Raw genomic sequence first — 57,671 nt, forward strand, 5'->3', positions numbered from 1 at the left:
ACTATTTTGTCAACAGTCTGAGCAGCCCGCAGGGGCTGCTTTTTTTATGGTTAAATCGAGATGAAGACAGAGATCAAAGTCCGAAGCTTTTCAACTTCTTTGTCGGTGGTTCCGGTTAAATTGGACAGCATGCCTTTAATAATCGGCTTGCGCGGTTTATCCTGAGACAGTTCTTCCTCGATGACCTCAAGCGACACAGTGATATCCTCGGGCAGTGTGCTTTTTTCTTTTACTTTCTGAATGTCCTCAAGCAGCTGGTCTTTCCCCGCAGGCATCGGTCTGAAAATGTCTTTTGGCACAATTGGGTTGAGGGTTGAACGGCTCAGTCCCTGTACGAGGTCATCCAGTCTCTCAGTGATAAAGGCTGAAATCTCTTCTGCATCGATAATGAGCTCTCCGTTAAATACCATCACATTCATATAGGAATGCACAATGCCTCTTGCCATGATGGAGAGGTCCGCGACGTACCGCTCTATTTCTTCGCCATAAGATGTCAGCAAGGCGTTCCGGTACAGTTTATCGGTTTCCGCGGTTATGTTGTAAAAGTATTGCTTGATTTCTTGATTCTCCGGAATGATATTCTCGGTCAGCAAAAGTACGATAAAATCTTTATGATCGCGAAAATCTTCAAACTGAGCGCCAATTTGTTTTTTTAGCACTTCCTTAGGCGGTTTGCCGGCGAGATTCTCTTCTATATTTTTCATTTTTTTATTAGACATGCCGATGTAATATTCACAGGCAGATAATAGCAGCGCTTCTTTCGATTTAAAGTGCAAATAAAAAGCACCTTTGGAGATGCCGCATTCACTGGCGATTTCCTGAATCGTCGTAGCTGCGAATCCTTTTTTCGCAAATAAATGAATGCTGGTTTTTATGATTTTCTCTTTTTTTTCATTCATGACGTGCTTCCCCTTAGTCCTTGCAAAATTTAGTAAAATTTTCTGGTATATGAGTTGACGTTGTTGCGTTATAACGTTTAGTATTATATAGAATGACCAGTCAGTCAATAAAAATGTAATGGAGGATATGATGAATCACGTTATTAATTTCGTTCTGAAAAACAAATTCGCCGTATGGCTGATGACGATTATTGTAACGGCAGCCGGATTGTATGCGGGTATGAATATGAAGCAAGAATCCATTCCTGACGTCAACATGCCTTACTTGACGATCAGCACGACATATCCGGGCGCGACACCAAGCCAAGTGGCTGATGAGGTGACAAAACCGGTTGAACAAGCGGTGCAGAATTTGGACGGGGTCAGTGTTGTGACTTCGACCTCCTATGAAAATGCATCGTCGGTCATGATTGAATATGACTATGAGAAAGATATGGATAAAGCCAAAACAGAAGCGGCTGAGGCATTAGAAAACGTCAGCTTGCCTGATGACGCGAAAGATTCGGAAATTTCACGCTACAGCTTGAACTCCTTCCCGATTCTGACGCTCAGCGTGTCCAGTGATAAAGACAATCTGCAAGAGCTGACGAAAAAAGTGGAGGACAGTCTCGTTCCTAAGCTTGAAGGCATAGAAGGCGTTGCTTCCGTCCAAGTATCGGGCCAGCAGGTGGAAGAGATTGAATTCTCTTTCAAAGAAGACAAACTGAAAGAATATGGCCTTGATGAAGATACAGTCAAACAAGTGATTCAAGGTTCAGATGTGACAACCCCGCTTGGATTGTACACATTCGGTAATCAAGAAAAATCTGTCGTCGTCAGCGGCGATATTGAAACAATAAAAGATTTGAAGAATATGAGAATCCCGACGGCATCCGCTTCAAGTGCAGGCAGCAGCGCAGCATCTCAAGCGGCGGCGCAGAGTGCACAAGCAGCTCAGAGCGCGCAAGCGGCAGCACAGGCGCAGCAAAGCGCAAGCACAGACGTGCCGACGGTTAAGCTTTCTGATATTGCCACAATAAAAGATGTGAAAAAAGCTGAATCTGTTTCACGCACAAATGGCAAAGACAGTATCGGCATCAACGTCGTCAAAGCAAACGATGCGAATACAGTAGAGGTTGCCGATCATGTCAAAGATGAGCTCAAGCAGTTCAAAGAAGACCATAAAGGCTTCAACTACAGTGCAACACTTGATATGGCAGAGCCGATCACACAGTCAGTTGAGACAATGTTAAGCAAAGCCATTTTCGGTGCTATTTTTGCAATTGTGATTATTCTCTTATTCTTAAGAGATATCAAATCAACATTAATTTCGATTATTTCTATTCCATTATCATTGCTGATCGCACTTCTTGTGCTGCAGCAGCTTGATATCACACTGAATATCATGACGCTCGGTGCGATGACTGTGGCCATAGGACGTGTGGTCGATGACTCTATTGTTGTGATTGAGAACATTTACCGCCGCATGAGACTCAAAGATGAGCCGCTCCGCGGTAAAACCTTGGTTCGTGAAGCGACGAAGGAAATGTTTAAACCGATTATGTCATCGACGATCGTAACAATCGCGGTATTCCTGCCGCTCGCACTTGTAGGCGGACAAATCGGTGAATTGTTTATGCCATTTGCCTTAACGATCGTATTTGCGCTTGCCGCATCCCTGTTGATTTCGATCACGCTTGTGCCGATGCTCGCGCACAGCCTATTCAAAAAATCATTAACGGGCGGGCAGGTCAAAGCGAAAGAACACAAACCTGGCAGACTTGCAAACATCTATAAAAATGTATTGAACTGGGCGCTGAGCCACAAATGGATCACGTCTATCATCGCCGTTCTGATGCTCCTTGGAAGCTTGTTCCTCGTGCCGTTAATCGGTGCCAGCTACCTGCCGTCCGAGGAAGAGAAAACGATGCAGCTCACATACAGCCCAGAACCGGGTGAAACGAAAAAAGAAGCCGAAGCTGAAGCCAAAAAAGCGGAAAAGATCCTGCTTGACCGCAAGCATGTCGACACGGTTCAGTATTCATTAGGCTCTGGCAGCCCGCTTGCCGGGGGAGATTCAAACGGTGCGTTATTCTATATCAAATATGAAAGCGACACGCCTGACTTTGATAAAGAAAAAGACAACGTGCTGAAGAAAATCCAAGATCAGTCAAACCGTGGAGAATGGAAGTCGCAGGACTTCAGCTCTTCAGGCAATAACAATGAATTAACATACTATGTGTATGGCGATTCAGAAAATGACATTAAAGACACGGTTAAAGACATTGAAAAAGTCATGAAAGATGAAAAGGATCTAAAAAACGTAAGCTCAGGCCTTTCCAGCACATATGATGAGTACACATTTGTCGCTGACCAAGAAAAATTAAGCAAACTCGGTTTAACTGCGTCTCAAATTTCTCAGGCCTTAATGACACAAACATCACAAGAACCGCTCACAACTGTGAAAAAAGACGGCAAAGAGCTTGATGTGAACATTAAGACAGAAAAAGACGAGTATAAGAGTGTGAAAGATTTAGAGAATAAAAAAATCACTTCTGCAACTGGCCAGGAAGTCAAAATTGGCGATGTGGCAAAAGTGAAAGAAGGATCAACATCTGATACGGTGTCAAAACGTGACGGAAAAGTCTATGCGGATGTCACAGGTGAAGTGACAACAGACAACGTTACAGCTGTATCAGCTGATGTCCAGAAGAAAATTGATAAGCTTGACCTTCCTGATAACGTATCAATTGATACAGGCGGCGTATCAGCTGATATCGCTGATTCCTTCACGAAGCTCGGTTTAGCGATGCTTGCAGCAGTTGCGATCGTTTACCTCGTGCTCGTGATTACATTCGGCGGAGCATTAGCGCCATTTGCGATTCTGTTTTCACTGCCGTTTACAATTATCGGTGCCCTGGTCGGACTATATGTATCAGGTGAAACGATCAGTCTGAACGCAATGATCGGTATGCTGATGTTGATCGGTATCGTCGTCACGAATGCCATTGTCTTAATTGACCGCGTCATCCATATGGAAGCGGAAGGACTGTCTACGAGAGAAGCGCTCCTAGAAGCCGGCTCTACACGACTCCGTCCGATCCTGATGACAGCCATCGCGACAATCGGCGCCTTGATTCCATTAGCACTCGGCTTCGAAGGCGGAAGCCAGGTCATTTCAAAAGGACTCGGCGTCACGGTTATCGGCGGTTTAATTAGTTCAACGCTTCTGACACTCTTGATCGTGCCGATCGTATACGAAGTATTGGCGAAGTTCCGCAAGAAAAAACCGGGAACGGAAGAAGAGTAAGATGATATAACATATACCCCTTAGAATGGACGGTGAATAATGGTCCATTCTAAGGGTTTTTTCTTTCAAAGTACAAAGGTGAAGAATGGTTAAATCTTCTTCATAAATAAAAAAAAGCGGACTTATATTAATTGTATGTAATTCCAGCTAAATGATACAGGACACGTTTATTGTTAGAGACAAGATTTAGAGAATGTCACTAAATTTTTTTATATTATATTGTTCAGTAATAAAATATTCTTATAGTCAAAACATAATGACTCAGCTTGAATCCGAAAGATAATACTTTTATCTTTTTTTAGATTAATTAAGAGAGAAATAATTAAAAAATTAGAATCAAGTTAAATAGAAAAGTATAAACTTAACAAAAATATCCTATGTTATGCTTTGTTAAAGATAGAGATCTTGTGCATAATGAGGAGGTAATTATGAAATCTGAAGGAAACAGCGAACCAAACCCTAAGGTAATAAAATGGTTAACCTGGGCCATACCAATAGTAATTATAGGATTAATATTTCTTCTTAAAAATATTGAAAATCCCGTGACTAATTTTTTATTTTATATTGTGTGTGCAGGTGTCATTATCTTAGTACTTTTCAGCATCATTAAAGAGAAAAGAGCAAAAAACAAATAAAAGCAGTTTTTTACGCTTACTATAGAGGTTTCCATTTTGTCAAAGTACCCAATAAAATTTGCGGGAATTCGAATTGGCGCAGTGTTTTCTCATTGAATTGGTAATAAGCAACTATTGATGATCCTCTTGCTTTCCTGTCTTTTCGGCCGGTGGCCTTGACAAATGCTATGCAACCCACCTTGAGTGTTATTGTCGTCTTTATAAAGGTGAAGACAGTCAGGCTTTTTCACAGCAATTGCATTTTCGATGTTGTTTGATTCCATTAAGTAGTTCATGAATCCTTCACTCTTGATCGTGCCAATCGTATACGAAGTATTGGCGAAGTTCCGCAAGAAAAAACCGGGAACGGGAGAAGAGTAAAAAACAAAAGCCTCAGCTCTGCTGGGGCTTTTGTGCGTTTTTACCTGTAAGATTATGTACATTTTGTTGCGATTTTTTTAACTCATAGTATAATTAAAGGTTGTTAGTGTAAAAATGGATCGGATACTCTTAAGTAGGATGATGAGATAATGAAACGTGCACGCATAATATACAATCCGACTTCGGGACGGGAGAGCTTTAAAAAGCAACTTGCCCAGGTCCTGCAAAAGTTTGAACAAGCCGGCTATGAAACCTCCACCCATGCCACGACATGCGCCGGAGACGCAACGCACGCTGCCAAAGAAGCGGCATTGCGTGAGTTTGACTTAATTGTTGCAGCAGGCGGGGACGGAACGATCAATGAGGTCGTCAACGGACTTGCGCCTTTAGACAACCGTCCGACACTTGGTGTCATTCCTGTCGGCACAACGAACGACTTCGCCAGAGCGCTCAATATTCCGCGCGAGGATATATTAAAAGCGGCAGATACGGTCATTAACGGTGCTGCCCGTCCGATTGATATCGGACAGGTGAACGGCCAGTATTTTATTAATATCGCCGGGGGAGGACGTCTGACGGAGCTGACGTACGATGTGCCAAGCAAACTGAAAACGATGCTCGGCCAGCTTGCTTATTATTTAAAGGGAATGGAAATGCTGCCTTCACTTCGCCCGACAGAAGTCGAGATTGAATATGACGGCAAGCTGTTTCAAGGTGAAATCATGCTGTTTTTGGTCACGCTGACAAATTCCGTCGGCGGGTTCGAAAAACTCGCGCCGGATTCCAGCCTGAATGACGGCATGTTTGACTTGATGATACTCAAGAAAGCAAACCTTGCTGAATTTATCAGGGTCGCAACGATGGCGCTCCGCGGCGAACACATCAACGACCAGCACATTATTTATACAAAAGCGAACCGCGTGAAAGTCAATGTATCAGAAAAGATGCAGCTGAACCTGGACGGCGAGTACGGCGGCATGCTGCCGGGCGAATTCGTGAATTTGTACCGACATATTCACGTCGTCATGCCGAAGGAGAAAGCGGAACAGCTGGATGACTAAAAAACTTGGCTTGTACAGGCCAAGTTTTTCTTTCGCTTAAAACAAGAGGTGATTATAGATGAAAATGAAACCCCCAGTAGAAAAAAATGAATACTACGACGTGACATTTGAGGATTTGACACACGAAGGAGCGGGTGTTGCGAAGGTACAGGGTTTCCCGATCTTCGTGCCGAACGCCCTGCCTGAGGAAAAAGCCCAAATCAAAGTGACACGCGTCAAAAAAGGCTTCGCCTTTGGCCGCCTGATCGAGATGAAGGAAGAAAGCCCGCACAGAACGGACGCCCCATGCCCGATCTACAAGCAATGCGGCGGCTGCCAGCTTCAGCACATGACCTACGCAGGCCAGCTCTTGTTTAAACAAAAACAAGTCAAAGACGTCTTAGAACGGATCGGCAAGCTGGACCTGTCAAACGTCACCGTGCACCCGACACTCGGCATGGAAGACCCTTGGAACTACAGAAACAAAGCACAGGTGCCGGTAGGAGAACGGGAAGGCGGACTCGTCGCCGGATTTTATCAGCAAAGAAGCCATGACATTATCGACATGAGCGCCTGCCTGATCCAGCAATCCAAAAATGACGAAGCCGTCCAAGCCGTCAAAGACATTTGCGCCAAATACGGTGTCAAAGCCTATAACGAAGAACGCCATAAAGGCTGGCTCCGCCATATCATGGTCAGATACGGCGTCGTTACGGGTGAAATGATGATCGTCTTCATCACAAGAACAAACGACTTCCCGCACAAAGCGAAGATCATTGAAGACATCACAGCACAATTTCCGCATGTCAAATCCATCGTGCAAAACATTAACCCGAACAAAACAAACGTCATCTTCGGAAACGAAACAAACGTCATCTGGGGCGAAGAATACATCTACGACCTCATCGGAGACGTCAAATTCGCCATCTCCGCCAGATCGTTTTATCAGGTCAATCCGGAGCAAACCAAAGTGCTCTACGACAAAGCGCTTGAGTATGCGGAGCTGCAAGGCGAAGAAACCGTCATCGACGCCTACTGCGGCATCGGAACAATTTCTCTATTTCTGGCGAAGCAAGCGAAAAAAGTGTACGGTGTAGAAATTGTGCCGGAAGCGATTGAGGATGCGAAACGAAACGCTGAGCTCAACGGCATCACAAACGCAGAGTTCGCGGTCGGTGAAGCGGAAACCGTGATTCCAAAGTGGTATGAAGAAGGCATCACGGCCGATACGCTTGTCGTCGACCCGCCAAGAAAAGGCTGTGACGAAGCCCTCCTGCGGACGATTGTGGAGATGAAGCCGAAGCGGGTGGTGTATGTGTCCTGTAATCCTGGCACGCTTGCAAGGGATTTGCGGGTGCTTGAGGATGGAGGGTATCAGACGCTCGAAGTGCAGCCTGTGGATATGTTTCCTCATACGAATCATGTGGAGTGTGTGGCTGTGCTTGAGAGATAGATAAAACAAAGATGTAACAGTGAGTAGGGGGCCTTTCTTGAGAGGAAGGCTCCTATATTATGATAAAACTACTAAACAATTCAGCTGGACCCGATGATGCCGCAAAAAAAGTGTGAAAATTCCGTTCTTTTTAAATCTCTTTAATGCTTTCATTTGAATAAGTAAAATATATTCCCCTTTAAAAATAGAAATTTTATCTATCGAGAAAAAAACTTCCATCTACTTTAGTTTAACGAATACAAGCTTGCAAATCACCTTATTTTGGATTCAAGGACTTCCATTCCTCCACTTTTTACACCACTTTTGCCATTGATTGAAAACGGCAGTTGAGAATTGTAACGGATCTTTATGATCACATAATTATTTAACAAGTCATCTGCAGTCTGTCATAAGAATCTCTTTCAGGAGAAATGTTACTACGTACAGGCAATTCTTACTGAAACAGTTTAGTTGGATTGTATTGGAAAGTTATCAGTGTCCCACATTACTAGAAGTTTATGAACGGATTGAATAAGCGAGTTGTTGTAATGAGAAAAAACTGTATAATATTTAGTAGAATAGTATCCCAAAATTAATTGGATTTTATCATTAAATTAATTTTCAAAGGTTGGTATAGATGGGTAAAAAAGAGTCAGATATATTAGACGCAATTAGCGCACCTAAAGTGGAAAGAAAGCTTACTAATCTTGACTTACTTTATGGTAAGGCAGTAGAGCCTATTAAACGGTTGGAAATGATATCCGAAGATGACTTCGAAGATTTGGTAAGAGAGTGGGCAATAGATTACCTTGGAAATAAATATGAAAAGGTTAGACGGAGTAGTGGAGCAGGAGATATGGGCAGAGATGTTGTTGCATACATTAAGTATACTCAAGATGAAGGGGCAGAATGGGATAATTATCAATGTAAACACTACGATAAGCCATTAACTCCTCAAACAGCATTATTAGAAATCGGAAAATTGTGTTATTACACATTCAAAGGAGAATTCAAAGTTCCTAAAAATTATTATTTTGTTTCTCCGAAAGGTGCAGGTCCACAGTTGAGTAAGTTAATAGATAGTCCCAAAAGATTTAAAGAGAAACTTTGTAAAGATTGGGATAAGGTATGCAGAAAGAGTATTACTGCAAAAGAAGAAGTTGTTCTAGAAGAAGAATTCAAGAAATATGTTGAGGAATTTGACTTTTCAATTATAAAGGATATTGACCCTCAAGAATTAATAGAACAACATTCACAGACTAGGTATCATTATTATAGATTTGGGGGAATTGTACCATCACGCCCTCAATCATTTACGCCCCCTGAAAGTATTGAGGAAATAGAAGTGACGTATGTTAAAAAACTTTTAGAAGCTTACTCTAGTCATCATAAAATAGAGCTTAAAACAATTAATGAGTTAAAAAACTATGTTACGGAACATAATCATTTTAACAGGCAACGTAAATGTTTCTATGAAGCTGAATCATTGAGGCTGTTTGAGAGAGACATTTTACCGGACGGAACAAATGCATTTGAAGATTTAAAAGCTGAAGTGCATGACGGAATTATAGATGAGGTAGAGAGTTTTCATGTAGATGGATACGCAAAGGTTAAGGAAGTATGTAAGATTGCTAGAAATTTGCCTGTACGTAATTATCCTCTAGAATCAAAACTTAAAGGTAATGACCTAAATGGTATTTGTCACCATTTAGTTAATGATAGAATGTTTAGTTGGGTGTGAATTTTAATATGGATACAAATAAAAATGATAAAGATAATATTGCCTTTAATACCCCTTTTGAAATTGGTTTAAGATCTTTAGTTATTATTTCAGCTATAGAACCAAAGGGTATCGATGTACAACGTTTATTAATTTATGATTACTTTATAATTCATTCTGGTGATGTAGAGAAGGGGCCTCCTTCGATTCATCCTAATTTGCCTTATAGATCAAGTCAACTTCTTATAAGAAGAAAAGTACTGCAAAAGGGTCTAAATTTAATGTATAGTAAAAGCCTTTTAGATATAGTTTACGATAATTCAGGAATTTCATTTAGAGCTTCTAAGTTGACTAAGCCTTTTCTTGCACTATTTAATTCAACATATTTGGAAAAATTAAAAGAAAATGCACAATGGGTTATTGAGAAGTTCTCTAGTTACTCGGACGATGATTTAAGGGATTATGTTGAATCTAATTTAATTGAATGGGGAGGAGAATTTAAGTATGAATTTCTATTTGGGAGTGAAGAAGAATGAAATTAGGATTTTATATAACAAAGTTAGAATTGGTTGGAGAAGATAAAAGATCATCTATAACTCTTGATAAAGGGCTAAATGTTATTTACGGACCAACAGGAACAGGAAAGTCATATATCTTTCAGTGTATAAACTATATGTTAGGTGGAAAAAATCAACCTGATGAAATAATTGAAATTAAAGGATATTACTTAATTAGAATGCAAATAAAAACATACTCCGGAGAAGTTTTTACTCTTCAAAGAGAATTAGTCGGAGGAAGCTTTAAAAAATATGATTGTGAGATAGATAAAATAGAAGAGGGTAGCAAATTTACAACACTAGGTAGTACAGATGCAGCAAAAAATAGCGTATCCAAATTTTTATTATCGTTGTGTGGATTTCCAAATGTTGAATATAAGATTAAAAAAAATGCTAAAAATAATGTAGAAAGATTTAGCTATAGAGGATTAAACCATCTGGTAATGGTAGACGAAGTTAGAATAATTTCTAAAGAATCTCCAATATTTTCAGATAAAGTCCAGGCAAAAACTAAAGAGAAATCAATTTTTAAATTTATTATTTCTAATAAAGATGATAGTACATTGGAGCAAGGGCAGAAATCAGAACAAGACAATACATATTCAAAAGCGAAATTAGAATTATTAGAAAAGTTAATTAGTGACAGTGAAGAGGAGTTACAAGTATTAGAAACATTAGGTATTGATTCTCAAGAACTTTTAGAAGAAATTAATTCATTAACTTCCGTTAAGAATAACATAACCAAGAAAATAGAAAATCTAACAATTCAAAGGAATTCATATTGGAATGAACTACAAAGCTATAGAGCGAAGTTAATCTCCATTCAAGAGTTAATTGCTCGATTTTCACTATTAGAAAGTCAGTACAATTCTGATTTGGAAAGACTTATATTTTTATCAGAAGGTAAACATTACTTTAACCAGTTACAAATGGAACGGTGTCCCTTATGCCATCAAGATTTAAACTTAATCAACGGAGAAGGGGAAGAACATCAAGAGCATTTAACAGAGTCTAATATAAAGTTTGAAGCTGTAAATATTGAAATTAGTAAAATTAAAAAACATAAAAAAGATTTGAGGGATACTTTATATAATATTAAAGACGAATTATATAATGTAGAACAAAAAAAAGCCAAAATTTCTAAGCAATATGATCAAATTAACAAAAAAATAGAAGAAGAACTGCAACCAAATCTTAATAAAATTAGTAATAAATTGGGTGAGATATTAACGAAGCAAAGTAAAATTGATCAACTGAACTTCTTAAAACAAAATTTAATAAAGTTGGAAAAGCAAAAAGTAGAAATAGAATCATCTAGTAAAGGTAAAAAGATATCACCCGAAAAAGCACAAGAAACTTCTCTGGATATTTACACAAAAGAATTGTGTAAAGAGATTGAAGAAATACTTAAAGAATGGATGTTCCCGGATACTAAAGTTCAGTTCGATTTAGGAAGCTATGACATCATAATATCTGAAAAAAAGAGAAGTGTATATGGGAAAGGTTATAGAGCAATTGCCTTTAGTGCATTTATTATAGGATTAATGAAATATTGTTTTAAGAACAGCTTACCACATACCGGGATGATTATTCTGGATTCCCCATTGACAACATATAAAGAATTGGATGTTCCTGAAGATGATGGGAAAATTCCAGAAGAGATTCAAAATAATTTTTATGAATATTTATCAAAAATAGATAATCAGATTATAGTGCTGGAGAATAAAAAACCTCAACAGAAACTTATAAGTAATATTAACTTTATTGAATTTACTAGAAATGATAATAAAGGTAGATACGGATTTATTGAATAAAATATTTTGGTCACCTGTATGTATGATCACTATTTAAAAACATCTTAGAAAACTAACAAAGGAAATGTTACGATCTTTGTTATTAAAGAAAAATAATTATTTATTAAATCCTTATGCGAGTAGGCACTAGTAATAGTGCCTTTTTGAATATAATACTATACAACCTCCAAGCAAATTGACTAATTTTCTTTTTAATGGAGATTTGCTATATCTGTTTGGCATGACTAGACTACCATTCTAAATAGGTTAGAGCAATTCTTACAATTGCTCGGCTATGTAATCTTCATTGCTCCAGAAAATTAAATCAAATTGGTTCCGTATGAGGGACATTTTTCTCTCTTTTATATCCATCTAATTCTGATGCTAAAATATCATCATAATTATAATCTAATTGGAATTCTCCGCTACGATCCAATGTTAGTGTAAGGTTAGTCCAAACATCATCATTATTATTTCTGTGTTCAGTTCTTAATTCTTCAAAAAGTTCTCTTAGTTCTCTTAACAACGTCTTGAAAATATCCTTGCTTACGTTGTAATGGCTAGGTATATCTTGTGAATAAATAATTTGATTATTTTCTGGTGTTCTGAAGTGAAAAAGAACCATTGTGGAATCATCTAATACTTCTGCATAAAGATAAATTATTGTCCATTCACAAGGTATGATGTCATTTAATTTCTCACTAATAATCTGGTACAAATCTTGCATTTTTTAGTTTCCAATCTTTTCACCTCAGTCGTCGAGAAATCCTAGTTATAAAAAATAGCCCAGCAGTGAAGAGCTGAACTATTTTTGATCATTGCTTATTCTTCTTCCGAATTGAGATAGCGTTCCAAGAACTCCCTGTTTTTCTTACCTGTAGGAACCAAACCTAAATTGTTATATTCCCAAACAACTTGACGTTGAGTACCGTTTAGTTCTGATGCAATAACATCATCATAATCATAGTCAATTGAAAACTTTCCGGTATGCTCTAGCTTGAGTGTAAGGTTAGTCCAGACATCTGAGTTATTCGCTTTCCATTCATCCCTTAGTTCATCAAATAAATCTTGTAGTTCGATTAACAAGTCATCATAAATTTGTTCACTTACTTGATAATGTGCCGGAATATCATGTGAATAAATGAAATCTTCACTATTTTTTGTATTAAAGAAAAAGTATACTTCTCTAGAGTCATCTAAAATCTCTGCATATAGAGCAACTTTATTCCATTCTGCTGGAATCATTTCATTAATTTGTTCTGCTATTTTTTGATATAATTGGCCCATTTTTTCTGTCTCCATAATATCAACCTCCTGCTTGGTTTCTTATTGTCATATTTTTATATCTGCCGTCACCAACTTTATACTTTACTTTAAATAAAGTTGGTCTCAATGAATCGCCTTGATATACATTTTCTATTTGCACACTAACTGTTTCGGGAGGTTCTTCTTTAAGAGCCTTTGCCCATTCCTGCTCCATTTCATACCATCTGCCGCCGCTCCTATTAATCTGAGAATTCATCGGCACGATATTGTCGAACTGGCCTGAGCCTTTGAATTGGGTGGCGATTAAATGGCCGCCGTCATCGTCAGGCTTTCGGTCTTGGGGCTTTCCAGCATTCGTCTGTGCATATTGGTTTCGTTTTGCTTCTCCCAGCTGTAAGTCTGCTTTGACACTTGTAATTCTACCATAGTTGTCAGTCGTGTACGTGTAGCCTTCTTTTGTTTTATAGATGACATTCGGCTTCAGTACTTTCTTTCTGCTCCATCGTGCGAAATGCTCGCCGTATTTGACTGTTACCGGCGGTACATGTGGCGCTGGAGTTCGTCTTCCGCTTGATGACGTTCCGTATGGTTTCGGAAGGATGACCTTGGCGAATTTTTGCAGTCCTTCTTTAAGTGTGACCCCGTTGACTGCGTTGTAAGGAACGCCTGCCGGCACTAAATCGTGACGGGGATGATAGGGGAGAATATCCGCAAGTGTGAGATCTCCGATTTGATTTAACTTGGTTTTGACGTGTTTTTTTGATACTTCTATGCCTGTGTTTACTTTTTGTTTGATGTGATCAACGGTTTGTTTTGAGACCGTTATGGCTTTTTGGGCTGTTGCAGATTTGCTTGCTGCTGTTTTGACTTTGGCCGTCACTTTGGCGGCTGTGCCTGTTTTGGAGACGGCGCCAACGCCTTTTGTGCCGACAACTGATGTGACAACAGTGCCAACCGCATATGACACCCATCTTGCTCTTGAGTAGGTGTCACCATTCACCATGTCTTTTTGGTATGATTCTTCGATTGCCGCTGAAATGGCTTCATACGTTTTGATCGGGTGAGCCACCGCTCCTGTAATGGCTTCAACGGTTCCGCCCGGATCTGTGACCATATCCCACAGACCTGTGACCGCGTCTTTTCCTGAATCGTAAAGGCCGACGGCAACCCCTTTGAAGCCTGCTTCAAGCTCACGCGTGTTTTCAATTTGGATGAAGTATCTTTGCTGTTCTGCTGTCAGATTTTCATAGCTGATTGTTTTTGCCATTTCGTAGAATTCATCAGCATCTGCATAATCGTAGTTTTTCAGTCTTTCTTTCAGTTTTTCAATCTCACGTTCCTTCGCTTCCTCTTTCTTAATCTTCAAGTAAGCATCCGTCCGCTTTTCAATGTCGCCTTTTTTCTTATGTATGTCACTCTCACGGTACGCCTTGGCGTTGTAGTGGATGGGTGTTGCGTTTTTGCCTTTGCCTGTTGCTTCTTGGAGCTTTTGGAAGTCGGATTTGATAAATTGTTCGTTTGGTTCTGACAGGGCGTATTCTGTCTTTAGGTCTTCGTCCAAGGCGTCCAATTTTTCCAGTGTTTTTTTGCGTTTGTCATTGGCATCAGCCAGCTCGTCTTTGAAGGTTTCTGTTGAAAACAGGTCGAGCGGGAGGATGTCATTGATATCGTGCAGGATATCTTTCATCGCTTTTTTCTGTTCGGACATGATGGACTTTGATTTTTTATGGGCGTTTGCCAATTCGTGCTCCAGGAAGGATTCTTCGATGTATGCGTCAGAGAGGCCTTTGTCCTCGGCGGCTCCGGCGATGCTGTTGAAAAATGCGATTTTCATGTCGATATAGTCGATCCATTGGTCGGTGACGCCGACGTGGTCGTGGTAGAAGGCTTTGATGTTGCTTGCGCCTTTTCCTGAGAATTCGCTGTCACTGAGATCCGCGACGCTTTTTAACGCTTTTCTCAAGTTGACCATTTGCGTTCTTAGTTCTTTGTACTCTTTCGCGCGGTCTCTCGCTTCCGAAAGCAGTGTTTTCGCTTCAAATACTTTCATGACCATTTCCCTTCTTTTTTACACTCAATATCAAAATTTTACCACGGTGCGGGATAAGGGTGGGTGTGAGAACATGTTTCGGTGGAAAAATGAGTCATTTGGCATGGATCTTTATTCATGGAGGGATTGTGTAAGCATAGTCGAAATGATTATTGATAGACAGGTAAAGGAGCGTTTTGATGAAGAAAAAAGGCATTACATTCGGTTTATTAGGGTTAATGGTATGCATCATCCTGTTTGCTCTGTATGTTCAGTTACACAATAAAGACAATATTTCTGTCAAAGCTCCCGCCATTCATCCCGAAGAAGACCGCATCTTTTTTATCTATTCCAACCCTCTCGTAAAAGAAAGCACGCTGCTCTCAACCTCAACAGGCGAAAGATTTAATAGGCGCACGTTCAAGGTGACGGATGTGCCTTACATTCAAACGAAATCTGACGCATCAACAGACATTTTGTTATTAGCGGAGCACGAGCCGTTTTATTACAAGCTGGAGAAGGATGTGATCAGAGAGCATCCGCTGTCAGATCCATTTGCGTTTTGGTATGAGGGGAAGGATGTTTCTGTTAAGGCCTATAACGTTGATACGACGGGGAATGACATCCATATAAACGATAAAAAAATGAAAAAGGAATATAGCCTCACCTTGCCTTCACTTGTCACGATGGGGGCGAGTGACGAGAATTATATTTATGTCATTCAAGGCATGGCAATTTACGTGATCGACAGAAACACAGAGGAAATCATTGAGACCTTAAGTTTAGCCTCGTATGGGGATAAATTCGCAGACTCAGCCGATTTTATTGTCGCGAGCTCGGAGCATGAACTGACTGTGGTTGAAAAAGGGGCATGGAAGACGAAGTATATTTCTTATTCTGATGATCTTGAATATGCTGATACCGTGTACTATGACAAAGAAAGCGGCCATTTTTATGTGACGTACGAAGACAAAGAGGGGGAAGCGAACCTGCTTGAGTATGGGAAGGGCTTTTCTTTTCGCACATACGGCTTAAAATTCCCTTATATGGATGCAAAGTTTAAGGGGAATAAACTGTATGTTGTTGCCCAGGAAGAGCATAAAAAGAGCATTGGCGGGTATGTGGGTGTGTTTGATATTCATTCTAAGGAACCGCTTTTTCAGTTTGATTTGCCTGAGGAACAGGTGAAGGTTCAGGATTTTGTTGTGATTGATTGAGTGTATTCAGTCTCTTTCTGCTTCTGTAAAAGCGGAATATACAGACCACCAATACACCTTGGACTATCAAAGGATAGATAACAACTATAATTATCAATGTTAGATCAATAGAATGAGGTTGACGCTGTGTTACTAATTGCTTAAAACATAGATGCTTTGCGCATGGAGCAATGCCTATAGACAAAAAATCAGGATAACAAAGAAGAAGGAGGCTCATTAGAACCTGTCAATAAAGTAATGAGATTGAGAAAAGTGGGCGAAAGAGTGCTGTTACGAGCTGGTGAATACGTATATGGAATAAACGAAGAGCCTATGCCGCAACGTATATGTGTTGCGGACATAGGTCTTTTTTATTAGTCATATTTTACAGACAGGGGAAACGGATATCTGAGCGTATGTTGCGCAATCATTGTAAGAGGCACACGGTTTGTTGTCAGAGCTGACACAGTATTCTTAATGACTGACTGATTACATTGCACTGCTTTTACCAACTCTTTACAATCTTTATGCCAAATTAATCTTAGATTGATATTCGTTTGCTAGTATCAAAGTATGAAATAAATAAGAGTGAGGAGTTTGATGATGAAAAGGACGTTTTTAGCTTTGCTTACTTTAGTTATACTCGTCGTATTTTCAGGTTGTTCATCTTCTGCCGGAGGAGCAGGTGCTGAAAAGGATACGCTTACGATGGCTTGGCTTCCCAATGAATCTGGGTCAGACTTTACAGAAGCACGGGATGAGATAGGAAAGATTATTGAGGAGAAAACAGGCAAAAAGGTCAAACATCAAACGACAACAGACTATATTGTCGCAATTGAAGCAATCGCCAATGGAAATGCGGATATATCTTTCTTAGGCGCGCAGGGTTACATAGAAGCACATAATAAAAATGAAAAGGTTCTTCCTCTCGTCGTTCGATCTGGTGAGTCCGGGACTTTAGAGGATGCGGTTTATTACAGCTGGCTGGCTGTCAATAAAGGTAATGTGGATGAATATAAGAATGGTAACGAATTTTCGATTGACCACATTAAGGGTAAGAAGTTTTCTTTCGTATCTAACAGTTCCACTTCTGGGTTCAAGGTTCCATCGCAAGGCATCGTGGATTATTTCAGCAAAAAGGATGAGTTTAAGAGCTTGAAGGCAGAGGATTTGCTGCAAGGCGGCAAAAACCAGTTTTTTAGCGAGGTATTATATGGAGGTTCTCACCAAGGATCTGCAGTCAACCTGTTATCAAACAAAGCGGATGTCGCTGCGTTCTGTGATTCATGTGTAGACACTTATGTAGAGTTGGCGGAAGGGGAAGAGAATCGTCCCGGAGCGGTTTATAAAGTAAAAGAGGGGGCGGCAGAACCATTTAATACAGTTGTCGGGAAAGAATTTTCCCTCATTTCCGCTACTCCTGTGCTTAACGCGCCATTTGCCATTAACTCTGAGAATGTGGATAAAGATCTCCAAGCCCAACTTGTAGACATATTAACATCTGATGCGGTGACAAATAACGAAAAAGTTTTCGTGCCAGAGGATTCCAAGTTTACAGGGTTATTCACGAAAAAAGGGGATGAGCGTTTAGTAGAAGTCGATGACTCTTGGTTTAACCCGATTCGCGAACTTTCCAAATAATGAATAACGAACAAGGAGATGTAAACTATGTCAGCCTTATTAGAAGTGAATCAAGTATCCAAACGATTTGGCGAGGATCAATTGGCGTTGTCAGATGTTTCCTTCTCTGTCAATCAAGGAGAGTTCGTTTCAATTATCGGTCCATCAGGAGCAGGGAAATCGACTCTCCTTCGCTGCATTAATCGCATGATTGATGCAAGCAGCGGAGACATAACCTTTGATAACATCAATGTGACGAATCTAAGGAAGAGGGACTTAAAAAAAATCCGAACAAAAATGGGGATGATTTTTCAACACTATAACTTAGTGAACCGCTTGAGTGTAATTGAAAACACCCTTCACGGCAACTTAGGAAAAAAATCCACCTTGGCAGGGGTTTTCGGCCTGTACAGTCAAGATGAAAAGGAAGAAGCCGTTAAGATTTTGCAAGTTCTTGGTTTGGAAGAACACATTTACAACCGGAGTGACCAGTTGAGTGGTGGACAAAAGCAGAGAGTGGGAATCGCCCGTGCCTTGATTCAAAATCCCCGCATGCTTCTATGCGATGAGCCCATCGCTTCACTAGATCCTAATTCTGCAAAGATCATCATGGATCATTTGAGAAACATTTCAACTGACATGGGCATAACCGTTCTCGTCAATCTTCACCAAGTAGACGTAGCTATGAAGTACTCAGATCAAATTATCGGAATCAACCGGGGCCGGGTTGTGTATCATGGTTCGCCTAAAAACATTACGAAAGAGGATATTCAGAGTATTTACGGCTCAGAAGCTGAGGATCTTATTTTTGATATAGGAGGCATCCATGCAAGCTAACATCTTTGCAAAAAAGAGACGCAGTACATTAGGCACTGTTTTTATCGTAGGCGTCGTTACATTGTTAGCGATTATCATTACCGAATTCAATGTTATTAAAGGTTTTGCCTCTCTTCCTAAAGCCGTCGAATGGGGGGTGGGAAACTTCTACCCGACGAAAGAGTCGTTAGCGAAACTGCCGGATATCATGGAGATGCTCATCGAGACATTGCTTGTCTCGATTGCAGCAACCACAACAGGGGCCATATTTGCTCTGTTATTTGCGATTTTAGGCTCCGACACAATGAGGGTGAATGTGTTCTTTGGCCGTATCAGCAGAGGCATCGCCACTATTTTTCGAAATATTGATGTGGCGGCGTGGGCCATGATCCTATTATTCTCGTTTGGCCAGAGTTCATTGACTGGTTATTTTGCTTTGTTTTTTGGCTCGTTCGGCTTTTTGACAAGAGCTTTTGTGGAAACGATTGATGAGGTGAGCGGAGGCTCTGTTGAGGCGCTGCAATCGACTGGAGCGGGTTATTTTCCAATCATCATCCAATCGGTGCTTCCGTCGAGCCTGCCGCAGATGATCAGCTGGATTTTGTTTATGATCGAGACAAATATAAGGAGTGCGACCTTGATTGGGCTGCTGACGGGCTCAGGCATAGGATTTACCTTTAACCTGTACTACAAGAGCCTCAACTATGATATCGCCTCATTAGTGGTGGTCGTCATTATCGTAACGATCTTATTGATTGAAACCTTATCGAATTATGTAAGAAGGGTGATTTTGTAATGGATTCAAACGAACAAATGGACGAATCAAACCAGGTGCTTACATCCCCGCTGCCCAAAAAAATAAAAATCAAAACAATGACAAAATCAACGGTGGTTATAAGAGGCACCCTTCTTATTCTAGCATTGCTCACGGTATATGCATTCAGCAGTTTTGACTATAAAGAACTGAATGTTGGGGAAGCGGTCCTTGCCACTTTTGCTAACTTGAAAGCTATGTTTTTTGAGCCTCATCTTGACCATTTAACGTTTACTGATGCCCTTTACGGCGTTTTTGTGACACTATGTCTCGCTTTTTTGACCACGGTATTCGGAGCAGTCATCGCCTTGTTTTTAGGCTTGCTTGCTGCTGAAAACTTAACCAATAAACGGATTTCCACGGTTATGAAAGGATTGGTTGCTTTTATAAGAGCTGTTCCGACAGTATTGTGGGTGCTGATTTTTGCTGTAGCGGCAGGTCTGGGAAGTGTTGCTGCTGTCATCGGTATGACATTTCATTCAATCAGCTATTTGGTGAAGGCCTATTCAGAGTCTTTTGAAGAACTGGATAACGGGGTGATAGAAGCACTTCAAGCGAGCGGAGCGAACTGGTGGCAGATTATCTTTCAAGCCGTAATCCCTTCTTCTCTCACTTATATGATTTCATGGACGTTTCTGCGGTTTGAAATCAATTTTGCGGTCGCTGTCGCAATGGGCGCAGCTGCGGGTGCAGGCGGTATCGGATTTGATATGTTTATGGCGAGCAATTTTTATCAGGATATTAGAGAAATAGGCTCCATCACCTACTTTATTTTAGCCATTGCTGTCCTTTTAGAGATGGTAGCCGTTAGGTTGAAGAAAACGCTCAAGGTAAATGGGTAAGACTAAGGACAACCCCTTTTTAACAGCTTAGTAGCTGGGCGAAACAGGATCAAAGAAGCTGGAAAAGCTTCTTTTTTGTATTTGACATCGTTTCGATGAGTGAATGGCTGAATGGCGTATTACAAGTAAAATGACATGGACCCTTGCCTAAAGGGGCTTTTTTTGCGAAGAAAAGCAAATTGACAGGATGAAAAAACAATTTCTTCCTTTCATATTGTTTTCAAAATTTGGGATTGATAGAATATGACATATCTCACAGAGAAGGAGGGAAGCCGTTGAGTCAAGCCATACCGTCTTCGCGTGTTGGTGTTAAGATTAATGAATGGTACAAGATGATTCGCCAGTTCAGTGTTCCGGATGCTGAGGTTCTGAAAGCGGAGGTGGAGCAGGACATTCAGCAGATGGAAGAGGATCAGGATTTGCTGATCTATTATTCTCTGATGTGTTTTCGGCACCAGCTGATGCTGGATTATTTGGAGCCGGTACAAACATACGGGAATCGCCCTACAGTGACAGAGCTTTTGGAAACAATTGAAACTCCTCAGAAAAAACTCACAGGCCTTTTGAAATACTACTCTTTGTTTTTCCGCGGCATGTATGAATTTGATCAGAAAGAATATGTAGAAGCGATCGGGTATTATCGCGAGGCGGAGAAAGAACTGCCGTTTGTGTCAGATGAAATTGAGAAAGCGGAATTCCATTTTAAAGTGGCAGAAGCGTACTACCATATGAAGCAAACCCATGTGTCGATGCATCATATTCTTCAAGCCTTAGACATTTATCAAAACCATCCCCTATACAGCGTTAGAACGATACAAAGCTTGTTTGTGATCGCCGGCAACTATGATGATTTCAAACATTATGATAAAGCGCTCCCGCATTTAGAAAAGGCGCTGGAATTGGCCATGGACATTCAAAACGACCGGTTTATCGCCATTTCTCTATTGAACATCGCGAACAGCTATGACAGATCAGGAGACGATCATATGGCTATAGAACATTTCCAAAAAGCTGCGAAAATAAGCAGAGAGAAAGTCCCTGATCTGCTTCCGAAAGTCTTGTTTGGATTAAGCTGGACATTATGTAAGGCAGGCCAAACACAGAAGGCGTTTCAGTTCATAGAGGAAGGATTAGAACATATTACAGCCTATCCAAATGCGAGGTCCCACAACCTTTATAAAGAATTGTATCTGTTCTTGCAGGCAGTGTACAAAGAGGTTGTTGACGAACGGAAAATTCATGATCTTTTAAGCTATTTCGAAAAAAAGAACCTGCACGCGTACATTGAAGCATGTGCCCGGAGTGCAGCCGCTGTTTTTGAAAGCCGCTGTCTTTTTGAACACGCTGCTGCGTTTTATCGGAAAGTGCTGAAAGCCCAGGAAGATATTTTAAAAGGAGAGTGTTTATATGTTTATTAAGAAAAAAGTGATGATGTGCCTTGCTGTTACGCTAGTTTTCGGAAGCATTTCGTTTCCTTTCTTGACGCAGTCCGGTGGATTTAAGGAATCTACAGATCGAAATACGACGCATCTCGATCATTCCCCTTACAATCTTATGAGTAATCAGAAGAAGAAAGCCCTTAGCTAGGGCTTTTTCTTCCTTTACGGAAGACGTTCGACTTTCCACATCACGGCATTCCTTCTATTTCTAACGCAAGACACTCGAAACAACCAAACCATTTGAGGTATAATGGATAAAGTGAATAACAGTATTTAGATTGATATATATGAAAGAGAGTGGAACATCATGGGCCGTAAGTGGAACAATATTAAAGAGAAGAAGGCGTCTAAGGACGCGAATACGAGTCGGATTTATGCGAAGTTTGGCCGTGAGATTTACGTGGCGGCGAAGCAGGGCGAGCCTGATCCGGAATCCAACCAGGCGCTGAAGGTTGTGCTTGAGCGCGCGAAAACTTACAGCGTGCCGAAAAACATCATTGAACGTGCGATTGAGAAGGCGAAGGGCGGAGCGGAAGAAAATTACGATGAGCTTCGTTATGAGGGCTTTGGGCCGAACGGATCGATGATCATCGTTGATGCGCTGACGAATAATGTAAACCGTACGGCGCCGGAAGTGCGTGCGGCGTTCGGGAAAAACGGCGGAAACATGGGTGTGAGCGGATCTGTTGCTTACATGTTTGATGCGACGGCTGTTATCGGTGTGGAAGGCAAAACAGCTGACGAAGCGCTTGAAATCCTGATGGAAGCGGATGTCGACGTCCGTGACATTTTAGAAGAGGATGACAGCGTGATCGTATATGCTGAGCCGGATCAATTCCATGTGGTGCAGGAGGCGTTTAAAAACGCGGGCGTTGAGGAATTTACAGTAGCCGAGCTGACCATGCTTGCGCAAAGTGAAGTGACGCTTCCGGATGATGCGAAGGAGCAGTTTGAAAAATTGATTGATGCATTAGAGGATTTGGAAGATGTTCAGCAGGTGTATCATAACGTTGATTTAGGTGAATAAAACGTAAGCAGACTGTTATGGTCTGCTTTTTTTGTTCTTGTAAGTGTTTGGTTTGATGCCTATCGGTCTGTAAGTATTTACCTAATAAAAAAAGTTCTCACCTTTATAGTTGAAAAGACCTTCGGCAGAGCCGAAGGTCTTCTTCATTATCGATTGAATTGAAAAAGCTTAGCCGCGTTATCAGTGCCGATTTTGTACCGGTCCGTTTCGCTGATTGGACATTGGTCAAACCAGGAAGAGATTTCTTCCATTGTTTCATAAGGATAGTCGACCGAGAAGAGGATGCGGTCTGAGCCAACCTCTAACAATGTATCAATTAAAGCCTGGGTTCTGAACACACCGCTTGTTGTGAGATAAAAGTTTTTGCGGAGGTATTCAGTTGGCGCTTTCTTATGGCTGCCGTGGGTTTCAGGACGCTGATGGCGGAGTCTGTGTTCAACCCGCGGCAATGTAAACGGCAGGCCCTCGCCCAAGTGGCCAAGGATGACAGTCAAATCAGGATATTCGTCGAAAAGGCCGCTGAGCATCAGGCGGATGGCATGTGTTGCTGTTTCAAAACCGAAGCCCCACGCTGAACCGAGGAGACCTTCGTAGCCTTCATAGATACGCTGCTGATGCAGCAGCGGGATACGCGGATGCAGATAGACGGGAACCTGCAGTTGCGCGGCTTTTTCCCAGAAAGGGCGTACCCGGGGCTCGTCTAAATATTGAGCGGTGTTTTCGTCCCCAATGTTGCTGTAGCCGTTGACCAAGGCACCCACAAAGCCGAGCTCGTTTACGGCCCGTTCGAGTTCCTTCGCAGCTTCTTCAGGATCTTGAAGCGGAACTGCCGCAAATGCTTTAAAGCGGTCAGGATGCTTAGAAACGAAAAATTCCGCAGCGTGATCGTTCATTTGCCTTGCGAGATTCACAGCTCTGTCAGGATCAGTGATACCTTCTATACCAGGCTGTGTCAATGAGAGAATTGAGGTTTGGATTCCGTTTCGATCCATGTCTTCAATCCGTTCCTCGAATTCCTGCAATCGTACTTGGACAGCGCTGAAATACTCATCGTCAGTAAAATTGTGGCTTCCTGTAGCCGGAAAATCAGGAGATTCCCAGTGCTCTTCTAATGCGATTTTTCCTTTCATATGCCAAAGACTCCTCTCTTTATCATAACGGATGGTGAAATCAGATGGAGTGCACTCATTTTACGTAACGAAGCTTCGTTAAATAATTATTGAACGTAATGTTCATTACTTTACATCATGTACAAGATGTACGTTCATGGTACAGTAGATTTTGGGAAAAGGTCAATAAACAGAGAACGCCCAAATGTGTAGAAGTAGACACCTGCGGATGATTTGTCCAGAAGAAAATGAAAGTTAGACAGGGAGGAAAAAAATGTCTAAAAAACACAAAGTCGATCCGAGAATCAGACGAACAAACCAATATTTAAGAGACGCTTTAATCACCCTTCTGAAAGAAAAAGATGTCAATTCGATTACAATTCAGGAAATTACCGAAAAAGCGGATCTGACCCGCGGCACCTTTTATTTGCATTATCGGGATAAACAGGATTTTCTGTTTCAAAGTATGACAGAGGTTCTTGATGATTTGATCCGGCAGGTAAAGCCAGAAACGCCGGTCGGACCGGTCAGTATTAATGAGGATCATCCGCCTGTATCTTTTGTGAAGCTTTTTGAGTACATCCATGAACATGCCGAATACTTCCAAGTGATGCTGAGCGACAGAGGTCTGCCGCAATTCAGAAGTCTTATGGCGGAGTTTGTTCAAAAACGAATTTACGAGGAATTGCTTGCTTCGATTGAGGAATCAGAGAAAACGCTGCAGGTGCCGAAAGAGATACTCGTCAGCTATATCACATCGGCCCATATCGGGGTTATTTGTTCCTGGCTGGAGAGCGGCATGAAGTACAGTCCGTTGTTTATGGCGAATCAATTAACGCGTTTAACGCTGCTGGGCCCGCTCCGTATCGCTGGGATCGAAGAACAGGTCAAGCTTCCTTATTAACGCTTTTAGTCATAACCCTGTCTCCTTCCTCATACCTATTAAGGTCATTGTTTTTGAGAAAGGAGGAGCCGGAATGAAGGATATGCAGCCGTTTACGCCCATCAAATCATACACGCCCTTTCACAGCCGTTTTGATCCCTGTCCGCCCATAGGGAAGAAATATTACAGAACGCCGCCTAATCTCTATATGACCTTTCAGCCTGAGCATATGGAGCAATTCTCGCCGATGGAGGCTTTGAGGAAAGGCACCCTTTGGAAGGATCTCTATGATTTTTATGAAAACCCTTATCGAGGGGGAGACGCACATGACAAAAAGGGTTGATGCCGAATATTACCGTCAGCTTGAGCAAATACAGGCTGCTGATTTTGTGCTTGTTGAGCTGAGTCTTTACTTGGATACACATCCTCATGATGAAGATGCGCTGAAGCAATTCAATCAATATTCCGGCTATTCAAGGGACTTAAAAAGACAGTTCGAATCCTCTTACGGACCGCTCTTGCAGTTTGGCAACAGCCCAGCTGACAAGGATTGGGATTGGGGGAAAGGGCCTTGGCCGTGGCAAGTATAAGGAGGAATGCCTGAATGTGGGTGTATGAAAAGAAGCTGCAATACCCTGTCAAGGTCAGTACGTGCAACCCGACGCTGGCAAAGTATTTGATTGAGCAGTATGGCGGAGCGGACGGCGAGCTGGCCGCGGCTCTTCGATATTTAAACCAGCGTTATACGATTCCTGATAAGGTCATCGGCCTTTTAACAGATATCGGCACGGAGGAGTTTGCCCATTTGGAAATGATCGCGACTATGGTGTATAAATTAACAAAAGACGCTACGCCGGAGCAGCTGCGTGAAGCGGGGCTTGGCGACCATTACGTGAATCATGACAGCGCGCTGTTTTATCACAACGCGGCGGGCGTTCCGTTTACTGCGAGCTATATCCAGGCGAAGGGTGACCCGATTGCCGATTTATACGAAGACATTGCTGCAGAGGAAAAGGCGCGGGCGACGTATCAATGGCTGATTGATATTTCGGATGATCCTGATTTAAATGATTCCCTGCGTTTTTTGCGTGAACGTGAAATTGTACACTCCATGCGCTTCAGGGAAGCGGTTGAAATTTTAAAAGAAGAGCGGGATAAAAAGAAGATTTTCTAATGGGCAAATTGGCCTCTCTTTCATACACCCTTTTACATATAAAGAAAATGGTCTGTTTTTGCTGTTTGGTCTGCATTATAATCAAGGTGTGTGTGCAAGCTTACTTTTTGATTGGGAGGCCTTTATGTCAGCTTTTAAGATGAAGAACGAAATGATTGCAGATGGATTTTACGCGTGTCCGGCTGTCTATGAGGATGCAGAATCGATTACTGGATTGCTCGTCCGAACAGCTGAATGGCTCCGGGATCGGGGTTCTAATCAATGGAGCGGACTGCTGAAAGGGCAAGATACACATGACATCACGGGGGCAATTGAAAATGGACATGTGTTTGTGTTTAAAAAAGACGAAGAGCTTGCGGCTGTCGTGATGCTGCTGCCTGAACCGAGCGAGTGGGACCAGACGCTTTGGGGAGACGATGGGCATGAGGAGTCCATTTATTTGCACCGCCTCGCAGTAAGCCGCCGGTTTGCGGGACAGGGGCTTGGAGCACGCGTCCTTCATTGGGCGGAGACGGACATATACTTTCCGGGAAAAACAAGGATCCGGCTTGATTGTGTCGCTGATAACGATGCCTTGCATTCCTTTTATCGGCGTATGGGATATGAATTTATGGGTGCTGATGCATCCGGGTATCATTTGTTTGAGAAAGAGCTTTCGGCAGAATAAGCGTCCTTTGCAGGAGGCTTTTTTGTCTTTTTCTAAAAGGGGAGGGCAGGCGATGTGGCCGGACTGATTGTCCCTGGTGTGTTTGCGATCTGGCGCAGCACAGCTGGGAAGGAGATGCGCTTGGAATGCTTGGATTCAATGTGATTGGCGGAGCGGTTACGGGATATTTGATCGATAGGGCCATCCAGCGATACAGGAGAAGATAAGGAGACCTGCTACCTCTCATATGTCGAATGTTAAACAGGATGGCAGGAATTTTCTTTCGAAAAGAGAAATACTTATTACTTAGAATGAAAGCGTTTTCTGAAACAGGGAGGTGATGTTGATGATACACAGTGTGACGAATGGGCTGGATCGTTTTTGCACGTGGGTGATGAGACTGGCCTATTTGAATGTGCTATGGCTGTTATTTTCTCTTGCGGGCCTCGTTGTGTTTGGGCTGCTGCCTGCTACTGCCGCAATGTTTTCAGTCACGAGAGAATGGGCGAAGGGGAACACGGATGCCCCGGTGTTTTCTGTTTTTTTTCGGGCGTTCAAAAAGGAATGGCGGGCAGCACAGATTCTCGGGCTTATTCTTGTGACGGCCGGCTTGTTTCTGTTTGCGGATATGCGGATTGCGGCGCAGATGAATCAGCCTGTGCTCGTCAATGTGTTCCTGAGCATCAGCTTGATTTTCGCATTTGTTATGCTGTATGTGTTTCCTGTGTTTTCTCATTTTGACGTGAAAATCAGAGAAGTGCTGAGCATCAGCTTTTTGATAGCCTTCAGCCGTCCGGCGGTGACGCTCATGATGGCGGCAGGCGCTGTCGGTGTGTTGTTTCTCGTGTTGTTTCACGTCACGTTTCTGCTATTTTTCAGCGGGAGCTTACTGAGCCTGATCTTAACGAAGCTATCCTTTAAAGCGTTTCGGTCAATGGATCAGCGTCAGGAGAAAGAAGAGGCGGCATGAAAAAAAGAGCTGCTGGCTGGTACAGGCGGATGAAAATTAGGGATAAGCTGTTTGTGTTCCTTTCACTGATTATGGCTATTTCCTTTTTGTTTGTATACAGCGGGGTGCAGTATGCCTTTCATGTGTATGATGAGCAAATTTACCGCAAATCCTCGGAGGTGCTGCGGATGTCTTCTGAAAGGATCGAAGACGAGCTGAAGAAGATAGAGGATGTGTCATATGAAATCATTACGGACGAACAGATTCAGCGCATTCTGAGCATGCAAAACCGTGTTGATACGTACGATCAGTATCAAATGAAGCAGAAGCTGTGGGATCAGCTGGCGGAATATGCCGGTGATGAAAAGTACATCGATTCCATTCATTTGATTGATGCCCGCGGCTCAGAGTATTCAGCGGGAAGCAGTTCTTCAGATCTTTTGAAGCAGGAGCGGGAAGAGGTGTTTAAACGAGCCAAAGCGAAAAATGGAAGAAATCTTTGGATGACGCTCGGTGATTCCGATCCTGTCCTGATTTCAGCGCGGCAGATCAGATCCTATCACCAGTTGAGTTTGAACAGCTTGGGCATGGTGCTGATCCAAGTCAATGTGAAACAGATGATCCGTGATGTGCCAAAGGATTGGGGCGATTCGGTCGGAGACATCATGATCGCTGACCAAAGCGGGAATTTGGTGTATTCGGCACATTCATCTGTGCTTGTTCCTGAAGCGGCAAAAGAAACGCTAAAGCACCCTGGTTATGACTTGATAAAAAAGAATGGCAAACGTTACTTTATTTCTTTCCTTCAATCATCCTACCAAAATTGGAGCTACTATAACGTCATCCCCTTTGATCAGATGTTCGAAAAAATTTCCTTTATGAAAACGGTGATTGGCACGTGTTTTCTGCTGTTTTTCTGTGTGGTTTTGCTTTTCGGAAGGAAAATCGCCAACAATATCACGGAGCCGATCGAGCAGCTTGTGTCCGCAATGAAATCGGTGCAGGACGGTGGCATTGAGGCGGGCGTATCGCTTTCTCTGCCGGAACATACACAGGATGAGGCCGGCATGCTGAACCGCCATTTTACGGTCATGATGAAGCGGATTAACGAGCTGATGGAAGAAAATGTGGAAAAACAGCTCATCATTAAAGAAACTGAATTGAAGGCGCTGCAAGCCCAGATCAACCCGCATTTTTTATATAATACGCTCGAGTCCATCAATTGGCTCGCAAAAGCAAATCAGCAAAAGCAAATTTCAAAGATGGTGGAATCACTCGGTTTTCTTCTTCGAAACAGCATACATATGAAGAAAGATATCGTGACCATTCAGGAGGAGGCGGATATCGTTCTTCACTATATGACCATTCAGCGGTTTCGATTTGAAGAGCGCCTAAACTTCACGTTGGATATTGACGATGAGGTAAAGCATTGCCTCATTCCGAAACTGACGCTCCAGCCGCTGGCGGAAAATGCGATACAATACGCACTTGAGCCTTTTACAAGGCCGTGCGCCATCCGCCTTCAGGCGAAAAAGATGAAGGACTGTGTCTGTATTACCGTCGAAGATAACGGCCCCGGCATGGATGAACGGATGCTTGAAACATCGGGCGGAAGAGGAATCGGACTTTGGAATATCCGTGAACGCATCCGGCTGACATTCGGAGAGCCGTATGGCTTGCGCATTCAGTGTGAGCAAGGAAAGGGAACGAGGGTTGTGATCACTATACCGTGCCGAAATGAGGTGGTGTGATGTATAAGATATTGCTAGCTGATGATGAGAGGATTATTCTTGACGGAATGGCAGGAATCATTGAGTGGGAGGCGCTTGGCGCTTCATTAATCGGCAAGGCGCAGAACGGGAATGAAGCGTATGAGAAGATCTTACATAAGCAGCCGCATATCGTCATTACAGACATCAAAATGCCCGGCATGGACGGGCTTGAGCTGATCAAAAAGGTGTCAGGCGTGAGTCCGTCAGTTCAATTTATCGTCCTGTCCGGGTTTGGAGAGTTTGAGTACGCGAAGGAAGCAATGAAATATGGGGTCAAGCATTATTTGCTGAAGCCCTGCAATGAACAGCAGATTATCAGCTCACTGGAGGAAATCATTGTTGAACTGAAGCGGCATGAGGTGCGGAAAAAGAAAACCGCTCATCTGAAACATGAGCTCGATCATATCCGTTCTTTTGCTGCCGATCAATATTTGGAGGGCGTGATCGCAGGTGTGGCCCAGTTGTCCCCGCCTTCTTCACTTGCCGAAAAAAAGGTCCGCCTCCTCATTGTAAAAGGGGAACAATCTGTTGATGCCGCGGCTAGAGAAGTGCTCGGGTCGGCGCTGACAGCGGTTTGCAGCAGCGAAGAATGGACCGTGCTCGCTGTGGAGGAAAACGCCGCTGAAAAGGCGGCGGACGTTTTTGCTGACCGCCAGATCGCCATCAGCCAGGCGGGAGAACTCCGGAATGCGGGGCAGCTGTTTCGCGACACAGCCGTAGCTTCTGGTAACCTGCACGGAAGCGCAGTGATTTCGAAAATGATCAGGCTTGTTGCCGACGAGCTCGGAAATCCGAATCTGTCCTTAAAATGGGCGGCGAAGGATATGCTGTTTATGAATCCTGATTATCTCGGGAAATTATTTAAACAGGAAACAGGAGAGAAATTTTCTCAATATGTTACGCGAGTGCGGCTTGAGCATGCGATGAAGCAGATGAAAATAAGGCGGGATGCGAGTGTATCAGAAATTGCGGAAGAAATTGGGTTTGGCGATAATCCGAAGTATTTTAGTCTCGTCTTTAAAAAATATACGGGTCTGACACCGTCAGAATTCAGAAGAAAACAGGGAGGCGCTTCCGCAGGATAGCCATCTCTGTTTTTTTTACTTTCGCCACTGTTTTTTGAGTGTTTCGCCCCATCCGAACACTTTAAAATGAAATGTAAGCACTTACATTAAAGGGGGGATTGGTTTGAAGAAGGTTTGTTGCTTGCTGTTATCGCTTGTCTGTGTCTTTTTTTTCAGCGGATGTTCTGCAGGTGAAGAGGCATCGGGGAAAAAAGAAGACATTACGCTTAGAATCGCATGGTGGGGCGGGCAGCCAAGGCATGATTATACAACGAAGGTGATTGAGCTATATGAGAAAAAGAATCCGCACGTCCATATTGATGCGGAATTTGCGAACTGGGATGACTACTGGAAAAAGCTCGCCCCGATGTCTGCCGCTGGCCAGCTTCCTGATGTCATTCAAATGGATACCGCTTATTTGGCACAGTACGGAAAGAAGAACCAGCTGGAAGATTTAACGCCGTATACAAAGGATGGAACGATTGATGTCAGTTCAATCGACGAGAATATGCTGTCGGGCGGAAAAATTGACGATAAGCTCTATGGGTTTACGCTAGGCGTCAACGTGCTGTCTGTGATTGCGAATAATGATTTGCTGAAGAAAGCCGGTGTGTCCATCAATCAGGAAAACTGGGCGTGGGAGGATTACGAGAAGCTGGCGTATGACCTTCAGGAAAAAGCCGACGTCTATGGCTCCAACGGAATGGATCCGCCTGATATTTTCTTCCCTTATTATTTGCGCACGAAGGGTGAGCGTTTTTATAAGGAAGACGGTACAGGCCTCGCGTATCAGGATGATCAGCTGTTTGTCGATTATTTTGAACGGCAGCTAAGGCTGGTGAAAGCGAAAACATCCCCAACACCTGATGAAAGCGAACAAATTAAAGGGATGGAGGATGACTTTATCGTCAAAGGCAAGTCAGCCATTACGTGGAACTACTCTAATCAATATTTGGGTTTTGCCCGGCTGACAGATTCGCCGCTGTCTCTCCATCTGCCGCCGGAGCAAATGAAGGAAAAAGCGCTGACGCTGAAGCCGAGTATGCTGTTTTCGATTCCAAAAAGCTCAGAGCATAAAAAAGAGGCCGCAAAGTTTATTGATTTCTTCGTCAACAATAAGGAAGCGAACATGCTGATTAAAGGCGAGCGGGGTGTACCGGTATCTGACAAGGTGGCGGACGCGATTAAACCGAAGCTGAATGAGGAAGAAGCCAACATCGTGGAATATGTAGAAAACGCGTCAAAAAACATCAGCAAAGCTGATCCGCCGGAGCCTGTGGGAAGCGCGGAGGTCATCAAGCTGCTGAAGGATACGTCTGATCAGATTCTGTATCAGAAGGTATCTCCGGAAAAAGCCGCCAAAACGTTCCGGAAGCAGGCCAATGAGATATTAGAGAGGAATAATTGACGGGAAATGGGGCTGATGCAATGAAAAAAAGCCGGAGTATGAGAAAAGACAATCTGGCGGGATATGCTTTTATTTCTCCGTTCATTATCGGATTCCTATGTTTTACAGTGATTCCGATGGGTGCGTCCCTGTTTCTGTCCTTCACAAGCTATGACTTGTTTACAGCGCCGAAATGGATCGGGCTCGACAACTACAAGGAGATGTTTACGGGTGACGAAAAGTATTGGCAGTCACTGAAGGTGACGTTTACGTATGTGCTTGCCGGGGTTCCGCTCCGCCTCGGCTTCGCGCTTTTTATCGCTGTCATTTTAAACAATGCATCAAAAGGAACGGCCATTTACAGAACGCTCTTTTATCTGCCTTCAATCATCGGCGGGAGTGTGGCCGTGGCGATTATGTGGCGCAATATTTTCGGCAATGAAGGGGTCATTAATGCGTTGCTGTTTTTTGTCGGGGTTGATCAAAAAATTCTTTGGTATCAGGACCCGACAAGTGCGCTATGGACATTGATTCTGCTATCCGTCTGGCAGTTCGGGTCATCAATGCTGATTTTTCTGGCCGGGCTGAAAAACATTCCGTCTTCGTATTTGGAAGCGGCAAGCGTGGACGGGGCAAATCGGGTGCAGCGTTTCTTTAAAATTACGCTTCCGATCCTCACGCCGATTATTTTCTTTAATCTAGTGATGCAGACGATTTCTGCTTTTATGACATTTACACCTGCCTATATCATCTCGAAGGGCGAGGGCGGGCCGCTTGACGGGACGCTTTTGTATTCGCTCTATTTGTTCCAGCGGGCGTTCAACTATTTTCAAATGGGTTACGCATCGGCGATGGCGTGGATCATGCTTATCATTGTTGGGCTGATTACGCTGATTTTGTTTAAAACCTCGTCATATTGGGTTCATTACGAGTCAAAGGGGGAATGACGGATGGAGCCGGTTAACCAGCCTGACAGAGAAGCCCCGGTTTTTGAGAGAAAAAAAGCCGGGCGCGTCAGGCCCAAACGCATACTGTTCCACGTTTTTACGGCATCGCTGGCAGTGTTATTGCTATACCCGGTCATTTGGCTGTTTGTCAGCTCATTTAAGGAAAGCGCCAGTATTTTTACAACCTCTCATTCTCTCATTCCCGATCCTTTTATTCTCAGTAACTATGCTGAAGGATGGAAGGGCATTGCCGGGCAGCCGTTTCTGACCTTTATTAAGAACTCGGCGATTATTGTCGGGCTGTCAACAATCGGCGCCGTCCTTTCATCGGCTGTCATTGCATACGGATTTGCGCGTATCCCGTTTAAAGGGAAAACGTTTTGGTTCGCCTGCATGATGGGGACGTTAATGCTGCCGCATGAAGTGCTGATGATTCCGCAGTACATTTTGTTTGCGAAATTAGACTGGCTGAATTCTTTTAAACCGATTGTCGTTCCGCAATTTTTCGGGCATGCGTTTTTTATATTTCTGATGATCCAGTTTATCCGGACGATCCCCGAGGAGCTGGATGAAGCAGCTCGAATCGACGGCTGCGGGCGCTTTGCCTGCTTTTGGCGCATCATTCTCCCGCTAATTGCCCCGGCGCTTGCGACGTCTGCGATTTTCTCCTTCTATTGGAAGTGGGAGGAGCTGATTCAGCCGCTCCTGTATTTGAATAAGCCGGAGCTTTATCCTGTTTCACTTGCGCTGAAGCTTTTCCTCGATACGGAATCGGCTTCGAACTGGGGGGCGATGTTTGCGATGTCGGCCGTCTCGTTATTGCCTGTGATTCTTGTATTCTTTTTGTTTCAAAAATATATCGTTCAGGGCATCAGTACGACCGGATTAAAATAAAAAGGAGTGTTACAGATGGCACAGCTTATCTTTGATGAAGAAAAGGTGACGTCCGTCATTGACCGGATTGTAAAAAGGACATTTCAGATGGATTTTGCGTGGGATTGGCCGGGCGGCGTCGCGTTTTACGGCGTGGCGGAGGCTTATGAAGCGACGGAAAACGAGGAATATATCAATTTATTAAAAACGTGGGTGGATGAACAGCTGGAGGATGGGCTCCCGCCCCTTTCGATCAACGGGGTTTCCATCGGGCATACGCTTTTGTTCCTCCATAAGGTGACAGGGGATCACGTCTATTTGGAAACGGCGGGGGAGATGGCGGAATATGTGTTGCATAAAGCGCCGCGCTTTGGCGAGGGCATCCTTCAGCATACGGTAAATTCCGCAGAGTACGTGTTTCCTGAGCAGGCATGGGCGGATACGCTGATGATGGCGGGGCTGTTTATGCTGAGAATCGGGCGGGTGATGGAGCGTGAGGATTATTTTGAAGATGGCCTTCGCCAGTTTCACGGACATGAAGACGTGCTTCAGGACCCTGTCACGAATTTGTACTACCACGCTTGGGACAACAAAGCGCAAAATCATCTGTCGGGGATTTATTGGGGCAGGGCGAACGGCTGGGCGGCACTCACGATGGCGAAGGCGCTCCCGCTCATTGAGGTGACGCATCCTTCCTTTATGATCATCGACGGATCGCTCAGAGATCAGCTAAGCGCGCTCGTCCGGCTCCAAGACGATACAGGGCTGTGGCATACCATTTTGGATGATCCGGATTCATATCTCGAAGTTTCGGCATCGGCTGGCATTGCCTCTGCTCTGCTGTCGAGCGGAAAGCTGTATACGAAATATGTGCAGAAATCGCTTGCCGCCATTTTGGATGCGGTAGAAGAGGACGGACGGGTCAGCAAGGTATCGGCCGGAACAGCTGTCATGAAAAATGCCGATGGATACAAACAGGTGCCTTACAAACGAATACAAGGATGGGGACAGGGACTTGCGCTGACGTTTCTTGCTGATGTGTTGAGAACGAAAAAACGCGTGTATCAGTAATGATGGCGGCGGGGGGAAAGGGATGAAAAAACAGCCTCAACAGAAGGAACGGGTTTCACGCTGGAAGGGAACGTATTTCAAAAGAAACTTTATCTTCATTTTGCTGATTGCCTGTATTCCCGGATTGCTGACTGGGGGCGCTGTCTACTTTCTTTCGATCGACAAGGTAGAGAAAGAGCTGCAGAGGTCACATGAAACACAGGTGGCGCGTGAAGTCAGCCGAATGGATGAGAAGCTGGCAGTGCTGGAGCTGACTCTCACCCAGATGGCATACGATTCTTCGCTGATGAACGGATTGGCCGAGAGGGATTTGGAGAAAGACTTTACGTTCTCCTATCAATTAACGAAAAAACTGTTTCTTTTACGGGACCAGCAGCCGCTGATCGAGCAGGCTTCCATCTTTCTGAACAGCCCCCGGCCTCTTGTGCTGAGCCCCGAATACAGCGCTTTGACAGAACAGGAGGCGCTTCACAAGTATCGCTCGCTGCTTGCCTCAGACAACAGTATTTATTGGAAACGATCCGGAAAACAAACGATGCTGATCCAGCTCATTCCGGGTTCAGCGGAGAAACCGTTCGGCGCGATCATGCTGGCGGTTGATCCGAATGAAATGGAGTCGATCCTGCAAAGCTTATCCCCTTATCCTGATGGCAGTGCGCTGCTTCTGGATCAAAATCAGGAGGTGCTTTTTCACGAGGGAGAAATAGAGTTTGAAAAGACTTTACTTAAAGAGGTGAGGAAACAGCCGGAAGGGAAAGGCCATTTCCAGATGGAATGGGACGGCAAGGTGTATTCCGTCTCCTTTGGAGAAATGAATCGCATGCATCAGCAGTGGACCTTTGTGTCAGCGGCGCCTCTTTCTGCCATTACAGCGCCGATGGTGTTTTTATCAAAAGTGATTATCGTGATGCTTGTCATTTGCATCTGCTTGGCGGTGTGCATGACGTGGTATGCCTCAAAAAAAATCTACCGTCCCATTCAGCATTTGCTTGGCTTATTTACCGGTGGAGAGAAGAAAACATGGCAGGCGTCCGGGCAGGATGAATTCAAGTGGATTGAAAAGCGATGGAATGATCTATCTCTTGAAAGCCGAAAGCTTCAAGAGCAGCTTCTGCGGCAGACACCCCATATGAAAAAGAGTTTCTTACAGCACCTCTTGCAGGGCGATTTTTACTATGACAACGAGGCAAGTCTCAGGTCGCGGATGGAGGAGGCTGGATGGAACATCCGAGAAAATGTGTTTCAGGTGCTTGATCTTCAAGTAACAGGCCTCCGTTGTGAAAAAAGCATCTTCCGTGCCGGTGATGAACAGCTTGCTGTATTTACGCTGACCAATCTGGCCGAGGAGCTTGCAGCAAAACAATGTTTTCAGCCCTCCATTCTTGATATCAGCCGGCTTTCCGTCACCTTGCTTGTGATGAAAACCAACAGCTCTGATCTGAAGGCGTATGTAACGGAGCTGGCACGCCAATTTGACGATGTTGCCGGATTAAGCCTGACCGGAACAATAAGCAGGAAGACAGAGCGTGTTACGGAGATCCCTGATTTATTTCAAGATGTAAAAAGCGGCAAATCCCGCAGGCAGTTTGCCAACCGGCATCAGGTGATTGATTTGCAGGACGACTTCCCTCAGGCTGAGCACTCCGCCCCTTATTATCCTTTTGAACTGGAAAAACAAATTGTTCAGGCCATCCGGCTGGAAAGAAAACAGGAGGCTGAAGAATTGATACGTGTATGCATGATGGACCTGGCGGAAAAGGCGGCTATAGACAGGCATGTGCACGCCGGCCTGATTCAGCTGTTTTCTCGCATTCAGGAGGATATTTTGCATTCCGGACTCAATCCGAGTGACCTATATCAGCATCGGGATCTGCTTCTTGACATTTCAGAATTGCGCGAACCTGATGAAGCGGTGGCCTGGCTGATGGATGCTGTGGTGACGCCTTACCTTTCCAAGCTTGAGGGCAGAAAAAACAGACAGCAAAAACAGCTGGCGGATCGTGTCATAGCCATGATTCATGAACAGTACATGGCGGATATCTCGCTGGAAAGCTGTGCCGATGCGCTTGGCATGAATTCATATACGTTAAGCAAGGCATTTAAGCAAGTGACCGGCGTTAATTTTATTGATTATGTGACCAAAATCAGAATCGAAAAAGCGAAAGAGCTTTTAGTGAATACGAATAAAAAAATTCATGATGTGTCGGAGGAAGTCGGCTACCGCCACAATTACTTCAATCGGATTTTTAAAAAACAGGTGGGCATGCCGCCGGGTGTTTTCAGGCAAATGTATCAGGAAACGCCGTGAAAGGAGAGAAGATGTAATGGAGAAAGTGATTCAAGTGTTTTTAGCGGGTGACTCCACCGTGAGTGATTGCCCGCCTCATGAAGCGCCGATGGCGGGGTGGGGGCAGGTACTCGGGCAGTTGTTTTCTAAGGATGTGAAGGTGCACAATCACGCCAAAGGAGGGGCGAGCACCAATTCTTTTGTGGAAGAAGGAAGGCTCCAAGCGATTGCCGAGCGCATCAGACAGGGCGATTATTTGTTTATTCAATTTGGCCATAATGACCAGAAACCGCGGGGGACGAAACCCTACTCTACATTTCAACAATTTCTCACCCTATTTGCAGATACCGCACGCGAAAAAGGAGCGCATCCTGTATTCGTTACATCGGTGCAGCGCCGCCGCTTTGATGAAAACGGCCGTATTGAGCATACACTCGGCGAGTACCCTGATGCGATGAAAGCACTGGCGAAGGAGCTAGATGTGCCTGTAATTGATCTGCTGGCCAAAACAAAAGAGCTCTATGAAGCATACGGACCGGAGGAGTCGAAAAGATTGTTCGTTTGGCTTCAGCCGAATGAACATCCGAATTATCCGGACGGTATTGAGGACAATACACATTTTTCAGAAGAAGGGGCAATGGAGGTTGCGAAGCTTGTGGCAGAAGGCATTGAAGAACTCGGCCTTCCGCTGAAGGACCATCTTGTGATCCGGGAGGGAAAAGAACATGTATAAGGAAGGCGCGTGCCTGTACCGCAATCCGCTCCGGTCAGCAAGCGATATGGAGGATTGGCGGATGGAGGGAGGGGGACAGATCTCATTTGACGATCACTCCTTGCATCTGTCGCATGTTCAGGACGAAGCACATTTTGTCTATTGGTGCCCGGAAACGTTTCCGGATGGCATCATTGTGACGTGGGACTTCTCTCCGATTGAGCAGCCTGGGCTGTGTATGCTGTTTTTTTCCGCTGCGGGGATTGGAGGCGAAGATCTGTTTGATCCATGTCTCAAGAAAAGAACGGGAAAATACCCCGAGTATCATTCGGGGGACATCAATGCGCTCCATCTGTCGTATTTCCGCAGAAAATACGCGGAGGAAAGAGCGTTCCGCACCTGCAATTTAAGAAAAAGCCGCGGTTTCCACCTCGCCGCGATGGGAGCCGATCCGCTGCCATCTCCAGACGACGCTGATTCCCCATATCATATGAAGCTCATCAAAGACAAAGGCTATGTGCACTTTTCAATTAATGATTTGCCCATTCTTGAATGGATGGACGACGGCAGCACATACGGGCCTGTATTAACGAAAGGGAAAATCGGGTTCCGGCAGATGGCGCCCATGAAAGCCGCTTATCGAGATTTTGCTGTGCATCAAGCGGTGAGAAGATGAAGACGACGGTAACGGATGCGCTTTATGCAGGCTGTGAAGCGGTGGTGAAAATTGCGTGGCTCAACGGACTGTGGCTGTTGTTTACGCTTTTGGGCGGCGTTCTTTTTGGATGGGCGCCGAGCACTGCCGCGATGTGTGCCGTCATACGGAAATGGCTGATGGGACAAAAGGATATCCCGGTGTTTCCATTATTTCTCGATACCTACAAAAAAGAGTTTCTCAAGGCCAATGCAATTGGATTGGCGTTTGCGGCGCTTTTGCTCATATTGTCCGCGAATTATCATTATTTTTCAGCCAGTACGGATTGGCTGTCCTTTGCTGTAACCAGCTGCACGCTGTTTGCAGGGGTATTGTATATCATCGCGCTAATGTATGTGTTTCCCCTTTATGTGCATTACCAGCTCCCGCTGCGAAAATATATTCCGCAAGCGCTGCTGTTTGGCGCCATGCGGCCTTTGACGACCGGCTGTATGCTGATCGGGTGCGGATTTGTCCTTTACCTGCTGTATACGCTACCAGGATTGATCCCATTTTACGGCCCATGTTTATTTGGGCTAGTGGTGATGTTTTTTGCTCTTAGAGGATTTCAAAAGACGGAGGCTCAGCACCACCAAGCAGGTTAACAAAAAAATGACAATCATGCAAAAAAGTGCAGTGTCTGAAAAAGGCAGATGCAAAAAAGTGTAATTGAAGACAGCTCACACAGCGCATAAAATCCAATATAAGTAAGCGCTTACAGAAAAATGAGAAGGAGCTGTCTGATGATTAAACGAAGGAAACGCATGTTTACCGCTGTTACGTTGCTTGTCTTGTTGGTGATGGGAGTCTCTGTATTTCCTGTGAAAGCTGAAGGAGCAGCGCGGCAGATGGAAGCACTGAACCGAGGGCTTGTGGCGGTCAAGACGGACGGCGGCATTTTTGTCAGCTGGCGGTTTCTTGGCACTGAAAATGCATCTGTTTCGTTCAATGTGTACAGAGACGGGCAAAAGCTGAATGCTGCACCTGTCAAAACCACGAACTACGTGGATAAAAACGGATCGGCGGTTTCAACATATACGGTTCGGGCTGTCGTAAACGGTACCGAACAAGCGGCTTCTGAAAAAGCCTCCGTATGGGCGCAGCCGTATCATTCCGTCCCGCTGGATAAACCGGCTGGCGGCACGACGCCAAAGGGTGAAGCTTACACCTACAGCGCCAATGACGCAAGTGTTGGCGATGTGGATGGTGACGGGCAATACGAGCTGATCCTGAAATGGGACCCGTCTAATTCAAAGGACAACTCACAGGATGGCTATACGGGTGACGTGCTGATTGACGCCTATAAGCTGGACGGAACGAAATTATGGCGGATCAATCTCGGCAAAAACATCAGAGCGGGAGCGCACTACACCCAATTTATGGTGTATGACCTTGATGGTGACGGAAAAGCGGAAGTGGCAATGAAAACGGCAGACGGGACAAAAGACGGCACGGGCAAAGTGATTGGAAATGCCAATGCTGATTACAGAAACGAACAGGGGCGTGTGCTTTCAGGACCGGAATACCTTACTGTGTTTCAAGGTGCAACCGGAAAAGAGCTTGTCACAACAAATTTTGAACCGGCCCGCGGCAATGTGTCAGATTGGGGAGACAGCTACGGCAACCGGGTTGATCGTTTTCTCGCTGGCATTGCCTACCTCGACGGGCAGCGGCCGAGCCTGATCATGAGCAGAGGGTATTATGCCAAAACCGCGCTTGTCGCCTATAACTTCAGAGACGGAAAGCTGTCAAAGCTTTGGACATTCGATTCTTCGAAGTCTGGAAATGAGGCGTTTGCAGGACAGGGGAACCACAGCCTGAGCATTGCAGATGTTGACGGGGACGGGAAAGATGAGATTATTTTTGGCTCAATGGCTGTTGATCATGACGGTAAAGGCATGTACTCAACTGGCTTAGGCCACGGGGATGCCCTCCATACCGGGGATCTTGACCCGAGCCGGCCGGGTCTTGAGGTGTTTCAAGTTCATGAGGACAAAAATGCAAAATACGGCTTATCCTTCCGTGATGCGGCAACCGGAAAAATCCTTTGGGGCGTTCATGCAGGCAAGGATGTAGGCCGGGGGATGGCTGCTGATATTGACCCGCGTTATCCGGGACAGGAAGTGTGGGCAAACGGTTCTCTCTACACAGCGAAAGGGGTCAAAATCGGTAGCAGTGTTCCGTCATCGACCAATTTCGGCATCTGGTGGGACGGTGATTTGCTGCGGGAACAGCTGGACAGCAACCGAATCGATAAGTGGGATTATCAAAACGGTGTATCGAAAAATATGCTGACTGCTTCAGGCGTGGCCGCCAACAACGGCACAAAAGCAACACCGGCGCTTCAGGCTGATCTGCTTGGGGACTGGCGCGAGGAAGTCGTGTGGAGAACGGAGGACAGCAGTGCGCTCCGGATCTACACGACTACCATTCCGACTGAGCACAGGCTGTACACGCTGATGCACGATCCTGTGTACCGGCTTGGCATCGCCTGGCAAAATGTCGCGTATAACCAGCCGCCGCACACGAGCTTCTTTTTAGGAGACGGCATGGCGGAACAGTCAAAACCGAATATGTATACGCCTTAATAAAAAGGGGGGAAGGAACGGGCTGCATGCAGCCCGTTCCCATTAAAATGAAACCAAAAAAGAGGCAGATGGAGTACTTGACCAGAGGCTTAATTGCGGTCAAGACGGAGCAGGGTGTGTTTGTCAGCTGGCGTTTTCTCGGAACGGATCATGAGACGACGGCTTTTCACCTTTATCGGGATGGAGCACGGATCACCCGCAAGCCGATCGCAGACAGCACCAATTTTCTCGATCAAAACGGAACGGCGGACGCTGTTTACCAGGTGGCGGCAGTCAATAAAGGACGGGAAGAAAAGCTGTCCAAAGAAGCTCACGTCTGGCGGGAAAATGTCCTAGAGGTACCGCTTAATAAACCGGAAGGCGGTCTCACGCCGGACGGAATGCCTTACACGTACAGCGCCAATGATGCCAGTGTCGGGGATGTGGATGGGGATGGAGAATATGAAATCATTCTGAAGTGGGACCCGTCCAATTCAAAGGACAACGCCCATGACGGATACACCGGGGAGGTTCTCATAGATGCCTATAAACTGGACGGCACCTTTTTGTGGCGCATCAATCTCGGCAAAAACATCAGAGCAGGCGCTCATTATACCCAGTTTATGGTCTATGACTTGGACGGTGACGGAAAAGCAGAAATCGCCATGAAAACCGCTGACGGCACAACAGATGGGAAAGGACACATCATTGGCGATGAACATGCCGATTTTAGGAACGAACAGGGCAGAATCCTATCCGGTCCGGAATATTTGACTGTGTTTAAAGGAGAAACCGGTGAAGCGCTCACGACCGTGGAATATGAACCGCCCCGCGGCAAGCTGGAAGATTGGGGAGATGGCTACGGAAACCGCATGGATCGTTTTCTCGCCGGGATCGCGTATTTGGATGGGGAGCGGCCGAGCCTCGTGATGGCGCGCGGCTACTATACGAGAGCTGTACTCGTGGCATACGATTTCAGAAACGGAAGGCTTAACAAACGCTGGATATTTGATTCCAATCAGCCGGGCCATGAAGCGTATGCTGGGCAGGGCAACCACAGCTTGAGTGTGGCAGATGTTGACGGAGACGGGAAGGATGAGATCATTTACGGCGCCATGGCGGTTGATCATGACGGTACAGGCTTGTACACAACGGGGCTCGGACACGGAGACGCGATGCATGTAGGGGATCTGGATCCGTCCCGAAAAGGGCTTGAAGTGTTTCAAGTGCATGAAGATGCTTCGAAGCCGTACGGACTGTCGCTGCGTGATGCCGGAACCGGCGAGGTTTTGTGGGGCGTTCATGCCGGAACTGACGTCGGCAGGGGCATGGCGGCTCATATCGACCCAAACTACAAAGGATCGCTCGTCTGGGGAATCGATCCGCCGGGCAACGCTGGCATGTCATATGGGCTTTTCACGAGCAAAGGAGAAAAAATCAGCGACAAAGCGCCTGCTTCAGCCAATTTCGCCATCTGGTGGGACGGTGATTTAGTCAGAGAACTGCTTGATCATGACTGGGACGGAACGGCCGGCAGACCGAAGATTGAAAAGTGGGATGCTGAGAACCTCTGTCTGAAGACGATTTTTCAGCCGGACGGCGTATTGTCCAACAACGGCACAAAAGGAAATCCTGTCCTTCAGGCCAACCTGTTCGGAGACTGGCGGGAAGAAGTGATATGGAGAACGGAAGACAGCAGCGCGCTCCGTATCTATACAACGACACATCTCACCCGCCATCGCTTGTACACGCTTATGCACGATCCGGTTTACAGGCTCGGCATCGCCTGGCAGAACACCGCCTACAACCAGCCGCCGCACACGGGCTTTTATCTCGGAACGGGAATGAAAAAACCGCCGAAGCCCGCCCTATATATAGCAGGCAGCAAAGCGGAGGCGCCGCTATAGGAGGAACGTATGGCATACAAAGCAAAAGCTGATCGCTTTGAAAGAATGGTGTATCACAATGCCGGACGAACCGGATTAAAGCTTCCTGCCGTGTCTCTCGGCCTCTGGCATCAATTCGGCGGTGCCTATTCAGCGGAGAACGCACGATCGATGCTCAGCTCCGCATTTGACGCAGGCATTGTCCATTTTGATCTCGCCAACAATTACGGCCCGCCGCCCGGATCGGCCGAAGAGATGTTTGGGAGCGTGCTGAAAGCTGATTTTGCACCGTACCGCGATGAACTCGTCATCAGCACAAAGGCAGGCTATGACATGTGGGAGGGGCCGTATGGAAACGGCGGTTCAAAAAAACACCTGACAGCCAGCCTGGATCAAAGCTTGAAGCGAATGGGGCTTGATTATATCGATCTGTTTTATTCGCACCGCCCGGATCCTGAAACGCCGCTCGAGGAAACGATGGAGACGCTGGCCGGATTTGTGCGGCAGGGAAAAGCACTGTACGTCGGACTATCAAACTACAGCCCGCAGGAAACGGAGCGGGCTGCCGAGCTTTTAAAGCAATTTGGCGTCCGCCTTGCCATCCACCAAATGAAATATTCCATGTTTCACAGAGAGCCGGAAAAAGGCCTGCTTGATGTGCTGGAGAAACAGGGAGCCGGCTGTATCGCGTTTGCGCCACTTGCTCAAGGGCTTCTTACGACAAAGTACGTATCAGGCATTCCAGAGGGATCAAGAGCCATGGATGCAAGCAGTCCTTTCCTGCAGGCGGAGAACGTCACCAAAGGAGCAGTCACGAAGGCGCAAAAGTTGAACGAAATAGCGAAAGAACGGGGGCAATCGCTTCCGCAAATGGCGCTCGCATGGCTTTTAAAGGATGACCGAATCACTTCAGTGCTGATCGGAGCGAGCAGGAAACAGCAAATAGAAGAAAATGTTCAAGCGTTGCACGCACCGGTTTTTTCAAGGGAAGAGCTGTCCATGATTGATGCCATATTAAACGAAAAAAACGAGGGGGAATGAGAAATGGCAAATCACATTTATCTTGCTGGCGATTCAACTGTTCAAACGTATGGAGACAGCACCAATCAAGGGGGCTGGGGGCAGTTTCTCGGCTCGCATCTGCCGGAGCATATTCAAGTGATCAACAGAGCAATCGGGGGAAGAAGCTCAAAAACATTTGTGGAAGAGGGCAGGCTTCAGGCGATTCTTGATGTGATTGAGCCGGATGACTGGCTGTTTGTGCAGATGGGCCATAATGACGCGTCGAAAAATAAGCCCGAGCGCTACACTGAGCCCTATACCACCTATAAACAATATTTAAAGCAGTATATCGCAGGCGCGCGGGAAAAAGGCGCCCATCCGCTTCTCATTACCCCTGTAGCACGCTTTCATTATGAAAATGACATGTTTTTGAACGACTTTCCTGATTATTGCATTGCCATGAAGCAAACGGCTGCTGAGGAGAATGTCCAGCTCATTGATCTGATGGAGAAAAGCCTTGCCTTCTTTACCGAGAAGGGTGAGGAAAAAGTGTACACCTATTTTATGGTGTCAGAAGGAATGAACGATTACACGCACTTCACAAAAAAAGGCGCAAATGAAATGGCGAAGCTAGTTGCAAAAGGCATAAAGGAACTCGGACTGCCATTGACAGAATCAATCATCAAAGAAGGGTGAAAAATGTGAGGAGAAAACTGTATCACGGGGCTTGCTATTATCCAGAATTATGGGATGAAGAGACAATTCAGCAGGACATTGACATCATGCGTGAGGTTGGCGTGAATGTTGTACGGATTGGCGAATTTGCTTGGTCCGTCATGGAACCGGAAGAAGGAAAAATTGACGTCAGTTTTTTCAAAGAGATCATCACCCGTCTGTATGAAAACGGCATCGAAACGATCATGTGCACGCCGACGCCTACACCGCCGATTTGGCTGTCGCACGGCCGGCCGGAGCGTATGCATGTAAACGAAAAAAGAGAAGTCATGGGCCATGGCTCCCGTCAGCATGCTTGTACGAACAACCCGTATTTCCGAAAAAAAGCCGCCATCATTACCACAAGCATCGCCAAGGAGCTTGGCCAGCTCCCGGGACTGATCGGCTGGCAGCTAGACAATGAGTTTAAATGCCATGTGGCTGAATGCATGTGTGAGACGTGCTTGCACTTATGGCATGACTGGCTCAGAAACCGCTATGGCGTGATTGAGCGGTTAAACGAGGCATGGGGAACTGATGTGTGGAGCGAAACCTACCAGTCGTTTGAGCAGGTGCCGCAGCCGGGGCCGGCCCCGTTTCTGCATCACGCCTCTCTAAGCACAATGTATCAGCTGTTTTCGATGGAGATGATCGCTTCATTTGCAGATGAACAGGCCAAAATGATCCGCTGCTATTCGGATGCGCCGATCACGCATAATGGCTCTGTCATGTTCAGCGTGGACAATGAGCGGATGTTTCGGAATCTCGATTTTGCCTCCTATGATACGTACGCTTCGCAGAAAAACGCCTCTGCCTTTTTATTGAACTGTGATTTGTGGAGGAACTTGAAGCAAGGGCGCCCGTTTTGGATTTTGGAAACGAGTCCGTCGTATGCTGCCTCGCTCGAGAGCTCTGCTTTTCCGCATGCCGACGGGTATTTGCAGGCTGAAGCTGTATCTTCCTACAGCTTAGGAAGCGATGGCTTTTGCTATTGGCTGTGGCGCCAGCAGCGTTCAGGCAGCGAGATATCACACGGTTCGGTTCTCAGTGCCTGGGGCGAGCCGACTGTAGGTTATCAGAACGTGCTGGCAGTCGAGCGGGCTAGAAAGAAAATCGAACCGGTGATTTTATCGACTGTGCCTGTCCAAGCCGAAGCGGCGATGACCTACTCTGACAGAGCAAAAGCATTTATCAAAACTGAGCCTCATCAGGGGCTTCAGCATCGTTCGCTTGTGACGCACTTTTATGAACGGATTCTTAACACGGGGATTCACCGTGACCTCATTCCGGAAGGCGTTCCGCTGGACGGCTACCGTTTGCTGTTTACGCCTTTTGTTCCGTATCTGTCTTCTGATTTTATCAAAAAAGCTTCAGCATTCGCTGAAGCAGGCGGCATCTGGATTGCCGGACCGCTGACAGGAGGGCGCACAAGCGAGCATACGATTCATACGGATTGCGGGCTTGGCCAACTTGAGAAAACAGCCGGGATCAAAACGCTGTTTACCTTTCCGATGAACGAGGATGTGAATACAGGAAAAGCGTTTGGCTTCACAGCGCCGCTCGGGCTGTGGAGCGCGGTGTTTGATACAGCGAACGGAAACACCCTAGGCACGGTTGAGTCAGGACCGGGAGCAGGTCATGCCTTTCTGACAGAACAGAAGCACGGCAAGGGAAAAATCGTTATGCTTGGCTCGCTTCCATCGGGGAAAGTAGGGAATGCGATGCTGGAAGCGCTCGTCAGGCATTATGCTGCTGAAGCAGCCATTTCCGTCCGGTCCGATGTTACACCCGGCACGATCGTTGCCCCGCGCAAAGGCGAAAACGGCCTTGTGTGGATCATCGTCAATATGGATGGAAAAGGCGGAAGCGTGACACTGCCGGAAGCCGGTATGAATCTGTTGACAAACCGTTCAGAGAAAGCGGGAAGATTGGCAGTCGGACCGCATGAATACCGTGTGATTCAGTTTGACAATCACAGCTGATTCTTTGCATCGAATCAGCTTTTTTCTATGGAGGGAGAATCGATGAAAAAGATGAAATGGTTATCAGAAGAGCCAAAGGTGACAAGCGGTGTAACGTGGGGTGTGCCGTGGAAAAAAGGGGAATTGAAAAAAGGTCACCGTCTGGCGCTTGTGAATGAAAATGCGGAAAGCCGATATGTGCAGAGCGAACCGTCGGCCTATTGGCCGGACGGGAGCATCAAGTGGACGAAGCACGCGGCGGTATTCAGCGGGCGGGAACCTCAAAGCTTTACAGTGCAAAAAGGAGAATCCCTGCAGCCAACAGATTCAATCTGCATCAATGAGTCAGAGGATGGCATCCAAGTGAATACAGGAACACTCGTCTGTGCCATCCATAAAACAGGCTCCGATTTCATTCAATCATTGCAGATCAACGGAAAGCCGATCGCCGCTGGCGGGAGGCTTGTTGCCATAAGAGAAACGAGAAAAGCTACTGCGGCGGAAACCATGCTTTTTTGTGAAACGTCTGTCAGCCTCATCAAACGTGCGGTAATTGAGAAGAGCGGCCCTGTCAAAGCAGTGATCAAAATAGAGGGCGCGCATATCTTCAAAAAAACAAAGGAGGAGTGGCTCCCGTTTGTGGCCAGATTGACGTTTTACGCCGGACTTTCTGAGATTGGCATCGTGCACACGCAACTGATCGATACGAATGGTAAACAAGAATTCATTAAAGGGCTCGGCATCGAATTTGACCTTGTTTTGAAAGGGGAGCCGTACAATCGCCATTTCCGTTTTGCGGGAGAGAAAGGGATGTACAAAGAACCCGCCCAGCTGTTTGGCACACGTAAATTCAATGAACAGTATCCGCTTTACCAAAAACAAATTAATGGTGAAACGCTGTTTCCAAGTGAAGAGCACAAGGAATGGTTTGCACACGGCACACAAAACGCGGTTTGGAATGATGTCAAGCTCGTACAGGATTCCAGCGATCATTACAGCCTGTCAAAACGGACCGGAAAAGATTATGCGTGGGTAGGCATGCTGCATGGCAGCCGGGCAAAGGGGCTTTGCTATGCGGGCGGCGAAAATGGCGGCATAGCCCTCGGACTGCGGTACTTTTTTGAGAAATATCCGTCAGCCCTGGAAATCACAGGCCTTGCCGGCAGCCATCCAAAAATGACTGTCTGGTTTTGGCCCCCGGACGGAGATGCGATGGATTTGCGGCATTATACAGGAAACACCCATGTGGCCAGCGCGTATGAAGGCTTTGATGAAATGCGCGCTGATCCGACCGGTATTGCGAACACAAATGAAATCAGCCTGGCGTGCTTTTCACACATGCCGTCCGATGATGCCCTCAATGCGCTCGCTGACAAATGGCAGGCGCCGCCACTGCTTGTTTGTGAGCCGGACGTCTATTACGAATCAAAGGCGCTCGGGGTTTGGAGTGTCATTGACACATCTCATCCGCTCAAAAAAGAGCTGGAGGAACAGCTCGACGCCGCATTTCTATTTTACAAAAAGGAGGTAGAGCAGCGCAGATGGTATGGGTTTTGGGATTATGGCGATGTCATGCATACATATGACCCGATCCGGCATATGTGGCGGTATGATCTCGGTGGGTATGCATGGCAAAATAATGAGCTCGTTCCGACCTTATGGCTATGGCAGGCGTTTTTCCGCTCTGGCAGAGAGGATATCTTCCGCATGGCAGAAGCTATGACCCGTCACACGAGCGAAACGGACAGCTTTCATCTCGGGGAATACGCAGGGCTTGGCTCACGGCATAATGTTGTTCATTGGGGATGCGGCTGCAAGGAAGCGAGGATCAGCATGGCCGGGCTTTATAAATTTTATTATTATCTGACGGGAGATGAGCGGACGGGAGATCTTTTGACAGAAGTGAAGGACGCCGATTACGCCCTCGTCAAAACCGATCCGATGCGCGCCTTTTATGAGAAAGGCGAGCACCCGACCCACGCCAGAACGGGACCAGACTGGGCGGCGTTTTGTTCGAACTGGCTGGCGGAATGGGAGCGGACCGAAAATCCGGAATACCTCAAAAAAATCGAAACAGGCATTAGCTGTCTGAAGCGGCTCCCGCTCCGCTTATTATCCGGCCCGACATTTGAGTATGATCCGGCGACCTCAAGGCTTCATCACATGGGAGACGGCATAGCGGGCGGATATCATATGATCATTGCCTTCGGCGCGCCGCAAGTGTGGATGGAGCTGGCTGAGCTTCTTGATGACCGGGAATGGGAGGAAATGCTGAGTGAATTCGGCGAATTTTACACCCTCAGTGATGAAGAAAAACGGAAAAAAAGCGGAGGTGCGCTTCATGATAGGCATTTTCACTGGCCGATGTTCGCCGCTGCCATGACCGCCTACGCCGCAAGAAAAAAACAAGATCAGAAGCTCGCCGCCAAAGCGTGGAATCTTTTGCTTGATGATAAGCTGAGCCATACGCCGCTTCCGATCAAACCAGAGCGCATTGAGACATGGACGCAGATGGAGGAGCTCCCGTGGGTGACAACGAACACCGTCTCTCAATGGTGTTTGAACGTCATAGCAGCGCTGGAACTAATCGGGGATTCCCTTCCGGCAAAAAAAGATACATCCGGCAAAAAAGGATAAAAGCCGGAATTTCATAGGAGAAATGATGCAAAAAATGAAGATTGCAAGAATTTATGTAAGCGCTTTATATTAAGAGAGGCAAAGGGGAAATGGAAAATGAAAAAAAGGGGGACTTGCGGATCATGAAAAATAGAATGCGAAAAAAATGGCTGGCCTTACCGCTCGCTGTCATGATGATCGCCGGATGCAGCAATTCGGAAACATCCAGTTCAGCAGGCGGTTCGAAAGACACGATTAAAATTATGGCGCCGCTCTTATCGCCGGAAAGCCCGAGTGAAAAGAGCCCTACGTTAAAAGCGCTCGAAAAATACACAGGCAAAGAGATTAAAGTCACATGGGTGCCTGATTCATCCTACAACGACAAATTCAACATCGTCATGGCTTCCGGAGAGATGCCTCATGCAATTGTGATTAAAGATAAATCAGCGGGCTTTATCAAGTCTGTCAAAGCAGGGGCGTTTTGGGAGCTGTCTCCTTATTTAAAAGACTACAAGAATTTAAGCCAGGCAGATGAAAAGATACTGAAGAACAGCTCGGTGAACGGCGAGGTGTACGGAATCTACAGAACGAGGGATCTGATCAGAGCGTGTATGATCATCAGAACCGACTGGCTGAAAAACGTCGGTCTGGATATGCCGGAAACGATTGATGATTTCTATGAAGTGCTGAAAGCCTTTAAGGAAAAAGATCCTGACGGAAACGGCAAGGATGATACGTATGGCATGGTGGTGCCGAAATGGATGGGGCTCGGCAACGGAAGCCCGTGGGATGTTCTGCAAATCTGGTTCGGCGCTCCGAACCGCTACGGCGTTGAAAACGGAAAGCTGATTCCTGATTTTACAACGAAGGAATACATGGATGCGCTCAAGTTTTTTAAAAAGCTTTATGATGAGGGTTTAATCAATAAGGACTTTGCGGTCATGGATTCAGCGAAGTGGAATGATCCGGTTGTGAAAGGAAAAGCGGGTGTCATCGTTGATACCGGCTCCAGAGCATCTCAAATTCAAAGCGCGATGGAGGAGGCAGATGAGTCGAACAAGGATGTGATTGATATTGTCGGCTCGCTTGAGGGACCGAATGGCAAGCGCACCTTCCCGACATCCGGTTATTCAGGGATGATCGCGATACCAAAATCAAGCGTCAAAACCGAAAAAGAGCTGAAAGAGGTGCTGTCCTTCCTCGATAAGATGAATGATAGGGAAGCACAGATTCTCACGAACAACGGGGTGGAGGGCCGCAATTACGAGCTCAAGGACGGGGTATTCACCTCGCTTGAAAAAAACAACAAGTCTCTCCTGTATGAGCATGAAGGCTTGGCGCAGTTCAGCATGTCAATTCCGAAAAGCGAGTATTACATCGAAGACCAGAAAACAAAGCTCTTCCAGCATCGCAAGGACCTCATCACTGAAGGAGAAAAAATAGCCGTCTTTAACCCGGCTGAGTCGCTTGTATCTAATGTGTATACCCAAAAAGGAGCCCAGCTTGACAACATCATTCTCGACGCGAGAACACAATTTATTATTGGAGAGATTGACGAAAAAGGGTTCGAGGATGCGGTGGAGCTTTGGAAAAAAAGCGGCGGGAATGACCTGATGAAGGACTTGAACAAATTGTATCAATCGTCAAAATAAACCGGTGCGCCTGCCGTTCGGCGGGCGCGCCGGTACCACGAAAGGAGAACAGATATGGAAACAGTGCCGAAGAAGGGAGATTCACCTGTTCTCACTGCTGGAAAAGGCACCAGCTGGATGGTTGCGCTCAAACGGGACAAATGGCTTTATCTTCTTCTTATTCCCGGTCTGCTTTATTTTTTGATTTTCAAATACTTGCCGATGTGGGGCGTGCTAATCGCTTTTAAAGACTATTCGCCATATCTCGGCTTCTGGAAAAGCGAATGGGTCGGCATTGAATATTTCAAAGACTTTTTTATGAATCCGGATTTTTTCCGGCTGCTGCGCAACACCCTCATGCTCGCGAGCCTAGATCTTTTATTTGCCTTTCCAGCGCCTCTCATATTGGCCTTGCTTTTGAATGAGGTGAGAAAGGCCGTGTATAAAAGATGCATCCAAACCTTTATTTACGTGCCCCATTTTGTTTCATGGACAATTGTGGTCAGCATCACCTTTGTTTTCTTTACTGTCGATACAGGTGTGATCAACAAATTCATTATGGACCTGACAGGTGAGCAGATTTCTTTCTTATCGGACGCGGACTGGTTCCGGCCGATGATTGTGATGCAAAGCATCTGGAAGGAGACAGGCTGGGGAACGATTTTATTTCTGGCCGCGTTGGCGACGGTTGATCAGGAGCAGTATGAAGCCGCCATCATGGATGGAGCGGGCCGGTTTAGGAGAATGTGGCATATTACGCTGCCGGCGATCAGGAGCACCATTATCGTTTTGTTAATTTTAAGAATCGGCAGCTTTTTGAATCTTGGCTTTGAACAGGTGTATTTGATGACGAACTCACTCAACCGCAGCGTGGCTGACATTTTTGACACGTATGTATACATGATGGGAATTACCCAAGGCGCGTACAGCTACAGCACGGCGGTCGGTTTGTTTAAATCGGTTGTCGGGATTATCTTGATTTTCGGCGCCAATTACATTGCGAAAAAGTTTGATCAGGAAGGATTGTTTTAAAGGAGGGAGAGGTATGGCTGACATTCACACGATGCACAACACAAAAGCCGGACGGGTGTTTGACGTCTGCAACATTCTATTTCTCGGCGGTGTCGGTGCAATTACCATTTTGCCGTTTTTGTATATTATCGCCGGTTCCTTTGCCACAGAAGCGGAACTCGCCCAGCGCAGCTTCTTTATATTCCCGAAAACCTTTACACTCGATGCTTACAAGTATGTGTTTTCAACACCGACGTTCATCCGAAGCATGGGCGTATCCATCTTCATTACCGTGGTCGGGACGGCTGTGCAGCTGTTTTTCACTTTTACGATGGCGTATCCGTTAGCGAAGCGGCATGTGAAGGGGCGGAATCTGCTGTTAAATCTGGTCATTTTCTCTATGCTGTTTTCTGGCGGCATGATTCCGACGTACCTTGTTGTGAAATCACTCGGACTTTTAGATACGTACTGGGCATTGATTCTGCCGATGGCGATTAATCCGTTCAACCTTATTATTATCAAAAACTTCTTTCAGCAGCTGCCGCGCGAGCTGGAGGAATCGGCAAAGATTGACGGCTGTTCCGAAATCGGGGTTTTCTGGCGGATCGCCCTGCCGTTGTCAAAACCGGTTATTGCGACTTTTGCGCTGTTTTATGCGGTCGGGATTTGGAATGATTTCTTCCACGCTCTCTTATATATCAATGACAGTGCAAAATGGCCGCTGCAAATGGTGCTCCGCCAAGTTACCATCTTATCGGATTTAACGGCGACCAATGGCGATACGATGCAAAATACCATACCGCCCGAGCAGGGAATCAAACTCGCCGTCATTGTCATTGCGACGCTGCCTATTTTGGCGGTCTATCCATTCCTGCAAAAACACTTTGCAAAAGGAATGCTGATCGGTTCGGTGAAAGGCTGAGAAAGGGAGTGTTTCATATCAGTACGTTAGATCAAATTAAAATCGCCTATATCGGCGGGGGATCTCAGGGCTGGGCCAGAAGCCTGATGAGTGATCTGTCGATTGATGAACGGATGTCAGGCACAGTGGCGCTCTATGATCTTGATTTTGAAGCTGCTCAGAAAAATGAAGTGATCGGCAATTATAGCGGAGACGGCAGATGGAGGTACGAAGCGGTTTCTACTTTGAAAAAGGCGTTATCGGGCGCGGATATCGTCATTATTTCGATTTTGCCGGGTTCACTGGAGGATATGGAAATCGATGTCCACCTCCCTGAGCGCTTCGGCATTTATCAGTCTGTGGGTGATACTGTCGGGCCCGGCGGGATCATCAGAGGTTTGCGGGCCGTTCCGATGTTTGCAGAAATTGCCCGGGCAATAAGAGACTACGCACCTGAATCATGGGTCCTCAATTATACAAACCCGATGTCTGTCTGTACAAGAGTGCTGTATAAAGTGTTTCCGGGCATCAAAGCGATTGGCTGCTGCCACGAGGTATTCGGCACGCAAAAACTGCTGGCGGAAATGGTCACAGAAAGGCTCGGAGTAGAGGTGCTGCGGCGCGAAGATATTCGCGTCAACGTACTCGGCATTAACCATTTCACATGGATTACGGAAGCCTCTTACCGCCATATTGACCTGCTGCCTATATTCCATGAATTCAGCGCGCATTATGGAGAATCAGGATATGAGCTAGAGGGGGAAAGCTGGAGGGACAGTGTCTTTCGTTCGGCCCACCGTGTTGCGTTTGATTTATTTGAACTGTATGGCGCCATCCCCGCTGCGGGTGACAGGCATCTGGCAGAGTTTCTTCCCGGCCCTTATCTCAAACAGCCTGAGGTATGGAAACTTCACCTCACATCTGTATCTTTCAGAACACAAGATAGAGATGAGAAGCGGCAGGAAACAGAACGATTAATCGCGCAAAAACGAGGCGTTGCCGGGAAAGCCTCGGGGGAAGTAGGCGTGAGCATCATAGCGGCTCTTCTCGGATTGGGTGAGCGCGTCACGAATGTAAATGTGCCGAATCAAGGCCAAGTTTCCAATCTTCCTTTACAAGCAATTGTCGAAACGAACGCCTTGATTACCCGCAACAGCGTCCAGCCAATTTTCTCTGGATCGCTGCCGAAAGGTGTGGAAATGCTGGCGGCACGACACGTATCCAATCAGGAGGCAGTGGCGGAAGCGGGGTTATCAAAGGACCGCGGTCTCGCTTTTCAAGCGTTTCTCAATGATCCGCTTGTCACGATTGACCGCCGTGATGCAGAGCAGCTTTTCGATCACATGCTTGCCAAGCACCAAATGATGTGAAAATCGGCAGCCGGCGGACGGCTGTTTTTTAATCGAAAATCTGCAGGTCCGGTTTAGAAATAGTGCAGTTGACCATAATGGTAGTAGCTCTTAAGAAGTAGGTGCTATCAACGTGGGAGATTATCTGAATGTAGCAATAGAATTAGTTTGCGGTCTCGTTATTTTATTTGTCATTTTGAAGTTTCTTGGGAAAACCCAATTCTCTCAACTCACCCCATTTGATTTTATTTCGGCCTTAATTTTAGGAGAACTGGTTGGAAACGCCGTCTATGATCAAGAAATCAAGATAAAAGAAATTATTTATGCATCACTCCTATGGGGCTTGCTTATTTATTTGATCGAATTGATTACACAAAAAATAAAAGGAACCAGAAAGTTTCTGGAAGGCGAACCGAATATAGTGATTCATAAAGGAAAGCTGAAATACAAGATGCTGAAGAAAAACAAACTCGATATTAATCAGCTGCAAAGCCTCCTGAGGCAAAAAGGGTGCTTTTCGATTCAGGAAGTGGAGTATGCCATTTTGGAAACAAACGGGATGGTCAGTGTGCTCCCGAAAGCCGATTTCGATAAACCGACCAGAAAAGATATGAACCTTCCGACAAAGGATGTATCTTTGCCGATTACGTTAATTCTTGATGGGGAGATTGTGTTTGACAATCTGGTGGAGGCTGGCGTGGATGAACAATGGCTGAAGCAATCGCTGCAACAGCATGGAGTTGAAAAGGTCGAGGACGTCTTATATGCGGAATGGCATGCCAGCCAGCCTCTATATGTCATCACATTTGAAGAAACCAATTCATCATAACCGTAAAAAAGAGCTTGCAGCAGGTGCAAGCTCTTTTTATGATTCGTGAGTCCCTTGTTTAACAGCTCTTACGTGGTACATGCTCACTTCAGTGCTGATCAGATAATCAGGCTTTGGTTTGCCCTTGTTCGCTTTATGGCCGGCGATATGTGCATCGCTTTTTTCCCATTGCTTCCAGTGATCCTCAGATTCCCAGCGAATCATGACAACGACTTCCTCATCACCGCGGCGGACGTTTTTCTCGAGCACTGTCACATCAATTAAACCTTCTTGTTTTTCAATGATTCCTTCAGCGCTGAATCGTTCTATAACTTGATCTGCATGGCCTTCTTTTACTGTCATTTTTCTCAACATAACAAACATCTGTCTCTCTCCAATCATTCTCATATATGAATAATTGTAAATGAAATTCATTCTCAATGTCAAACAAAGCACACGGCGTAAGAGCCGCCGTCGCAATGTTATTCTTATAATAAAGATACATTGCCGTCTCCGTCCTTACATTGTACGAAGGTGCCCCACCCATTTAATTGGCTCGCCGAGAAATTCTACACCGTTAGCTTTCATTTTCTCATATGCACCAAAGATGTCTTCACATTCAAACACGATAGAAGCTTTCATTTGTTCAGAGCCTTTCATCATGGCTTTTGGGTAAATGACCTTTTGCCGCAACCTCCATCCAGCTTTCATCAGATCCCATCGGGTGGTTCGCCGCAATATCAAAGGCAACCTTCTCCGCCCCAAATGGCTTCGCTTTCTGCTTGTCTTCAACATATACAGCAACAGTGCCAATTTGTTTGATCAAAGGGATACTATGACCTGTTCATGGCCGAAGTAACATGAAAAATCAGCCGGAAAAACCGGCTGATTGTCGATTAATATGAGCAGCTCACGACATCTATCAGATTTGTGTCTAAGGCGAAATAGTCCCAGCGGCGCCGTGAAGAATCCCAGTAAAAGCCTCCGACGGATCTTCTGCCAAGAATGATCGGGTAGAACCAAAATGAGCTGCCGTTGGTTAACCAAACATAGGTAAACCGGAAGAGGCAAGGCTGAATAGCAATGGGTTCAACTAAATAAGCAACTCCCTGAGTGCTCTGCGGCTTTTTTGGTTTTGCCGGCTTTTTTGAAGGCGGGGGTCCCTGCGGCGCACCGCCGAAACCAGGGCCAGCGCCGCCGCCAATACCAGGGCCGGAGCCGCCGCCGAAGCCAGGGCCAGCGCCGCCGCCGAAGCCAGGGCCAGCGCCGCCGCCGAAGCCAGGGCCAGCGCCGCCGCCGAAACCAGGCCCAATGCCGCCGCCAATGCCAGACCATGGGTAACCATCTGGATAACGATATTCGTATTCAAAAGCGGGCCCATGGTTCATAAAAATGCCCGGCAAACATATAAGGATCAACATTATACATGTAATAACGCCCTTTCTCATTGTAAACTGTACATTGCAGTTTATGCGAGCGGATGTTTATTGGTGTATTCGCCTATGGATGAAATTGGAATGCGCTCAGGGTGCAGAATCATTTGATTTTTTTCTAGTCCCATTCACAATTCCGATGTATCATTTTATAATGAAAGAGCTTCTATTATGAAAAAGGAGACAGACCGTGAATATCGATCAATTATTATATCAATATATTATAGACCACACGGCGGATATTACGGATAAATGGTTCAGTTTGCGATGTCAGCTGAAAGGAGAGTTATATTCCGCCGACAATTTAAGTGAAGAAACGAAAAAGCTCCTAACCAAGCAGCATACGTTTACCAATATAACGATCGCAAGTGCATTCCTTGAGGATCAAACTGAATTTCAAGAACATATGACAAAATGGGCGCAAACCGTTGCGAAAAACAGGGTAGAGCAAGATGTTCCGGTGCATGAGGTTGTGGAAGCCATATCAAACTCAAGAATCTCATTTTGGGATGCTGTTGTTGCGTTTATTCAAGAGAATCGGGATATCGTCACAGATGAGGATGCCAACCGATGGAACCGCATAGTGAATCAGTCGTTCGATAAGCTGATCATTGAATTTTCCGAGCAGTACCAAAAATTTATGCTGATGAGGCTCACATCCCAGCAGGAACTGATCTCAGAGCTGGGATGCCCGGTGATTTCTATTGCGGATGGAATCGGGATATTGCCGCTAATCGGCTCCATTGATACGAAACGGGCACAGGTTATTTTAGAAACAGTGCCGGTCCGCTGTATCGAGAGAAAAATCACAAGCCTTGTCGTTGATCTTTCGGGTGTCCCGATTGTGGATACCATGGTGGCGCAGCAACTGTACAACCTGTCAAAAACGCTTTTCTTATTAGGCGTCAAAGCTGTATTTTCAGGGATTCGCCCAGATGTGGCCCAGACATCGATTCAATTGGGGCTTGATTTCAGTGAATATGAAACATACGGCACGCTGAAGCAGGCATTAGAAAACATGGGCGTTCGCTGCATTGTTGAAGAATTGGAAGAAAACCAATAGGAAGTTTGACCAGGCATATGATTGTCCGCCAGCGGGTGATCATATGCTTTTTTGAATTGATCAGAAAACACCAGCGATTTATCGAAAAAAACATACAACAAGGGGGAAGGTCTTTTGGTTTCAAAATCAACGATTGAATCGGAAGTGCTTGAAACAATTATCAGCTCGTTAGAAACGCTCGATTTCGGCACCATTCATCATTCTAGGTTACCCAAATTGAGAAAATAGAAAAGCACCGGTTTTCGCGGAAAATGAAAGACTAAATATGATCGCATAAGGACGTTTGTTTTCATTAAATTCTCCTTAAAACATATACATATTTTATCCAATTTTTATATAATAGACCTTTAAGATCATTGTTTGGGAGGATTTTTGACATGCAAGCTA

General features: G+C 45.5%; 48 protein-coding genes and 7 pseudogenes (1 of these 55 running past the window's edge). 47 read left to right on the forward strand and 8 right to left on the reverse strand.

Going from position 1 to position 57,671, the window contains the following annotated elements:
* Position 1: 1 nt before the first annotated feature.
* Positions 2-899: pseudogene (locus tag MOF34_RS07325) on the reverse strand (TetR/AcrR family transcriptional regulator).
* A 130-nt stretch (positions 900-1,029) separates the two neighbouring features.
* Between MOF34_RS07325 and srfP the strand changes: the two are divergent.
* The 8 genes and pseudogenes from srfP (at position 1,030) to MOF34_RS07360 (ending at position 11,746) form a co-directional block, all read left to right on the forward strand.
* Positions 1,030-4,188, forward strand: coding sequence for a surfactin resistance protein SrfP (gene srfP / locus MOF34_RS07330; protein WP_268399501.1), 3,159 nt, complete (start codon positions 1,030-1,032; stop codon positions 4,186-4,188).
* A 428-nt stretch (positions 4,189-4,616) separates the two neighbouring features.
* Complete coding sequence (locus tag MOF34_RS07335; RefSeq protein ID WP_268399503.1) at positions 4,617-4,823, forward strand: hypothetical protein; 207 nt, start codon at positions 4,617-4,619, stop codon at positions 4,821-4,823.
* A 282-nt stretch (positions 4,824-5,105) separates the two neighbouring features.
* A pseudogene (locus MOF34_RS20960) lies at positions 5,106-5,183 on the forward strand (hypothetical protein); the annotation flags it as partial.
* Between the two features lie 149 nt (positions 5,184-5,332).
* Positions 5,333-6,244 (forward strand): diacylglycerol kinase, encoded by a 912-nt coding sequence (locus MOF34_RS07340; protein ID WP_268399506.1) that lies wholly within the window; start codon positions 5,333-5,335, stop codon positions 6,242-6,244.
* Between the two features lie 58 nt (positions 6,245-6,302).
* Positions 6,303-7,676: a 23S rRNA (uracil(1939)-C(5))-methyltransferase RlmD gene (gene rlmD, locus MOF34_RS07345; RefSeq protein WP_268399510.1), complete on the forward strand. Its 1,374-nt coding sequence runs from the start codon at positions 6,303-6,305 to the stop codon at positions 7,674-7,676.
* A gap of 616 nt (positions 7,677-8,292) precedes the next feature.
* On the forward strand, positions 8,293-9,396 hold the full coding sequence (locus MOF34_RS07350; protein ID WP_185184564.1) for an ABC-three component system protein: 1,104 nt from the start codon (positions 8,293-8,295) through the stop codon (positions 9,394-9,396).
* 8 nt (positions 9,397-9,404) lie between these two features.
* Positions 9,405-9,911, forward strand: coding sequence for an ABC-three component system middle component 2 (locus tag MOF34_RS07355; RefSeq protein WP_185184565.1), 507 nt, complete (start codon positions 9,405-9,407; stop codon positions 9,909-9,911).
* Positions 9,908-11,746: an AAA family ATPase gene (locus MOF34_RS07360; protein ID WP_268399514.1), complete on the forward strand. Its 1,839-nt coding sequence runs from the start codon at positions 9,908-9,910 to the stop codon at positions 11,744-11,746. The genes MOF34_RS07355 and MOF34_RS07360 overlap by 4 nt, the downstream gene beginning before the upstream one ends.
* A gap of 337 nt (positions 11,747-12,083) precedes the next feature.
* Here MOF34_RS07360 and MOF34_RS07365 read toward each other — a convergent pair.
* The 3 genes and pseudogenes from MOF34_RS07365 to yeeF all read right to left on the reverse strand — a co-directional run.
* A pseudogene (locus MOF34_RS07365) lies at positions 12,084-12,452 on the reverse strand (TIGR01741 family protein); the annotation flags it as partial.
* A gap of 95 nt (positions 12,453-12,547) precedes the next feature.
* Entirely contained in the window at positions 12,548-13,027 is a 480-nt protein-coding gene (locus tag MOF34_RS07370) for an antitoxin YezG family protein (RefSeq protein WP_268399516.1), read from the reverse strand.
* A gap of 4 nt (positions 13,028-13,031) precedes the next feature.
* Entirely contained in the window at positions 13,032-15,041 is a 2,010-nt protein-coding gene (gene yeeF, locus MOF34_RS07375; protein ID WP_268399517.1) for an LXG family T7SS effector deoxyribonuclease toxin YeeF, read from the reverse strand.
* Positions 15,042-15,220: 179 nt separating this feature from the next.
* Between yeeF and MOF34_RS07380 the strand changes: the two genes are divergently transcribed.
* The 8 genes from MOF34_RS07380 (at position 15,221) to MOF34_RS07415 (ending at position 22,774) form a co-directional block, all read left to right on the forward strand.
* Entirely contained in the window at positions 15,221-16,237 is a 1,017-nt protein-coding gene (locus MOF34_RS07380; protein WP_268399519.1) for a hypothetical protein, read from the forward strand.
* A gap of 582 nt (positions 16,238-16,819) precedes the next feature.
* Complete coding sequence (phnD, locus tag MOF34_RS07385; RefSeq protein ID WP_268399522.1) at positions 16,820-17,857, forward strand: phosphate/phosphite/phosphonate ABC transporter substrate-binding protein; 1,038 nt, start codon at positions 16,820-16,822, stop codon at positions 17,855-17,857.
* A gap of 27 nt (positions 17,858-17,884) precedes the next feature.
* Positions 17,885-18,673: a phosphonate ABC transporter ATP-binding protein gene (gene phnC / locus MOF34_RS07390; RefSeq protein WP_268399524.1), complete on the forward strand. Its 789-nt coding sequence runs from the start codon at positions 17,885-17,887 to the stop codon at positions 18,671-18,673.
* A complete protein-coding gene (locus tag MOF34_RS07395) occupies positions 18,663-19,448 on the forward strand; it encodes a PhnE/PtxC family ABC transporter permease (protein WP_268399527.1) in 786 nt (261 codons plus the stop codon). The genes phnC and MOF34_RS07395 overlap by 11 nt, the downstream gene beginning before the upstream one ends.
* A complete protein-coding gene (locus MOF34_RS07400; RefSeq protein ID WP_268399529.1) occupies positions 19,448-20,308 on the forward strand; it encodes an ABC transporter permease subunit in 861 nt (286 codons plus the stop codon). Before MOF34_RS07395 ends, MOF34_RS07400 begins: the two co-directional genes overlap by 1 nt.
* 275 nt (positions 20,309-20,583) lie before the next feature.
* Positions 20,584-21,726 carry a tetratricopeptide repeat protein gene (locus tag MOF34_RS07405; RefSeq protein ID WP_268399532.1) on the forward strand — a complete coding sequence of 381 codons (1,143 nt, stop codon included), beginning with the start codon at positions 20,584-20,586 and terminating at the stop codon, positions 21,724-21,726.
* Positions 21,716-21,895, forward strand: coding sequence for a phosphatase RapH inhibitor (locus tag MOF34_RS07410; protein WP_268399534.1), 180 nt, complete (start codon positions 21,716-21,718; stop codon positions 21,893-21,895). The genes MOF34_RS07405 and MOF34_RS07410 overlap by 11 nt, the downstream gene beginning before the upstream one ends.
* A gap of 159 nt (positions 21,896-22,054) precedes the next feature.
* Positions 22,055-22,774: a YebC/PmpR family DNA-binding transcriptional regulator gene (locus MOF34_RS07415; RefSeq protein WP_019713539.1), complete on the forward strand. Its 720-nt coding sequence runs from the start codon at positions 22,055-22,057 to the stop codon at positions 22,772-22,774.
* A 146-nt stretch (positions 22,775-22,920) separates the two neighbouring features.
* On the opposite strand, the gene MOF34_RS07420 is transcribed toward MOF34_RS07415, so the two are convergent.
* Complete coding sequence (locus MOF34_RS07420; protein ID WP_268399538.1) at positions 22,921-23,904, reverse strand: amidohydrolase family protein; 984 nt, start codon at positions 23,902-23,904, stop codon at positions 22,921-22,923.
* Between the two features lie 253 nt (positions 23,905-24,157).
* On the opposite strand from MOF34_RS07420, the gene MOF34_RS07425 reads away from it, so the two are divergent.
* The 28 genes and pseudogenes from MOF34_RS07425 to MOF34_RS07560 all read left to right on the forward strand — a co-directional run bounded on the left by MOF34_RS07425 (position 24,158) and on the right by MOF34_RS07560 (position 54,809).
* Positions 24,158-24,787: a TetR/AcrR family transcriptional regulator gene (locus tag MOF34_RS07425; RefSeq protein WP_268399541.1), complete on the forward strand. Its 630-nt coding sequence runs from the start codon at positions 24,158-24,160 to the stop codon at positions 24,785-24,787.
* Positions 24,788-24,860: 73 nt separating this feature from the next.
* Positions 24,861-25,109 carry a spore coat-associated protein CotJA gene (gene cotJA, locus MOF34_RS07430; RefSeq protein WP_268399542.1) on the forward strand — a complete coding sequence of 83 codons (249 nt, stop codon included), beginning with the start codon at positions 24,861-24,863 and terminating at the stop codon, positions 25,107-25,109.
* Positions 25,093-25,356, forward strand: a complete 264-nt coding sequence (cotJB, locus tag MOF34_RS07435) for a spore coat protein CotJB (RefSeq protein WP_268399545.1) — start codon at positions 25,093-25,095, stop codon at positions 25,354-25,356. Before cotJA ends, cotJB begins: the two co-directional genes overlap by 17 nt.
* A 14-nt stretch (positions 25,357-25,370) precedes the next feature.
* The gene (cotJC, locus tag MOF34_RS07440; protein ID WP_003233850.1) at positions 25,371-25,940 is read left to right on the forward strand and encodes a spore coat protein CotJC; all 570 of its coding nucleotides are present in this window, start codon (positions 25,371-25,373) and stop codon (positions 25,938-25,940) included.
* 124 nt (positions 25,941-26,064) lie between these two features.
* Positions 26,065-26,607 (forward strand): GNAT family N-acetyltransferase, encoded by a 543-nt coding sequence (locus tag MOF34_RS07445; protein ID WP_268399548.1) that lies wholly within the window; start codon positions 26,065-26,067, stop codon positions 26,605-26,607.
* 54 nt (positions 26,608-26,661) lie between these two features.
* Positions 26,662-26,813, forward strand: a pseudogene (locus tag MOF34_RS07450) (hypothetical protein); the annotation flags it as partial.
* Positions 26,814-26,926: 113 nt separating this feature from the next.
* Positions 26,927-27,556 carry a YesL family protein gene (locus MOF34_RS07455; protein WP_080010247.1) on the forward strand — a complete coding sequence of 210 codons (630 nt, stop codon included), beginning with the start codon at positions 26,927-26,929 and terminating at the stop codon, positions 27,554-27,556.
* Positions 27,553-29,286 carry a sensor histidine kinase gene (locus MOF34_RS07460; protein WP_268399551.1) on the forward strand — a complete coding sequence of 578 codons (1,734 nt, stop codon included), beginning with the start codon at positions 27,553-27,555 and terminating at the stop codon, positions 29,284-29,286. Before MOF34_RS07455 ends, MOF34_RS07460 begins: the two co-directional genes overlap by 4 nt.
* Positions 29,286-30,392: a response regulator transcription factor gene (locus tag MOF34_RS07465; protein WP_268399552.1), complete on the forward strand. Its 1,107-nt coding sequence runs from the start codon at positions 29,286-29,288 to the stop codon at positions 30,390-30,392. Before MOF34_RS07460 ends, MOF34_RS07465 begins: the two co-directional genes overlap by 1 nt.
* 103 nt (positions 30,393-30,495) lie before the next feature.
* Complete coding sequence (locus tag MOF34_RS07470; RefSeq protein WP_019713548.1) at positions 30,496-31,779, forward strand: ABC transporter substrate-binding protein; 1,284 nt, start codon at positions 30,496-30,498, stop codon at positions 31,777-31,779.
* Positions 31,776-32,705 (forward strand): carbohydrate ABC transporter permease, encoded by a 930-nt coding sequence (locus tag MOF34_RS07475; protein ID WP_268399554.1) that lies wholly within the window; start codon positions 31,776-31,778, stop codon positions 32,703-32,705. Before MOF34_RS07470 ends, MOF34_RS07475 begins: the two co-directional genes overlap by 4 nt.
* A gap of 3 nt (positions 32,706-32,708) precedes the next feature.
* Positions 32,709-33,599, forward strand: coding sequence for a carbohydrate ABC transporter permease (locus tag MOF34_RS07480; RefSeq protein WP_268399556.1), 891 nt, complete (start codon positions 32,709-32,711; stop codon positions 33,597-33,599).
* 15 nt (positions 33,600-33,614) lie between these two features.
* The gene (yesR, locus tag MOF34_RS07485; RefSeq protein ID WP_268399557.1) at positions 33,615-34,649 is read left to right on the forward strand and encodes a rhamnogalacturonyl hydrolase YesR; all 1,035 of its coding nucleotides are present in this window, start codon (positions 33,615-33,617) and stop codon (positions 34,647-34,649) included.
* 22 nt (positions 34,650-34,671) lie between these two features.
* On the forward strand, positions 34,672-36,957 hold the full coding sequence (locus tag MOF34_RS07490; RefSeq protein ID WP_268399558.1) for an AraC family transcriptional regulator: 2,286 nt from the start codon (positions 34,672-34,674) through the stop codon (positions 36,955-36,957).
* A gap of 16 nt (positions 36,958-36,973) precedes the next feature.
* Positions 36,974-37,669, forward strand: a complete 696-nt coding sequence (locus tag MOF34_RS07495; protein WP_268399560.1) for a rhamnogalacturonan acetylesterase — start codon at positions 36,974-36,976, stop codon at positions 37,667-37,669.
* Positions 37,662-38,324, forward strand: a complete 663-nt coding sequence (locus MOF34_RS07500) for a YesU family protein (protein WP_268399561.1) — start codon at positions 37,662-37,664, stop codon at positions 38,322-38,324. The genes MOF34_RS07495 and MOF34_RS07500 overlap by 8 nt, the downstream gene beginning before the upstream one ends.
* Positions 38,321-38,947 (forward strand): YesL family protein, encoded by a 627-nt coding sequence (locus MOF34_RS07505; protein ID WP_019713555.1) that lies wholly within the window; start codon positions 38,321-38,323, stop codon positions 38,945-38,947. The genes MOF34_RS07500 and MOF34_RS07505 overlap by 4 nt, the downstream gene beginning before the upstream one ends.
* A 120-nt stretch (positions 38,948-39,067) precedes the next feature.
* A complete protein-coding gene (gene rhgW, locus MOF34_RS07510) occupies positions 39,068-40,930 on the forward strand; it encodes a rhamnogalacturonan lyase (RefSeq protein ID WP_268399563.1) in 1,863 nt (620 codons plus the stop codon).
* 47 nt (positions 40,931-40,977) lie between these two features.
* Positions 40,978-42,816: a rhamnogalacturonan exolyase gene (gene rhgX, locus MOF34_RS07515; RefSeq protein ID WP_268399582.1), complete on the forward strand. Its 1,839-nt coding sequence runs from the start codon at positions 40,978-40,980 to the stop codon at positions 42,814-42,816.
* 9 nt (positions 42,817-42,825) lie between these two features.
* On the forward strand, positions 42,826-43,836 hold the full coding sequence (mgrA, locus tag MOF34_RS07520) for an L-glyceraldehyde 3-phosphate reductase (RefSeq protein WP_268399564.1): 1,011 nt from the start codon (positions 42,826-42,828) through the stop codon (positions 43,834-43,836).
* A gap of 3 nt (positions 43,837-43,839) precedes the next feature.
* Positions 43,840-44,493, forward strand: coding sequence for a rhamnogalacturonan acetylesterase (locus tag MOF34_RS07525; RefSeq protein WP_268399565.1), 654 nt, complete (start codon positions 43,840-43,842; stop codon positions 44,491-44,493).
* A gap of 5 nt (positions 44,494-44,498) precedes the next feature.
* Positions 44,499-46,493, forward strand: a complete 1,995-nt coding sequence (locus MOF34_RS07530; protein WP_268399566.1) for a beta-galactosidase — start codon at positions 44,499-44,501, stop codon at positions 46,491-46,493.
* Positions 46,494-46,535: 42 nt separating this feature from the next.
* A complete protein-coding gene (locus MOF34_RS07535) occupies positions 46,536-49,109 on the forward strand; it encodes a hypothetical protein (RefSeq protein WP_268399568.1) in 2,574 nt (857 codons plus the stop codon).
* A gap of 122 nt (positions 49,110-49,231) precedes the next feature.
* Positions 49,232-50,740: an extracellular solute-binding protein gene (locus MOF34_RS07540; RefSeq protein ID WP_268399569.1), complete on the forward strand. Its 1,509-nt coding sequence runs from the start codon at positions 49,232-49,234 to the stop codon at positions 50,738-50,740.
* 54 nt (positions 50,741-50,794) lie between these two features.
* Positions 50,795-51,751, forward strand: a complete 957-nt coding sequence (locus MOF34_RS07545) for an ABC transporter permease (RefSeq protein WP_268399571.1) — start codon at positions 50,795-50,797, stop codon at positions 51,749-51,751.
* A 13-nt stretch (positions 51,752-51,764) separates the two neighbouring features.
* Complete coding sequence (locus tag MOF34_RS07550; protein WP_019713564.1) at positions 51,765-52,652, forward strand: carbohydrate ABC transporter permease; 888 nt, start codon at positions 51,765-51,767, stop codon at positions 52,650-52,652.
* Between the two features lie 8 nt (positions 52,653-52,660).
* Complete coding sequence (gene lplD, locus MOF34_RS07555) at positions 52,661-54,001, forward strand: alpha-galacturonidase LplD (RefSeq protein ID WP_268399573.1); 1,341 nt, start codon at positions 52,661-52,663, stop codon at positions 53,999-54,001.
* Between the two features lie 112 nt (positions 54,002-54,113).
* Positions 54,114-54,809 (forward strand): DUF421 domain-containing protein, encoded by a 696-nt coding sequence (locus MOF34_RS07560; RefSeq protein ID WP_268399576.1) that lies wholly within the window; start codon positions 54,114-54,116, stop codon positions 54,807-54,809.
* A 36-nt stretch (positions 54,810-54,845) separates the two neighbouring features.
* On the opposite strand, the gene hmoA is transcribed toward MOF34_RS07560, so the two are convergent.
* The 3 genes and pseudogenes from hmoA to MOF34_RS07575 form a co-directional block, all read right to left on the reverse strand.
* Positions 54,846-55,172, reverse strand: a complete 327-nt coding sequence (hmoA, locus tag MOF34_RS07565) for a heme-degrading oxygenase HmoA (protein ID WP_268399578.1) — start codon at positions 55,170-55,172, stop codon at positions 54,846-54,848.
* A gap of 104 nt (positions 55,173-55,276) precedes the next feature.
* Positions 55,277-55,614 (reverse strand): annotated as a pseudogene (locus MOF34_RS07570) (VOC family protein).
* 70 nt (positions 55,615-55,684) lie between these two features.
* A pseudogene (locus MOF34_RS07575) lies at positions 55,685-56,216 on the reverse strand (hypothetical protein).
* Positions 56,217-56,411: 195 nt separating this feature from the next.
* On the opposite strand from MOF34_RS07575, the gene MOF34_RS07580 reads away from it, so the two are divergent.
* The 3 genes and pseudogenes from MOF34_RS07580 to MOF34_RS07590 form a co-directional block, all read left to right on the forward strand.
* Positions 56,412-57,284 (forward strand): STAS domain-containing protein, encoded by an 873-nt coding sequence (locus MOF34_RS07580; protein ID WP_019713569.1) that lies wholly within the window; start codon positions 56,412-56,414, stop codon positions 57,282-57,284.
* A gap of 114 nt (positions 57,285-57,398) precedes the next feature.
* Positions 57,399-57,547: pseudogene (locus MOF34_RS07585) on the forward strand (DUF2292 domain-containing protein).
* 114 nt (positions 57,548-57,661) lie between these two features.
* Positions 57,662-57,671, forward strand: partial view of a Bax inhibitor-1 family protein gene (locus tag MOF34_RS07590; RefSeq protein WP_268399581.1) — the beginning only. It continues 635 nt past the right edge of the window; only the first 10 of its 645 coding nucleotides appear in the window; the start codon lies at positions 57,662-57,664; its stop codon lies off the right edge, out of view.

The organism is Bacillus sp. T17B1 (genome assembly GCF_026796395.1).
Taxonomy (GTDB): domain Bacteria; phylum Bacillota; class Bacilli; order Bacillales; family Bacillaceae; genus Bacillus; species Bacillus spizizenii_A.

Bases quoted from the DNA above. Each gene is read 5' to 3' on its own strand.
- MOF34_RS07420 (WP_268399538.1), bottom strand. From the start codon at position 23,904: ATGAAAGGAAAAATCGCATTAGAAGAGCACTGGGAATCTCCTGATTTT.
- MOF34_RS07425 (WP_268399541.1), top strand. From the start codon at position 24,158: ATGTCTAAAAAACACAAAGTCGATCCGAGAATCAGACGAACAAACCAA.
- phnD (WP_268399522.1), top strand. From the start codon at position 16,820: ATGAAAAGGACGTTTTTAGCTTTGCTTACTTTAGTTATACTCGTCGTA.
- MOF34_RS07455 (WP_080010247.1), top strand. From the start codon at position 26,927: ATGTTGATGATACACAGTGTGACGAATGGGCTGGATCGTTTTTGCACG.
- rhgX (WP_268399582.1), top strand. From the start codon at position 40,978: ATGAAACCAAAAAAGAGGCAGATGGAGTACTTGACCAGAGGCTTAATT.
- MOF34_RS07360 (WP_268399514.1), top strand. From the start codon at position 9,908: ATGAAATTAGGATTTTATATAACAAAGTTAGAATTGGTTGGAGAAGAT.
- cotJA (WP_268399542.1), top strand. From the start codon at position 24,861: ATGAAGGATATGCAGCCGTTTACGCCCATCAAATCATACACGCCCTTT.
- MOF34_RS07540 (WP_268399569.1), top strand. From the start codon at position 49,232: ATGAAAAATAGAATGCGAAAAAAATGGCTGGCCTTACCGCTCGCTGTC.
- rlmD (WP_268399510.1), top strand. From the start codon at position 6,303: ATGAAAATGAAACCCCCAGTAGAAAAAAATGAATACTACGACGTGACA.
- MOF34_RS07340 (WP_268399506.1), top strand. From the start codon at position 5,333: ATGAAACGTGCACGCATAATATACAATCCGACTTCGGGACGGGAGAGC.
- yeeF (WP_268399517.1), bottom strand. From the start codon at position 15,041: ATGAAAGTATTTGAAGCGAAAACACTGCTTTCGGAAGCGAGAGACCGC.
- MOF34_RS07350 (WP_185184564.1), top strand. From the start codon at position 8,293: ATGGGTAAAAAAGAGTCAGATATATTAGACGCAATTAGCGCACCTAAA.
- MOF34_RS07355 (WP_185184565.1), top strand. From the start codon at position 9,405: ATGGATACAAATAAAAATGATAAAGATAATATTGCCTTTAATACCCCT.
- MOF34_RS07505 (WP_019713555.1), top strand. From the start codon at position 38,321: ATGAAGACGACGGTAACGGATGCGCTTTATGCAGGCTGTGAAGCGGTG.
- MOF34_RS07545 (WP_268399571.1), top strand. From the start codon at position 50,795: ATGGAAACAGTGCCGAAGAAGGGAGATTCACCTGTTCTCACTGCTGGA.
- MOF34_RS07480 (WP_268399556.1), top strand. From the start codon at position 32,709: ATGGAGCCGGTTAACCAGCCTGACAGAGAAGCCCCGGTTTTTGAGAGA.
- mgrA (WP_268399564.1), top strand. From the start codon at position 42,826: ATGGCATACAAAGCAAAAGCTGATCGCTTTGAAAGAATGGTGTATCAC.
- MOF34_RS07495 (WP_268399560.1), top strand. From the start codon at position 36,974: ATGGAGAAAGTGATTCAAGTGTTTTTAGCGGGTGACTCCACCGTGAGT.
- MOF34_RS07410 (WP_268399534.1), top strand. From the start codon at position 21,716: ATGTTTATTAAGAAAAAAGTGATGATGTGCCTTGCTGTTACGCTAGTT.
- cotJC (WP_003233850.1), top strand. From the start codon at position 25,371: ATGTGGGTGTATGAAAAGAAGCTGCAATACCCTGTCAAGGTCAGTACG.
- MOF34_RS07535 (WP_268399568.1), top strand. From the start codon at position 46,536: ATGAAAAAGATGAAATGGTTATCAGAAGAGCCAAAGGTGACAAGCGGT.
- MOF34_RS07400 (WP_268399529.1), top strand. From the start codon at position 19,448: ATGGATTCAAACGAACAAATGGACGAATCAAACCAGGTGCTTACATCC.
- srfP (WP_268399501.1), top strand. From the start codon at position 1,030: ATGAATCACGTTATTAATTTCGTTCTGAAAAACAAATTCGCCGTATGG.
- MOF34_RS07550 (WP_019713564.1), top strand. From the start codon at position 51,765: ATGGCTGACATTCACACGATGCACAACACAAAAGCCGGACGGGTGTTT.
- MOF34_RS07335 (WP_268399503.1), top strand. From the start codon at position 4,617: ATGAAATCTGAAGGAAACAGCGAACCAAACCCTAAGGTAATAAAATGG.
- yesR (WP_268399557.1), top strand. From the start codon at position 33,615: ATGGCACAGCTTATCTTTGATGAAGAAAAGGTGACGTCCGTCATTGAC.
- MOF34_RS07370 (WP_268399516.1), bottom strand. From the start codon at position 13,027: ATGGAGACAGAAAAAATGGGCCAATTATATCAAAAAATAGCAGAACAA.
- MOF34_RS07525 (WP_268399565.1), top strand. From the start codon at position 43,840: ATGGCAAATCACATTTATCTTGCTGGCGATTCAACTGTTCAAACGTAT.
- rhgW (WP_268399563.1), top strand. From the start codon at position 39,068: ATGAGAAGGAGCTGTCTGATGATTAAACGAAGGAAACGCATGTTTACC.
- MOF34_RS07415 (WP_019713539.1), top strand. From the start codon at position 22,055: ATGGGCCGTAAGTGGAACAATATTAAAGAGAAGAAGGCGTCTAAGGAC.
- MOF34_RS07395 (WP_268399527.1), top strand. From the start codon at position 18,663: ATGCAAGCTAACATCTTTGCAAAAAAGAGACGCAGTACATTAGGCACT.
- MOF34_RS07465 (WP_268399552.1), top strand. From the start codon at position 29,286: ATGTATAAGATATTGCTAGCTGATGATGAGAGGATTATTCTTGACGGA.
- MOF34_RS07380 (WP_268399519.1), top strand. From the start codon at position 15,221: ATGAAGAAAAAAGGCATTACATTCGGTTTATTAGGGTTAATGGTATGC.
- MOF34_RS07445 (WP_268399548.1), top strand. From the start codon at position 26,065: ATGTCAGCTTTTAAGATGAAGAACGAAATGATTGCAGATGGATTTTAC.
- cotJB (WP_268399545.1), top strand. From the start codon at position 25,093: ATGACAAAAAGGGTTGATGCCGAATATTACCGTCAGCTTGAGCAAATA.
- MOF34_RS07460 (WP_268399551.1), top strand. From the start codon at position 27,553: ATGAAAAAAAGAGCTGCTGGCTGGTACAGGCGGATGAAAATTAGGGAT.
- hmoA (WP_268399578.1), bottom strand. From the start codon at position 55,172: ATGTTTGTTATGTTGAGAAAAATGACAGTAAAAGAAGGCCATGCAGAT.
- MOF34_RS07500 (WP_268399561.1), top strand. From the start codon at position 37,662: ATGTATAAGGAAGGCGCGTGCCTGTACCGCAATCCGCTCCGGTCAGCA.
- MOF34_RS07490 (WP_268399558.1), top strand. From the start codon at position 34,672: ATGAAAAAACAGCCTCAACAGAAGGAACGGGTTTCACGCTGGAAGGGA.
- phnC (WP_268399524.1), top strand. From the start codon at position 17,885: ATGTCAGCCTTATTAGAAGTGAATCAAGTATCCAAACGATTTGGCGAG.